Genomic DNA, 55,325 nt, shown 5'->3' on the forward strand with positions numbered 1-55,325 from the left:
GCGGCGCGGCTGACGCGGGCGGGGCGGGCGCGATTGACGAGTGGCGTCCGTGGGTACTGGGTTGTCTGCAGGGGTCTGCGCCGACCTCGGGCCACGCGGCTGCGAAGCCGGCGGGACCCGGTGTCCCGGCTGGTCGGAGCGGTCCTGCTGCTCGCGGGGCGGCAACGGACGGGCACCGGTGGTCTTGGCGACGACGTCCGAAACGCTGATCCCGCCCTGGTCCTCCATCGACCGGCGCCGTCCGGGCCGGGGCCGCGCGGGACCGTCGAGGCGGCGACCGGTTCCCGGGCTGTCGAGCTCGTCCGGCACTCGGTCTCCTTTCGCGCGTTCGAAGGGGGTGGCTTCGACTTGGCCGTCTTCCCCCGCAGGAGGTGATCGTTCCCGCCGAGGTTTTCGTTATCGTACGGATACCCCCCGTTCGTGACGACACCCTCCCGGAATTTTCTTCACCTTGAGTCGACGAACGGCCGGTGTGCGTCGACAAACGGGTGATACCCCTTGTCGGCGGACGGAGTAATGCGGGCTTTGCGTTACTCAGAGTGGGTCATTAACTGTGTCGTTTGCGCGTCGCGATAGACGACTTTGTTGCGGCCCGCGCGTTTTGCCGCATAAAGCAGAACGTCCGCGCTGCGCAGCTGGCGCTCCGGCGATGGCGGTGTCCCGGACTCGTGCGCCAGGCCGGCGCTGATGGTCACCCGCAGCCCCGGCTGCAGTTCTGACCAGGGATGACGGGCCACGCGCACCCGGGCGTCCTCGACGACGCGCACCGCGCGCCGGGCGTCGATCCCGGGCAGCCACAGGACGAACTCCTCGCCGCCGTAGCGCGCGCAGAAGCCGCCGGGCGGAAGATTCTGCTGGAGCAGATCGGCGACCCGGCGCAGGACGCGGTCGCCGACGAGGTGACCGTACGTGTCGTTGACGCTCTTGAAGCGGTCGAGATCGATCAGGGCGAGCGCCAGCGGCGGACGATCGGTGAACGGTCCGTACAACCGCTCGTCGAGATAGCGGCGGTTGTAACTCGACGTCAGCGCGTCACGGAGATTGCCGTCGCGGGCGATGTCCAGCGCGGACCGCAGGTGCTGGTAGGCGCGCCGCCAGTCGCCCTGGGTGGCGAAGAGGTCGGCGATGGCCTCGTGCAGGCGGAGCAGGTCCGGCGGCTGCGGGCCGGCTGTCCGGCCCGGCGTGCCCTCGCTCTCGGCGACCATCCCCACCTCCACCACCCCATGGTTGTCGTCGTGGGGGCGGTTGCCCTTGAGGTACCGGTGCGGACGAAGATGAATTTCGCTCAAACGGGACTGCTGCAGTTACGCTCCGGAGTCTTCGGTTCAGAGTCCGGAGAACGGTTCGATGCCCTTGAGCTGGGCATATTGGTCCTTCGCCCAGTAACTCACATTAGCTGTCGCATCGTTCAACAACTCTGTGTAGTCGAGCCAGGGAATCCAGCGCCAGTCGCCGACCTCCTCCGGGTTCGGCGCGGGCTCGACGTCGGCCCACGCGGCGAACACCGGGCAGAACTCGTTCTCGACGATCCCCTGGAACGGCGGCGTCCGGTAGCGGTACTTCGGCAGCACGCAGTGCAACCCGGACAGCGACGGCAAGCCGAGCTCGTAGTCCGCGCGGCGCAGAACGGCGTCCTCGAGGGATTCGCCGGGTGCGGGGTGGCCGCAGACGCTGTTGGTCCAGACCCCCGGCCAGACCTTCTTGTGGAGGGCGCGCTGGGTGATCAGCAGGGCGTTGTCGCTGCGCCGCAGGACGTAGCACGAGAAGGCCAGGTGCAACCGGGTGTGCTCGTGGTGGCTGGCCAGCTTCGGGCCGGTCTCACCGGTGGGCACGCCGTCTTCGGTGACGAAGACGACCTGCTCGGTCTCGGGTTCGGTCGCGGTATCCACGTGCCCAGTGAACACGACGGGCCGTGGCGCGCCGTACCGCGAGGCGGGTGGGTTACCCGCAGTCCGCCCGGCGGGGTGACGGGCCGTCACCGCGCGTGGAGGTGCTCCACGAGCAGCGTGGTGACGGCTTCCGGAGCTTCCTCGGGCGCCCAGTGCGTGACGTCTTCAAGCATCTCGAACCTGTAAGGTCCAGTGACCCAGTTGGCGGTGTCGAGCGCGGCGGTGGAGCCGAAGGAGACGTCCTCGGTGCTCCAGACGTACAGCGTCGGCACGGCGATCTTGCCGATCTTCCCGCCCGGCCGCCCGGCCCGGTACCAGTTGAGGGCGGCGGTGAGCGCGCCCGGCTCGGACAGCCGCTGCACGTAGTCGTCGACCTTCGACGGCGACACGCGCCGCTCGAACATGTCCCGCAGCGCGCGGGCGTCGTTCTCCAGCATCCGCCGCTCGGTGACGCGGGTCTGCCGCCACTCCGTCATGTACCGGGTCCGCAGGTGCTGGTCCTCGTCGGTCTTCATGGCGTCGGCGAGCGCGGCGGGGTGCGGCGTGGAGACGACGGCGAGGCTCCGCAGCCGTTCCGGGTGCGCATCGGCGGTCCACCAGGCCACGGCGCCACCCCAGTCGTGCCCGACGAGGTCGAACTGGGGCCACCCCAGCGCTTCGGTGATGGCGACGACGTCCCCGACGAGGTGATCGATGGAGTAGTCGCTCGCCTGCTCGGGCCGCACGTCCGGCGAGTAACCCCGCTGATCCGGCGCGACGGCCCGGAAGCCGAGCACCCCGAGGGTGGCGACCTGGTGCTCCCACTCGATCGCGGCTTCGGGAAAGCCGTGCAGCAACAGCACGGGCCGCCCGTCCTCGGGCCCGGCGGCGATGGCGTCGAAGGAGCCGGCCTCGGTGGGGATGCTGATGTGGTCGATCACGGAGGCGAATCTACTTCGCGAGCACCTCCTCCGTGGTGGCGACCTGCACCAGCGGGCCGTACAGCCTCATGATGTCCAGCGCCTTCGCGTGGCTCTCGTCGTCCGCGCCCGCGCAGGCGTCCGAGGCCACGGTGACTGCGACGCCCGCGTCGGCTGCTGCCAGGGCTGTGGACAGCACGCAGCAGTCTGTCGAGACGCCCGCCAGCACCAGGCCCGCGCCACCGACGCGGGTCGCCATGCGGGGGTTCCACTTGCCGAACGTGGTCGCGTCCACTGTGGATAATGGCTGGAACGTGCCGACCACCTGGTACAGCGGGGCGTCCGGTGGTTGCAGGGCGAACGGCCACTGTTCGTAGTACCGCTTCCACGCTCCTTCCGGGCGTGCGGGGGCGACGAATCTCGTGAACACCACGTCGTTGCCGAACGCCGTCACCAGGCGGTGGATCGGAGGGACCACCTCGGCGAAGCGTGGGGTGAACCACGGGCTTGCCGGGTCGGCGAACACGTTCTGCAGGTCGATGACCGCCAGGATTCTCCTCACGCCGCCTCCTGTTCGCGGACCCGCCGCCGCGTCAGCAATGTCACCAGGAATCCGAGGGCCAGTGCCAGCAGGACGCCGAGGTTCGCGAAGGCCCAGGCGCCTTCGCGGCCGCCCAGTCCGAACGGTTCCAGGAGGTAGCCCTGCCACTTCAGCCACTCCGCGGAAGTGTTCGTCACCAGGCCCCAGCCGAGCGCCGTCGCCACCAGGACCAGGGCGATCGGGCCGAGCCGGACGTCGCCGTAGCGGCCGGCCGGGTCGAACAGCTCGCGCTCGGCGTAGTTGCCTCGGCGCAGCAGGACGTCCGCGAGCATCACGCCGCACCACGCCGCCACCGGGACGCCCAGCGTCACCAGGAAACCCTGGAACTGGCCGAGGAACTCGCCGCCGAAGAAGACGATGTAGATCGTGCCGAGGATCATGATCACACCGTCGACCAGCGCCGCCGCCGGGCGGGGGATGCGCAGGCCTGCCGAGAGCAGCGCCAGGCCCGATGAATAGATGTCCAGCACCGCGCCGCCGACCAGGCCGAGCACCGCGACGATCGCGAACGGCACCAGGAACCACAGCGGCAGCAACGTCGTCAGCGCGCCGATCGGGTCCGCCGCGATCGCCTTGTTCAGGTCCGGCGACGAGCCGGCCAGCAGCAGCCCGAACACCAGCAGCACCACCGGCGCCACCGACGCGCCGAACGTCGTCCAGCCGACCACGCCCCGGCTCGACGACGACCGCGGCAGGTAGCGCGAGTAGTCCGCGGCCGCGTTGACCCAGCCGAGGCCGAAGCCGGTCATCAGGAACACCAGCGCGCCCACCCACTGCTGCGCCGAGCCGGACGGCAGCGCGCTCACCGCCGCCCAGTGCACGTCACCGGCCACAAGGACCACGTACACGACCGTGAGCACGCCGGTGATCCAGGTGATCCACGTCTGCAGCCGCATGATCGCGTCGAAGCCGAGCACGCCGGCGGCGACGGTCAGCGCCGCCACCACGACGAGCGCGACCACCTTCGTCGGCGTCCCGCCGCCCCAGCCGAGGCGTTCGAACACCGTTGCCGTGGCCAGTGTCGCCAGCGCCGCGAGCACGGTTTCCCAGCCGACCGTCAGCAGCCACGAGATCGCCGACGGCAGCCGGTTGCCGCGCACGCCGAACGCCGCCCGCGAGAGCAGCATGGTCGGCGCCGACCCGCGTTTGCCCGCGATGGCGATGAACCCGCACAGCAGGAACGAGAACAGGATGCCGACGACGCCGGCGACCAGCGCCTGCCCGAACGAGATGCCGAAGCCGAGGGTGAACGAGCCGTAGCTCAGCCCCAGCACCGACACGTTCGCGCCGAACCACGGCCAGAACAGCTGCCGCGGGCGCCCGCGCCGCTCGGCGTCGTCGATCACGTCGAGGCCGTTGGTCTCCACCTCGAGCCTGCGGGTACCGGTCATCGCATGGCCTCCACCAGTCGGTCGATCTCTTCCCGCCCCGGCGCGGTCGCCGGGCCGCGCCGGGTCACCGAAAGCGCGGCCGCCGCGTTCGCGCGCACGGCGGCGTCGAGGACGGTACTGCCGCGCAACAGCTCCGCGGCCAGCACGCCGCAGTGCGTGTCGCCGGCGCCGGTGGTGTCCACGACGTCGACCGGAAACCCGGGCACGTCGGTGATCCGGCCGTTTTCGTGGACACGACAGCCTTTCGCGCCCTCGCGGACGACGGCGACGGGCGGCAGCTCGCCCAGCACCTCGGCTTCGCGGGCGGTGCAACTCAGTATGTCTACTGTGGACAGCAAGTCATGAAGGTCTCCAGGGTTGATGTCACCGATGAGCGGGCCAGGATCGAACAGGATCCTCGAGCCGGGAAGACGGGGCAGCCACTCGACGAGGGCCCCGCGATTGATCTCGTGCAACCAACTGTATCCGCTCACGTACACGACGTCGTCATTCTTTGGGGTGATCCGGTCGAGCAGTTCCGCGCTCAGCCGCCCTTCGGCGCCGGTGCCGGTCGCAAAGGTGCGCTCGCCGGTCGCGTCCACCAACACGACGACGACACCAGTGTCCATTTCGGACGTTGGTTCGTGGGCCAGTGCAATGCCTTCGGCCGCGAGGGCGGCACGCGCGAGATCGCCGAAGCCGCCGATTCCGTGGCTGCCCGCGTAAAGCACGCGCGCCCCGGAACGCGCGGCGGCCGCCATGACGTTGAAACCGCCGCCGGGCAACAGATTCGTCGATGAAGCGAGGACGTCACCGCCGGGTGGTGGCAAGGCCGGTACCGTCATGACGAGATCGACGACGACCTGCCCGGTGTGCACCAGCCGCCCGGTCATCGGCGGCGCAGCTTCAGCAGTTCGTCGACCAGCGGCCCGAATTCGAGCCGGTTGACGGCGAGCACGGTCTCGACGACGTCGGGGCGGAACGCGCCGACACCGTGCGTGGCGCCGAGCATCGCCCCGCAGATCGCGGCGACGGTGTCGGTGTCGCCGCCCAGCCCGGCGGCCAGCCGCAACGCCGACGGCGGGTCGTCGCCCATGGCCTCGGCCAGCGCGAACGCGGCCACCACGGACTCCTGCGAAGCGACCGACGTGCCGATGACCCGCGCGACCGCGTCGGCGACGGCGGCCGGGGCCATGCCCCGCACCCAGCCGCGCGCCCAGCGGATCCGGGCGGCGATCTCGCCGCCGGGTGTCCAGTGCCCGCGTTCCCCGCCGACGACGGCGGCGCGCTCGCCCGCGTCGAGCGCTTCGGCCAGGCTAGCGCCGTCGACCCCGGCGGAGACGGCGGCCGCGACCGCGGCGGCGGACGCGATGCCCAGGCTGGTGTTGTGCGTGACCCGCGCGGTAGCGACGACGGCGTCGACCAGCCGGTGCAGGTCGTCCGACGGCGTCGCGATGCCGACCGGGGTGACCCGCATGGCGGCGCCGTTGGTGGTGCCGGTGCGGCCGGCTTCGTCGGCCGGGACGCCGTCCTGGAGCCGGGCGAGCGCGCGTTTGGTGGACGGCCCGAGCAGGTCCGCGGAGCCGCGGCGGACCATGTCGGCCTCCCAGATCAGCAGCGCGTCGGCGAAGACGTGCGGCTCGACGACGCCGCGGCCGTCGATGAGCAGCCGGGCCAGCAGGACGGCCTGCTCGGTGTCGTCGGTGACCGAGCCGGCGGGCATCGACGGCGCGATCGGCTGTTCGGCGGCGGCGGTGAGCAGGCCGGTGACCGGCCCGTAGGTGGCGGCGATGGCGGCGCGCGACATCGACTGCGTCGGCATGCCGAGCGCGTCGCCGACGGCCAGCCCGGTGAACGCGCCGAGCGCCCGGTCCCGCGCGGTCATCGGTGTCCGAAGGTGAGGTGGAACTGGAACCGGTCCGGGTCCAGCAGGCTGACGACGCGTTCGACGAGCCGTCCTTCGATGTCGACCGAGGTGCGCTCGGCGCGGAGGAAGAGCTCGCCGATCGAACGGCCGAGGACTTCGGCGGCGCAGGCGTCGAGGCGTTCGGTGCTGATCCACTGGTCGCCGCCGACGGAGATCCGCCCGGCGGCTTCGAGGGTCTTGGTCAGGGAGCCGTCCTGCAGGCCGGTCACGGGGAGGTCGGCGAGCGGGCCGGCGGCGGGCACGGTGGCGGTTTCGAGCGAGATCCCGCGGTCGTGCTCCCGCCGCAACCGCCGCACGGCGACGTAGGCCCGCTCGCCGAATTCCTCTTCGAGCGCGACGTCTTCGACGGTCTCGATGCCGAGCACTTCGGTGGTGACCGGCGCACCGGCGTCGGCGAGGGCGCGGGCCCAGCCGATCCGCTGGTCGAGCTGGACGCCGTCGAAGGTGACGAACGAACCGACCCCGGCCTGGGTGGAGATGAGCTCGAGCTGCTGGAGCTCGGACAGCGCGCTGCGGACGGTGCCGCGGCTGACCTGGTACTGCAGGGCGAGCTGGTGCTCGCCGGGCAGGCGTTCGCCGTGGGCGAGGCGCCCGGAGCGGATCAGGTCGGTGAGGTCACCGACCAGCTGCTGCCGCTTGCTGTACATGTCCACACCTGTACACCCGGCGTTGTCGCAGGTCAAGCCGCCACGAGTGAGCGAGCCTGAGCCTCGGCGGCGATCATCTTGCCCGCCTTCTCGGCGACCTTGCCGGAGACGACCATGATCACCGCGAAGGCGACCGCGAAGATGGTGGTGCTGAGCCACACCATGGTCGAGACGGGCAGCGTGAACGCGCCGACGATGCGAACCGCGCTCTCCAGCGCGAAGCCGATCCCCCAGATTACGCTGCAGCGCCGCAGGATGGCGTTGAAGGTGTGGTTGCCGCCGAGACGTTCCCACGCCGCTTCGTTTTCGGCCTTGCCGCGGGTCAGGAAGGGCCGCATGGTCTTGGTCATGATCGGGGCCGCGGTGAAGGCCGAGGCGAGGATGACCAGGCCGGTGATGCCGCTGCCGAGCGAGTCCTTGGCGATCATCATCCGGGCGTCGCCGGTGACGAAGGTGAGCAGCATGCCGACGACGTTCGTGACCAGGACGACCAGGGCGAGGCTGTTGATCGTGCGGTCCTTGGCGAACTGGAAGAGCGTCCGGGCCAGCGGGAAGACACCGGAGGCGGCGAGTGCGGCGAAGTCGCTCGCGCCGAGCGAGTGGAGCGCGTAGTAGGCGCCGATCGGGACGGCGATGTCGATCGCGAGGGTCTTGAGGAGGGCGCTTCCCGGCTGGTTCGTCGTCATGGGATGAGCTTGTCGCGGCGAGGACTTCGGGAGGGATGCCGTCCGCCACGACTTCGACCTGACAGATGTCACGACCTCACGATTCGGGCGGCTGCGTCGTCTACAAGGCATGACGACGTTTTTGCGCGGCACGATCGCGCTGCAGACGCTGGTGGTCTTCCTCGCGCCGGTCACCGCCGGGCTGCTGCTGACCACCCCGAATGGCCATGTCCTGCACAGCGCTTCGGCGTACACGGTGTGGGTTGTCGCCGTGGTGCAGGTCGTGGCCGCGGTCCTGGTGTGGCGGCCGGGCGGGGGCTCGCCGGGGATGATCGTCTACGCGGTCGTGTTCCTGGGGCTCGTGACCGCGCAGGTGGTCCTCGGGATCGCGCACGTCAAAACCGTGCACGTCCCGCTGGGGGTCTTGCTGTTCGGCCTGAGCCTGGTGCAGCTCAGCCGCCCGAGTGCATATCTTCCGCTTCGGGGACGCAGTCGTCGTCCGGATCGTCGAGCCAGCCATGTGGCAGCGTGACCTTGCCCGGGGAGCCCTGGCGCCCGCGCGGCCCGGTGGCGGCCTCCGGGAAGGGTGCGTCGTGGTCGAGCTGGGCGATCAGGTCGTCGAGCTGGTCCATCGACGAGAGCATCGCGAAGCCGCGGCGGAGTTCGGAGCCGACCGGGAAGCCCATCAGGTACCAGGCCATGTGCTTGCGGATGTCGCGCATCGCCTTGTCGTGGCCGTCGTGCTCGATGAGCAGCTCGGTGTGGCGGCGGAGCACCGCCGCGACCTCGCCGAGGTTGGGCGGGGTCGGCTGCGGGCGGCCCTGGAACGCCGCTTCGAGCTCGCCGAACAGCCACGGCCGGCCGAGGCAGCCGCGGCCGACGACCACGCCGTCGCAACCGGTCTCGTCGACCATGCGCAGGGCGTCGGCGGCGGAGAAGATGTCGCCGTTGCCGAGCACCGGGATGCTGGTCACGGCCTCCTTCAAGGCGGCGATCTTCGTCCAGTCGGCCTGGCCGGAGTAGCGCTGCGCGGCGGTGCGGGCGTGCAGGCTGACGGCGGCCGCGCCCTCGGCTTCGGCGATGCGGCCGGCGTCGAGGAAGGTGTGGTGGTCGTCGTCGATGCCGATGCGGAACTTCACCGTGAACGGCGTGTCCCCGGCGGCCTTCACGGACTCGCGGACGATGGCTTCGAACAGCTTCCGCTTGAACGGCAGCGCGGCCCCGCCGCCCTTGCGCGTCACCTTCGCGACGGGGCAGCCGAAGTTGGAGTCGACGTGGTCGGCGAGGCCCTCGCCGACGATGATCCGGACGGCCTCGGCCATGGTCTTGGGGTCCACCCCGTAGAGCTGCATGGACCTGGGCTTTTCGTGTTCGCCGAAGGTCATCATGTGCATGGTCCCGGGGTGCCGTTCGACGACGGCGCGGGCGGTGATCATCTCGCACACGTAGATGCCGGCGCCGTACTCCTGGCACAGCTGCCGGAAGGCGACGTTGGTGATGCCGGCCATGGGCGCGAGCACGACCGGCGGATCGACCTCGTAGGGGCCGATCTTCAAGGCGGGCTTGCTCAGGGTGGCGGTCACGCCCTCCATTGTCGCCTGTGGTGTCGATCACGGCGACCAGGGGGCGGCTGGCTCCGCCAGCGCGCCCGCGCGGTGATCGACTCGTACTTCGGCCGGGCATAGGGTTCGGCGTATGACGAACGCGCCTCTCCGCTGGGGGATCATGGGCACCGGCGGGATTGCCGGTGCCTTCGCCGAGGACCTGCAGCTCACCGAGTCCGGCGTGGTCGCCGCGGTCGGATCGCGCTCGGCCGGGAGCGCCGAGCGGTTTGCCGACAAGCTCAGCATCCCTACCCGCCACAGCAGCTACGAAGCCCTCGCGAACGATCCGGACGTCGACGTCGTCTACGTCGCCACGCCGCATCCGATGCACCACGCCAACGCCCGCCTTGCTCTCGAAGCCGGGAAGCCCGTGCTCGTCGAGAAGCCGTTCACGATGAACGCCGATGAGGCGCGCGATCTCGTCGAGCTGGCGCGGGCCAAGCACCTCTTCCTGATGGAAGCCATGTGGACGCGCTTCCTGCCGCACATCCGGCACGTCCGCGAGCTCCTGCCGCGCCTCGGGGACATCGTCACCGTCGCCGCCGATCATGGGCAGTGGTTTGCCGAAGATCCCGCCTTCCGGCTGTTCGCTCCCGAACTCGGCGGAGGTGCCCTGCTCGACCTGGGGATCTACCCCGTGTCCTTCGCTTCGATGGTCCTCGGCGCGCCCGAGCGGGTGGCCGCGATGGCGACGCCCGCTTTCACCGGTGTCGATGCCCAGATGTCGATGTTGTTCGGCTACGCGAGCGGGGCGCAAGCCGTCTTGACCTGCACCTTGAGTGCCGTTTCGCCGACCACCGCGTCGATCGTCGGCACGGAGGCGCGGATCGAGATCGACGGGCCCTTCTACGCTCCCGCCTCCTTCACCTTCATCCCGCGTGAAGGCGAACGGAGCCGCTTCGAATACGTCGATGAGGGCCGTGGCCTGCGGCACCAGGCCGACGACGTGGCGCTCCGGCTGGCCGCCGGGGAGACCGAGAGCCCGCTCATGCCGCTGGCCGAGACCGTCTCGATCATGACGACCATGGACGAGGTGCTGGCCGCGACCAGGACGTGACCCGGGATTGAGTAGTGCTACGGATCCGCAGGTGGACGCCGTGCGTGACCCTGTCCGGTATGACCACCGAAGCAGATGTGCTCCTCCGGCTCGCCGGCGAGATCGACGACCTGGGGCGTCGTCTCGCGCTGGTGGGTTCCGAACTGCGGACCGTCCGGGCCGAAGAGCGCCGGGACGCCGAAGAGTCCGAGCAAGCCGCCCAGCCGGAGCCGGCGCCGCAAGCACAGCCGCAGCCCCAGCCTGAGCCGCAACCCCAGCCGCAACCCCAGCCGCAACCCCAGCCGCAACCCCAGCCTCAGCCTCGGCCGATGCGGCCCGAGTCGGTCCCGTGGCCGCAGTACCAGTGGCAGCCGCCACCCCAGCAGCAGTACGTCCCGCCTCGGCAGCAGTACGTCCCGCCGCAGCAGCACTACACCCCGCCGTCGCCCTACTTGCCCGTTCCGCGGCAGACGCTGGGCGAGAAGCTCGGCAAGGAGGGCGCCGGCAGCCGCGTGCTCGCCTGGGTCGGTGGGGCCGTGACGCTGCTCGGCGTCGTCCTGCTGCTCGTGCTCGCCGTGCAGCGGGGCTGGCTCGGGCCGCTGCCGCGGGTGCTCGTCGGCGCCGGGTTCGGGCTCGCGCTGACCGGCACCGGCGTGTGGCTGCACCGCAAGCCCGCCGGCCGCACCGGGGCCTTCGCGCTGGCCGCCACCGGGATCGCCACGCTCTACCTGGACGTCGTCGCCGCGACGTCGCTGTACGAGTTCCTGCCGGTGCTCGCCGGGCTCGCCGCCGGGCTGGCGGTCGCCGTCGGCGGGCTGCTGGTGGCCGTGCGCTGGGCGTCGCGGCTGCTGGCCTCCGCCGTCGTCGTCGGCTGTGTCGTGTGCGCGCCGATGATCGTCGGCGGGTTCACCCCGGAACTGGTCACCTTCCTGCTGATGGTCCAGCTCGCGACGGCGCCGGTGCAGCTGCGCCGCGACTGGTCGTCGCTCACGCTCGCCGCCGGTATCCCGCCGCTGCTCGCCTCCGTGATCAGCACGGCGTGGCTCGGCGGGGGCGGCAGCTGGGCCAACACCGCCGCGGCCGGCGGCGCCGGGCTCACGGGCGTCGTGCTCGCGCTGATCGTGCTGCGCCGTCGCGAGAACGACCCCGCGGCGCTCGCGCTGCTGGCCACCGCTGTGCTTCCGGCGCTTGTCGCCGCGTTGCTGCTCCCGAAGGCGCAGGCGGTGCCGATCACGGCCGGGGCCGGCGTCCTGCTGCTCGCCGTCTGGGCGGCGCGCCGCTGGTGGCCCGGGTTCGCCGGGCAGGTCGCCGGGCTGGCCGGGCTGGTCGCGATCCTGCAGGCGACGGTCACCCAGTTCGACGGCCCGGCCCGCGCCGGGGTGCTGCTCGCCGAGGCCTTGCTGCTGGTCGTGGCCGCGGTCGGCGGGCGCAACCGGGGCACGCTCGCCGCCGCGCTCGGGTTCGCGGCGATCGGCGGGCTGCTCGGCGTGGTCTTCGACGTCACGCCCGCGCTGCTGATCGTGCCCCGCCCCCACCCGGCCGCCGAGCTGACCGGCGCGCTCGTGGTCGCCGCGCTGATCCTCGCCGTGTCGGTCGCGCTGCCGTGGGCGGCGGCGCGGCTGGCAGTGTTCCGCGGTCCGGCCGACGACCTGCCGATCTGGCTGCTCGCCGGGGTTGCGGCGCTCTACGGCGCCGCCGGGGTGGTGCTCTGCGGGGCGCTGCTGGCCGTCCCCGGCCGGACGGGGTTCCTCCTCGGCCACGCGCTGATCACCGTGTCCTGGACGATCGCGGCGCTCGTGCTGCTCCTGCGCGGCATCGAGGTCGCCGCGCTGCGGGTGACCGGGTTGATCCTGGTCGGCGCGGCCGTGCTCAAGCTGGTGCTGTTCGACCTCGCCGCACTCGACGGCCTGGCCAGGGTCGGCGCGTTCCTCGGTGCGGGCCTGGTGTTGCTGGCGGCCGGGACGCGGTACGCGCGGCGGGTGGCGTCGCGCTAGCGCACCAAGTCCTTTTCGGACGGTCGCACGCCGGGAGTTCGTGGGAAAGTCACGGATTTCCCGGCGTGTGGCCGCTCCGGTGTCCGGTTATTGTGCCTGTGTGCCCGAACACACCGGCGAAACCCGCAACGAGAAGCTGCAGCGCAACCTCGGCGAGCTGCTTCAGGAACTGCGGGTCGCGCAGGCCGGGGTGCAGATCCTCTTCGGCTTCCTGCTGTCGGTCGTGTTCACCGACCGGTTCCACGACGCCAGCGGGTTCGAGAAGTCGCTGCACCTGTCCGCGGTGGCGCTCGCGGTGGCGGCCACGGCCCTGCTGACCGCGCCCGCGGCGTGGCACCGGCTGCTGTTCCGCACCGGCAGCCGGGAGCGGATCCTGACCGTCGGCAACCGGCTCGTCCTGGTGGGACTGGTCTGCCTGGCCCTGGCGATCACGTCGACGGTCGCGCTGATCGCCAAGGTCGTCTACGGCGGGATCGCCATGGTGATCATGGCCGTGCTCTGCCTGCTGATCTTCGGCATCCTCTGGTTCGTCATGCCGTTCCAGGTGCACCGGGACGTTCAGCCGACGGGGCCGCCCAAGTAGAGCGTGTCCTCTTGGACGAAGCAGAGCGGGTTTCCGAACGGGTCGTCGGCGTAGAAGGAACGCTCGCCCCAGAACTGCGTCTCGATCGCGTCGTCGGCCCAGCGCGGCCCGGCCGCGCGCACCCGCTCGAACGTCTCCTCGACGTCCTCGACCGCGAGGTAGACGATCCGCGGGTCGCGCTGCGGGCGCGGCTCGCGGTGCTCGGCCGGGGCCTCGACGCAGGCCAGCACCACACCACCGCAGGTGAAGTAGTGCCGGTTGACCGCGATGCGTTCGCCGGGGTCGCCGAAGACGGCGGCGTAGAACGCGACGGCGACCTCGATGTCGTCGACGGGCTGGATCAACCGGAACACCCGCGGGCCGCTCATGCGGGCACAGTACCGCTGTTCATCCCGTGTTCGGCAGCAGTTGCCGGGGTCGTCGGAAGCCGCCCGTAGCTTCCCGCCCGTGACTGACACTTCTCGCCGGACCTTCCTCCTCGGCGCCCCGGCCGTCGCCGCCGCGGCGACCCTGCCGAACGTCCTCGGCGCGCCCGCCGCCCAAGCCACCGGCCGGCACCGCCCGGACGCCGAAGATCCGCGCTTCACGCTCGTGGTCATGCCGGACACGCAGTACCTGTTCGACGAGGACCGCGGTGACGCGGCCCCGCTGGACGCCTCGCTGCGGTACGTCCTCGAAGAGCAGGACGACAACGTTGTCTTCCTCGCCCACCTCGGCGATCTCACCCAGAACGGCCGGGCGGACGAGTTCGCCCGCATCAGCCGCTCGTTCCAGGCGCTCGACCGCCGCCGGTTCCCGTACAGCACCCTCGCGGGCAACCACGACATCGACGGCTCGAAGGACGACCAGCGCGGCCCGTCGCCGTACCTCGACGCGTTCGGCCCGCAGCGCCAGCGCACCTCGCCGACGTTCAAGGGGGCGTCCAAGGACGGCTACAACACGTTCCACATCTTCCGCGGCGGCGGCCGGGAGTGGCTGCTGCTCGCCCTCGACTGGCGGCCGTCGGCGGGCGGCCTGAACTGGGCGAAGCAGGTCCTCGCCCAGTACCCGACGTTGCCGGCGATCCTGACCATCCACGAGCTGGTCTGGGCCGACGACGACCACCAGGCCCAGTTCTCGACGTTCGGCGAGCACGTCTGGCAGGACCTCGTCCAGGGCAACGACCAGATCTTCCTCACGCTCAACGGCCACTACTGGCCGACCGGGCGAACCGTCCGCAAGAACGCCGCCGGGCACGACGTCCACGTCCACATCGCGAACTACCAGGACCGCTACTACGGCGGCAGCGCGATGGTGCGGCTCTACCAGTTCGACCTCGCGCGCGGCGTGATCGACGTCCGGACGTTCTCGCCGTGGCTCGCCGCGCAGGACCACCTGAGCGAAATGCAGCAGGTAGAGGTCGAGCGCAGCGGCGCGGCCGACTACTTCAGCCTGGAGATCGACTTCGCCGAACGGTTCAAGGGCTTCGCGCCGGTGCCGGTCCCGCCCGGACGCCCGGCGAAGCAGCTGCTGATCCCGGGCACCGTCGCGTACTGGCGCTTCGAAGGCGGCCAGGACGGCAAGGCGGTGCCGGACGACGTCGTCGTGCGCGACCAGACCGGCGGCGGCAACGACCTCACGCGCGTCACCGCACCCGGCAGTGGCCCCGACGCGCTCAAGTATTCGAGCGAGTTCTCGCCGCGGCAGCCGTCGCGGGGGAGCCTGCGGTTCGACGGACAGCGTGATCCCAGCCGCGGCGCCTACCTGCGCACGGTCGACACGGCGCCGATCAACAAGCTCGAGTTCGAGCGCGGCTACACCGTCGAGGCCTTCTTCCGGCTGCCGGCGAACTTCAAGGACGGCCACCACGGCTGGTGCGGCCTGTTCGCGCGGCAGGGCAGCGGCGCGGCCGCGGGCAAGACCGGCGACGACCCGCAGGAGTCGGCGGCCACACTGTCCCTTTCGGACGGTGGCGAGCTGCAGTGGGCGGTGTACCCGCTGAACCAGAACCGGACGTCGACCAACTGGGGCCACGAGCTGCCGGTGGAGAAGTGGTGGCACGTGGCGGTGGTCAACGACGGACGGCGGACGACGATGTACGTCGACGGCTGCCCGGTGGTCCGGAACCCGGCCACGCCCGCGGTCGGGCTCGCCGATCCGGGCGGGCCGTGGCTGGTCGGTGCGTCGTCCTACGGCGGGAAGGTCGACCGCAGTTTCGCGGGGCTGCTGGGTGACGTGCGGGTGGTGGGGCGGCCGCTGAACCCGCGTGAATTCATGCTGGGCTGAGCCCCTTGACAGCGGGTGGACAATAAAAAATCGGCGTGCTCTCCGGAAACACCAGGAGCGATCGCCGAACCTGATATGAGTCTAACCGCTGTGAGGGGAACTTGTCAAACCAGGGGTACGACGAGGAATTGCGGGAAGAACGGGCCTACGTCGCCGCGCTGTACGAGCGGCTCGACCGCGAGCGCGCGGCGGCGCAGGCCCGGTACCACAGCGCACTCGGGCAAACCGAGGCGACGCCGGGAGAACGGGAGGACGACGTCCGCTGCCGGTCGCGGGAGGCGGCCCGGCTGGACGTCGCCGACAACGGTCTGTGCTTCGGCCGGTTGGACGCCCTTTCGGGCGAAACCAGCTACATCGGCCGAATCGGGCTCTTCGACGCGGAAAACGACTACGAACCGTTCCTGCTGGATTGGCGGGCCCCGGCGGCGCGGCCGTTCTACGTCGCCACCGCGGCGCGGCCGGAAAACATGCGCCGCCGCCGTCAGTTCCACACGATGGGCCGTCGCGTCCTCGATTTCACCGACGAAGTCCTGGGTCGCCCCGGGGACGCCGAACGGGGGGACGCGGCCCTGCTCGCAGCCGTCAGCGCGCCCCGCGGCGAGGGCATGCGGGACATCGTCGCGACCATCCAGGCCGAGCAGGACGAGATCATCCGCCTCGGCCACGCGGGCGTGCTGGTGGTCGAGGGCGGCCCCGGCACCGGCAAGACGGCGGTCGCCCTGCACCGGGTGGCGTACCTGCTCTACACGCGGCGCGAGCGGATGTCGCGCAGCGGCGTGCTCGTGGTCGGCCCGAGCCCGTTGTTCCTCGACCACATCGGCCGCGTGCTGCCCTCGCTCGGCGAGTCGGACGTCGTCTTCACGACCACCGGCGGGCTCGTCCCCGGGCTGCGCGTCACGGCCGAGGACCGGCCGGAGGTGGCGCGGCTCAAGGGATCGCTGGAGGTCCTCGACGTGCTGGAAGCGGCGATCGCCGACCGGCAGCAGCTGCCCGCGGAGCCGGTGCCGATCGACCTGGGTGACGTCGTCGTGGCGCTCGACGCCGACCTCGTGGCCGAGGCCCGGCTCAAAGCGCGCGAGACCGGTTTGCCGCACAACGAAGCCCGCGCGGTCTTCCGGCGGCACGCCGTCGAGCTCGTCGCCGATCGGGTCGTGGCCAAGATCGGCGAGGGCTGGCTCACCCCGGCGGACCGCATGCTGTGGGCGGACCTGCGCGCCGACGTCCTCGACGAGCTCGCGGCGCACGAAGCGCTCGGCGCCGCGCTCGACGAGCTGTGGCCGTACCTGACGCCGGAGTCGCTGCTGGCGCCGCTGTACATGTCGCCGCGCCGGCTCGAGGCCGCCGGCGCCGATCCGGTGTTGTTCCGCGCGGACGGCGCCGCCTGGACCGTGTCCGACGTGCCGTTGCTCGACGAGCTGGTCGATCTGCTCGGCCGGGACGACGCCGAGGAACGCGCGGCCGCGCGGCAGCGGGCCGAAGCAGAAGCCGAGTACGCCTCCGGCGTCATGGAGCTGATGAAGCTGGACACCGAAGAGCTCGACGAGGACGTCCAGCTGGTCGCCGAGGACCTGCTGGACGCCGAAGACCTGGCCGAGCGGTTCGTCGAGCGCGACCACCGCGACCTCGCCGAGCGGGCGGCCGCGGACCGGGACTGGACGTACGGGCACGTCGTCGTCGACGAGGCCCAGGAACTGTCCGAAATGGACTGGCGGGTGCTGATGCGGCGGTGCCCGAGCCGGTCGTTCACGGTCGTCGGCGACCTCGCCCAGCGCCGTTCGGCGGCCGGGGCAACGGCGTGGGGCCCGGTGTTCGCGCCGTACGTCGGCGACCGCTGGCTGTACCGCGAGCTGACCGTGAACTACCGGACGCCGGCGGAGATCATGACCGTCGCGGGCGCGCTGCTGGCGCGGTTCGCGCCGGACGCGCGGGCGCCGGAATCGGTGCGCGCGTGCGGGACCCGGCCGTGGTCCAGACGAGTGGCGGACGACGAGCTCGCGGACGCCATCGACGACTTCGTCCGCGACGAGGCCGGGCGAGAAGGCACCAGTGTCGTGCTCGGTCCGCCGGGTGTCCCGGGAACGATCCCGGCCGCGGCGGCCAAAGGACTGGAGTTCGACGCCGTGCTCGTGGTCGAGCCGGAGCGGATCCTGGCCGCGGGCCCGCGCGGCGCGGCCGAGCTCTACGTCGCGCTCACGCGCGCCACGCAGCGCCTCGGGGTGCTGCACCGGGATCCGCTCCCGGCGGCGCTGACCGGCCTCGCCGAGGCCGGGGTGCCCGCGAGGTCCGGGCACCGGCGATTCCTGTAGCGAGCAGGGGGTGGCGGGCGGCGGTACCCGTCATCCCCGCACCGCTAGGCCGTGAGCCGGCCCCAGGAGTAGTTCTGCTTGGCCAGCTTCAGGTACACGAACAGCTCGGTCCCGGAGACGCCCGGGATCTTGCGCACCTCTTCGCCGAGCACTTCCAGCATGTGGTCGTCGTCCCGGCAGACCAGCTCGGCCAGCAGGTCGTACCGCCCGGCGCAGAGCACGACGTAGTGCACGTTCGTCAGCTCGGACAGCTTGTCGGCGACATCGCGGGGATCGACGCCGTCGACGTTGATGCCGACCATGGCCTGGCGCGTCAGGTCCACGTTGGCGGGGTCGGTCACCGCGACGATCTGCATCAGGTCGTCGCGCAGCAGCCGCTGCACGCGCTGGCGGACTGCTCCCTCCGAAAGGCCGACCGCCTTGGCGAGCGCGGTGAACGAGGCCCGGCCGTCCTTCTGGAGCAGGTCGATCAGCGATCTGTCCGTATTGTCCAGCGCGCGCGCACGTGTTTCGTCACCCATGCCGTCCCTCCCTGTGTTTCGGCATGTGATTTGTCAAGTGCGCAGCGTATCGAGACCTGCGGAGAAAGCGAGCCCTCCGCGCCAGCTTCGCGCGATTCGACGTGCACGCCGCGCTCAGCCGAGGAATCGGTGGCCGGAGGCGAAACTGACGAGGCTTTCCGAGGCGGTTTTGTGCGCCCGCGCACAGCCGTACGTCCATCCGGGTTCGCGCCAGGTACCGTCTGGCGGCTCTCTCGTCCGAAGCAACCCCAGGAGGACCAACGCATGTCGGAGGCCGTGGCGCTCGGCGTCGCACCCGCCGTTCCCGCGAAGGGGCTGCGCGGCGGCGCGCTGGGCATGGTGTCGTCGATGGTCATCGGGATGTCGTCGACGGCGCCGGCGTACTCCATCGCGGCCACGCTGGGGCTGATCGTGCTGGCCGGCACCGGGTTCAAGGCGGCCGCGTTCGTGCTGCTGTCGTTCGTGCCGGTGCTGTTCGTCGCCTTCGCCTTCCGCGAGCTGAACACCGCGGAACCCGACTGCGGCACCAACTTCACCTGGGCCTCCCGCGCGTTCGGCCCGCACGCCGGGTGGTTCACCGGCTGGGTCGTCACGGTCGCGCAGCTGCTGGTGATGAGCAGCCAGTCCGCACTGACCGGCCGGTACACGCTTTTGCTGTTCGGCGCGTCCGGAGCCGCGGACAACCGATGGGTGACGACGGCGATCGGGGCCGCCTGGCTGCTGGCGCTGTGCTGGCTCTGCCACCGTGGCATCGAGGTGTCCGCGCGGGCGCAGTGGATCCTGCTCGGCGTGGAACTCGCCGTCCTGGTGCTCTTCTCGGTCGTCGCGCTGGTCCGCGTCTTCGACGGCACGGCCGGGCCGCAGGCGTCGCTGCCGAAGCTCGATTGGCTGTGGCCGGGCGGGGTCTCGGCCGCCACCGCGGTTTCGGCGGTGCTGCTGGCCGTGTTCATCTACTGGGGCTGGGAAAGCTCGCTATCGGTCAACGAGGAGTCGGCCGATCCGCGCCGGGCGCCGGGCCGCGCGGCGGTGCTTTCGACGGTGTTGCTGGTGCTGAACTACCTGCTCGTGACGGTCGCCGCGCTCGCCTTCGCCGGGGTGGGCAGCGAGGGAATCGGCCTGGCCAACGAGGCCAACTCCGAGGACGTCCTGGCCGGCCTGGGCGGCGCGGTGTTCGGCGACGGGACGACCGGCAAGGTCCTCGGCGTGCTGCTGATCGTGTCCGTGCTGACCAGCGGCGCGGCGACCAGCCAGGCGACGATCATGCCGGCCGCGCGCACGACGTTGTCGATGGCCAGCCACGGCGCCCTGCCGCGCGTCTTCGGGCGCGTGCACCCGCGGTTCCGGACGCCGACCGTGGCGACCTGGGCGTTCGGGCTGGTCTCGCTGGCCGTGTACGTGCTCCTGGCGCTGGTCAGCGACAACGTGCTGTCCGACTCGGTGGACGCGGTCGGCTTGACCATCGCGATCGAATACACGATGACGGCGCTGGCGTGCGTCTGGGTGTTCCGCCGGACGCTGTTCGCGAGCGTGCGCAACTTCGTGCTGCGCGGGCTGCTGCCGTTCGCCGGCGGCGTGTTCTTCCTGGCCGTGCTGGTGTTCGCGCTGATCGAGTACGCGCGGCCGGACGCGGGCGAGACGACGGTGTTCGGCATCGGCGGTGTCGCGGTGATCGGCGTGGTGTCGATCGTGCTCGGGGTGCCGCTGATGTTCGCGGTGCACCGGGCCTGCCGGGAGTTCTTCGCCGGCCGCCGCCTGCCGCGCGGGGTCGTGCCGCGCGGCGGCGACAGCATCGTCACCCCAGATCACGCCGGCTGAGGTCCTCCTCAGTCTCGCGGCGCACCAGCAGCGTCGCGACGCCGTCGCGGACGCCGACCAGTGGCGGGCGGCCGACCTGGTTGTAGTTCGACGCCAGCGAGTGGTGGTACGCGCCGGTGCACGGGACGGCCAGGAGGTCGCCGACGTGCAGGTCGGCGGGCAGGTTGATGCCGTCAGCGAGGACGTCCCCGGCTTCGCAGTGCCTGCCGACCACGGTCATCGGCACGCGCTGCGCCTTCGACCGCCGTCCCACCAGGCGTGTGGTGTAGCGGGCGCCGTAGAGGGACGGGCGCGCGTTGTCGCTCATGCCGCCGTCGACCGCGACGAACGTGCGGCTGCCGCGTTTGACCGCGCAGACCCGGTAGACCGTGATCCCGGCCGGCCCGACGAGCGCCCGGCCGGGCTCGATCGTCAGGCGGGGCAGCGGAAAGCCGTGCGCCGCGCATTCGTACGCCAGTGCCACCCGCAGGCGCCGCGAGTAGCCGCCGAGGTCGAACGCGGGCTCGCCGCCGACGTACGGGACCGCGTGCCCGCCGCCGAGATCCAGCTCCCGCGGCGTGACGCCGTGGGTGTCGCGGATCCGGACGAGCACCTCGGCCATCCGCCGCGCGGCCGCCTCGTACCGGTCGACCCTGGTCACCTGGGAGCCGATGTGGCAGTGCAGGCCTTGGAGCCGCAACCCGGGTTGTCGCTTCACGGCTTCGACGGCGGCGTCGACGTTGTCGGGGACGCCGTCGAGGAGCGAGAAGCCGAACTTCTGGCCTTCGGTGCCGGTGCTGATGGCCGCGTGGGCCCCGGCCGCAACACCCGGCGTCACTCGGATCATCACCTGCTGAGCGCCGTGGGCGAGCGCGCCGAGCTGCTCGATCTCGTCGAGCGAGTCGACCACGATCCGCCGGACGCCGTAGCTGAGCGCCGCCTTCAGGTCTTCGGGCGTCTTCGCGTTGCCGTGCAGCAGCATGCGCTCCGCGGGGAAGCCGACCGAGCGTGCGACGGCGATTTCGCCGGCGGAGCAGGTGTCGAGCGACAACCCCGCTTCGGCGATCCAGCGCAGTACGGCCCGCGTACAGAGCGCCTTGCTCGCGTACGCGACTTCGACGTCCGGCAGCGCTTCGCGGTACTCACGGGCGGTGTCGCGGACCTGCTGCTCGTCGATGAGGTACGACGGCGTCCCGAAGCGGGCGGCGAGGTGGCTGACCGGCGCGCCGGCGAAGAGCAGCTCGCCGTCCTCGCCGATTCGGGTGCTTCGCGGCCAGACTCCTGGCTCGAGGTGATCGGCGGCTTCGCAGCCGAGGCTGGGAAGAAGCTCGCTGAGCGTCACGGGTGCCTCCGGGCATCACGGCGGATCGGACCCCGCCAGGACACCCCCGCGACCGGGCCCGGAGATCACCCGTGAATGCCGTCCTGACGGCTGTGGGTTGTCCGCTTACTCCTTATTAACGCCCCAGTAACTTGCGTCACCTAGGAGAGGCCCCACGACGACAGCAGCCCGGAAAGGTGCTCCCGTTCGGCTCCGGTCAGCAGCCGGCTCGGGGGCCGGATGTCCGGACGGCACAGGCCGAGCTGGGCCAGGGCGTCCTTGACCACGCTGACGTTGTTGGCGTTCCCGTTGGCGGCGCGGAGCTCCTCGAACGGCCGGATCCGCTCCCAGACCGCCATCGCCGCCGGATAGTCCGCTGTGGACAGTGCGTGGAACATCTCCAGCGAGATCGCCGGGTCGACGTTCACCAGCCCGGAGGTGAAGCCGGTCGCGCCGACGGCGAAGTAGCCGGGCGCGGAGAGCTCCGCCAGGCCGGCGATCCATACGAACCGGTCGAAGCCCGCGTCCCGGGCGACCGAGCCGAACCGCACCGGGTCCGGGACCGCGTACTTCACGCCGATGACGTTCGGCGCCGCCTCCCCGAGCGCACCCAGCTGCTCGCCGGCGATCGCGGGGTTGCGGACGTAGAGCACGACGCCGAGTTCCGGCACCGCCGCGGCGATCGCCGCGTGGTAGTCGACCCAGCCGTCGCCGGAGATGTACGGGTGCACGGGCTGGTGGATCATGATCATGTCCGCGCCCGCCTCCCGCGCGTGGATCGCGGACCGCGTCGCCGACGCGACGTCGTGCCCGACGCCGGCGAGCACGCTCGCCCGGCCGGCCGCGGCCTCGACGGTGACCTCCAGGCACTGCCGCGCTTCGCCCGCATCGAGCGCGTAGAACTCACCGGTGTTGCCGTTCGGCGTCACGACCTCGATGCCGCCGGTGATCAGCCGGTCCACCAGCTTCGCGTACGTCTGGCCGTCGACGGCGCCCTCGGCGTCGAACGGCGTGACCGGGATGGCCACCACCCCGGAAAGCCGCCGCCTCTGCTCCTCGAACGTCATCGGGCCCCCTTCGGATCGCCGGTCTCGGTGGTGCGTGCGCCGGACAGCCCGAAGGCGATCCGGTCGATGAAATCGGTGATGTGCTTGCGCAGCAGGTGTTCGGTCTGCCGGGTGTTGCCGCTCTCGGCGGCGTTCAGGATCGCCCGGTGCTCGGCCGCTTCGCCCTGCCAGGTGGGGCTGATGCCCCAGCCCGTGACGGTGATCAGCGCGGCTTGGTCGCGCAGCCCGTCGAGGACCTCGACCAGCAGCGGGTTCCCGCACCCGGCGTAGAGCGCGCGGTGGAACAGGCGGTTGGCCAGGCTGGCCTTCGCGCGGTCACCGGCCGCCGCGCCGGTCTCGACCCCGGCCAGCACCTGCCGCGCGTCCGCGAAGTCCGCGCCGCGCTCGACGGCCCGCCGGACGGCTTCGGGCTCCAGCAGTGCGCGCAGGTCGTAGACCGCGCACGCGCTTTCGGCGTCCATGACCCGGACCGCGGCGCCCTTGTACGTGCTCATCGTGACCAAACCGGAACCGGCCAGGCTCCGCAGTGCCTCGCGCACGGGCGTCTTCGACACCCCGAGCAGGGCGCCGACCTCGGCTTCGACGAGCGTTTCGCCCGGCCCGAACTCCCCGCTCAAGATCGCTTCCTTGATCGCGTCACGCACGAAATCCGTCCGCGAGACGGGCGGCGGCGGCCTTCGGGCCGAAGAAGTGCTCGCCACTGGCATGTCCGATCTGATATACGATGCGACATACAACATTATCACGGACCTAGGGAGCAGCCATGCAGCGTTGCACCGGCTTCCGATTCCGACGAGTGTTGCTGGCGGTGGGTCTCGCGGCCGGTCTGGCGGCCTGCGGCGCGCCCGGCGGCGACGGCGGCCAGGCGGCAGATCCCCAGGCCGTGCCGGACAAGCCGAGCAAGCCGGTCGAGCTCAACATCCTCGACGTCGCGGGCAACCTGCAGCTCACCAAGCAGATGATCGAGAACTTCAAGGCCGCGCACCCGGACGTGCTCGCGAAGGTCACCTATTCGACGGCACCCGCGCCGAGCATGGCGGGCAAGCTGAAGGCCGAGCAGGACGGCGGCGTCGCCCAGACCCACCTGGTGCTGAGCGGGACCGACGGTCTCTCCGCCGGCATCGCGAACGGCACCCTGGCGAAGGTCCTCCCGGACTTCTCGGGCCGGTTCCCGAACCTGATGCAGAACTACCTCGAGCCCGCGGCCAAGATGCAGGAGCTGGCCAACGGCTACGGCATCGAGGTCGTCTACTACCCGTCGGGCCCGCTCCTGGAGTTCAACCCCGGCGCGGTGCCCGCCGCCCCGGCGTCGCCGCAGGAGCTGCTCGACTGGGCGAAGGCGCACCCGGAGAAGTTCCAGTACGCCCAGCCGTCGAACTCCGGCCCGGGCCGGACGTTCCTGATGGGCCTGCCGTACCTGCTCGGCGACAAGGACCCGAAGGACCCGGACCAGGGCTGGGACAAGACCTGGGCGTTCCTGCAGGAGCTCGGCAAGTACGTGAAGTACTACCCGTCGGGCACCACGGAGACGATGAAGAACCTCGCCTCCGGCTCGGTAGACATGATCATGTCGACCACCGGCTGGGACATCAACCCGCGCAAGCTCGGCACGGTGCCCAACACGGTCAAGACGGCGATCATGCAGCCGATGCACTGGGTCACCGACGCCCAGTACGCCCTCATCCCCAAGGGCCTTTCGCCCGACCAGGAGTCGGCGATCCTGCAGCTGATCGCGTGGATGCTCAAGCCGGACCAGCAGGCGATCGCCTACGACGACGGGTACTTCTACCCCGGCCCGGCGGTCAAGGACGTCACCCTGCAGATGGCGCCGCAGAAGAGCCAGGACACTCTTCGGCAGTTCGGCCGCCCGGAGTACGAGCAGTGGATCGCGCAGTACCCCAAGGAGACCTCGCTGCCCGCCGAGCAGCAGGTGAAGGCGTTCGACAAGTGGAACCAGCTGGTCGGCGGCTCGAAGGTCGGTAAGAAGTGACGTTCGGGCAGCTGCGGCTGGACGGCGTCTCGCGCAGCTTCGGCACCGCGAACGCCCTGCGTGGCCTCGACCTCGCCATCACGCGCGGCGAGTTCGTGGCCCTGCTCGGCCCGTCCGGCTGCGGCAAGTCGACAGCGCTGAACTGCCTGGCCGGCCTGCTGCCCCTGACGGCGGGCAGCATCTGGCTCGACGACACCCGCATCGACGGGCAGCCGCCGGAGCAGCGCGGGTTCGGGATGGTGTTCCAGAACTACGCGCTGTTCCCGCACCTGTCCGTCCGCGCCAACGTCGGCTTCGGCCTCAAGATGCGCAAGGTCGGCCGCGCCGAGGCCCGCCGGCGCGTCGACGAAGCGCTCCGCCTGGTGCAGCTCACCGAGCACGCGGCGAAGTTCCCCGCGCAGCTCTCCGGTGGGCAGCAGCAGCGCGTCGCCATCGCCCGCGCCGTGGTCCTGGAGCCGCCGGTCGTCCTGATGGACGAGCCGCTGTCCAACCTGGACGCCAAGCTCCGGCTCGAGATGCGGATGGAGATCCGCCGCCTCCACCAGACGCTCGGCCTGACCACGGTGTACGTCACCCACGACCAGGAGGAGGCCCTGTCACTGGCCGACCGCCTGGTGGTGCTGCGCGAGGGCTCGGTGCAGCAAATCGGCACGCCGGAGGAGGTCTACGCCCAGCCGGTGAACAGTTATGTCGCCTCCTTCATGGGCTACCGCAACCTCCTGGACGTGACGGTGACGTCCGCGGCGCCCTCGTCGGTCACCGTGGAGGGCGCGGGTGTCCGCCTCACCGGCCGCGGCACGCTCACGGAGGGCCCGGCGAAGGTGGCGATCCGCCCGGAGGACTTCGTCGTCGGCGACGGCACGGAGAACGCCCTCGACGTCACGGTCGAGATCGTCGAGTACCACGGCCGCGAGCTGTCCGTCTCGGCCCGGCTCGAGAGCGGTGTGCCGGTCTACTTCCGCACCGACAAGCGCCTCGCTCCGGGAGACCCGGTCAGGATCGGCGTCCCCGCCGAGCGGGTCCTGGTGTTCGCGCCATGAGCCCGGCGAGGATCGCTGCCGCCCGCGTCGCGGAGGTCGCGCCATGACCGCCGTCGCAAGCGCCCGCCCCGCGCTGCGGCACCGCCTGGCCGAGCGCGGCATCGACCGCACCCTGCTGCTCCTGGTGCCCGGCCTGCTGGTCACTGCCTGCCTGTTCCTGTACCCCTTCCTCTACGGCCTCCAACTGTCGTTCGCGCCGCGCAAGGGCGGGATCTTCGCCAACTACGCGCGCTTCTTCGGCGACCCCTACCTGCGCAACACCATCTGGACGACGCTCGGCATCGCCCTGCCGGCGACTTTCATCAACGTCCTCGCCAGCATCCCGATCGCGTACGTGATGCGCGGCCGCGTCCGCGGCAAGCGCCTCCTGACGACGATCCTCGTCGTGCCGATCACGCTCGGCACGGTGCTCACCGCGCAGGGCCTGATCATGTACGGCGGGCCGGCGGGCTGGCTGAACAAGGTGCTCACCGTCCTCGGCATCACCGACCAGCCGCTGCCGCTGATCCACAACTACACCGGCGTGCTGCTGTCCCTGGTGATCACCGGCTTCCCGTTCTCCTTCCTGCTCACGTTGTCCTACCTCTCGGGCATCGACCCCTCCCTGGAGAAGGCGGCCGCGACGCTCGGCGCCAACGGCGTCCAGCGCTTCCGGCGGATCACCCTGCCCCTGCTGGCGCCCGGCCTGGCGATCACCTTCTGCCTCTCCTTCGTCATGGCGTTCTCGGTCTTCCCGAGCGCGCAGCTCGTCGGCGACCCCGCCAACGAGACCCGCGTCATCTCGATCGCCGCCTACCACGCCGCGTTCGAGGAGTACGACTACTCGATGGGCTCGGCCGTCGCGATGCTCATGGCGGTGGTCATGCTGATCGTGATCGGCCTGGTCATGGCGTGGCGCGGCACGCTGTACCGCGGAGCGACCGGAGGCAAGGGATGACCGGTTGGGTCGCGCGTCCCGGACGTTGGGTCGTCTGGGCCGTCGTCGTGTTCTTTTTCGTCAACCTCGCGGGCGTGGTCCTCTCGGTGGTCGTCGACTCGTTCGGCACGCAGTGGTTCGGCACCTGGCTCCCGGACGGCTTCACCACCCACTGGTACGCCGACGCCTGGCGCGAGTTCGGCCTCTCGGACGTCCTCCTCACGACGGCGGTCGTCGCGCTCGTGGTGATCGCCGTGTCGGTGGCGGTGGGCGTTCCGGCCGCCTACGCGCTGGCCCGCCGCTCCTTCCCCGGCAAACGCCTGGTGATGCTGCTGTTCGTGCTGCCGATCCTGATCCCTCCCATCACCTACGGCATCCCGCTGGCGACCGTGCTGTACAAGTTCCACCTGGCCGGCACCATCACCGGCGTCATCCTGGCCAACCTCGTGCCCTCGGTGCCGTTCGTGGTGCTGACGATGACGCCGTTCATCGAGCAGATCGACCCGAAGATCGAGGCCGCGGCCCGCATGTCCGGCGCGCGGACCGTCTCGGTGTTCACCCGCATCCTCGGCCCGCTGCTGCTGCCGGGCATCCTGGCCGCGTCGATCCTGGTGCTGGTGCGCACGGTCGGCATGTTCGAGCTGACGTTCCTCACCGCCGGCCCGGACTCGACGACCCTCGTGGTGGCCCTCTACAACTCCGTGTTCGCCGCCGGCATCCGCGCCAACCAGTCCGTCGACGCCATGGCGACCATCTACACCGCTTCCATGCTCGTGCTCCTTCTCATCGCGTTGCGGTTCGTGAACCCGACCCAGCTGGTGACCCGGATCCGGGAGGAGGCCTGACCGGCTCGCTCACGTGTTCGACTCTACCGCGAAAAGTCGAACGCATGATCGACACGATCGAGCGAACCCGCAGGTCTTGCGCCTCCCCCGAGGGGAGCTGACACGCTGGCGGCATGCAGTATTCGATCGGCGAACTCGCCCACCGGACCGGGCTGACGGTCAAGGCCGTCCGGTTCTACTCGGATCGCGGCCTCGTGCCGCCGTCCGGGCGCAACGCCGCGGGCCAGCGCCGTTATGACGACGCCGCGCTCGCCCGGCTCGACGTCATCCGGGTCCTCCGCGACCTCGGCATCGACCTCGCCACCATCCGGCGGGTGATCGACGGCGAGACCACCGTCGCGGAGGTGGCGGCCGAGCACGCCGCGGCGGTCGAGGCGCAGATCGGCGTGCTGCGCCGTCGAAGGGCGGTGCTGAACGCGGTGGCGAACCGCGGCCCGCGTCCCGAGGAGGCGTGTCTCGTGCACCAGCGCGCCGTGCTGTCCGAAGTGGAGCGACAATGCCTGATCGGCGACTTCCTCGCCGATGCCCTGGGTGATCGTCCCGAGCTGGCGGGGATCGCCCGCACCTTGACCCCGGAGCTGCCCGAGGACCCCACCGCCGAGCAGGCCGAGGCGTGGGTCGAGCTGGCCGCGCTGATGCGGGACACCGAGTTCCGCGCGAACCTGCGCCGGCTCGCGGACGGCCACGAAGGCGGGTTGCGTCGCGACCTGGCGGCCGAGGTGCGGGAGGTCGTCACCCCGGCCGTCGTGGCCGCGATCGTGCCGAAGTCCCCGGAGGCGAAGGCGATCGTCGACGGCCTGGGGCGCGATCCCGGCGAGCTCCGGGAATGGCTCGGTGTCGTCAACGATCCGCGCCGCGAGCGTTACGTGGAGCTATTGGGGGTGATCAACGGCTGGGCGGCACCGGAAAGCCTGGCTCCCGCCTTCGACTGGCTGGCCGAGGCTATGGCTGCCTGACCGCCTTCAGGATCGAGGCCAGCGCGTCCTCCGCCGGTTGAGCGTCGAGCCGGCTCCCGTCGCGCAGCCGTACGGAAAGCAGTCCGGCGGCGACCTCCTGGGGACCGATCACGGCTTGGTACGGCACTAGGCGGCCGTCCCGGATCCGTGCGCCGAGGCTGCCGTCCACGGCGATCTCGGCCCGCAGATCGCCGCACCGGTCCAGGACGTCCTGGGCGTACGGCAGGTCGGCGGCGGACACGGGCAGCAGCCGGAGCTGCACGGGCGCCAGCCAGGCCGGGAAGGCGCCGCCGTGCACTTCGATCAGCTGGGCGACCGCGCGCTCGATGCTGCCGATGATGCTCCGGTGCACCATGACCGGCCGGTGCTTGGCCCCGTCCGCGCCGACGTACTCGAGGCCGAACTGCGCGGGCTGGTGGAAGTCGACCTGGACGGTGGACAGGGTCGATTCGCGGCCCGCGCCGTCGGCGATCTGAACGTCGATCTTCGGCCCGTAGAACGCCGCTTCGCCCTCGACGGCGTCGTACGGGAGGCCGCCGAGGACCGACCGCAGGATGGCCACGGCGTCGGCCCAGTTCCCGGGCACGTACTTCCCGCCGGGGCCGGGCAGCGAGAGCCGGTAGCGCGCCGGGCTGATGCCGAGTGCGTCGTAGGCCCGCCGGATCAGGGCGAGCGCGGCGGCGGCCTCGGCTTCGACCTGGTCGAGGGTGCAGAAGACGTGCGCGTCGTTGAGCTGGATCGCGCGCACCCGGTTCAGCCCGCCGAGCGCGCCGGAGAGCTCGGCCCGGTACATCCCGCCGATCTCGGCGAGCCGCAGCGGCAGCTCGCGGTGGCTGCGGCCGCGCGAACGGTAGATCAGCGCGTGGTGCGGGCACAGGCTCGGCCGCAGCACGAGCTGCTCGCCGCCGACGTCCATGGGCGGGTACATGTCGTCGCGGTAGTGGGCCCAGTGCCCGGAGATCTCGTACAGCTCGCGTTTGCCCAGTACCGGCGAGTGGACGTGCCGGTACCCCGCGCGCCGTTCGAGGTCGTGGACGTACTGCTCCAGGCTGTGGCGGACGATCGCGCCGTCGGGCAGCCAGTAGGGCAGGCCGGCGCCGATCAGCGGGTCGGTGCCGAACAGGCCGAGTTCGCGGCCGAGCTTGCGGTGGTCGGGCATGGTGGACTCCCTCGTGGACGGCGAGGCGGGAGACCACAAGACGAAAGCCCGGGGCAACCGCCCCGGGCTTCGTGAGCATGCTTCAGCGCGCCGGGACACTCCTCGGCGTCGTCGTCTGTGCTGCGCGCTTCATGGGATCGACGGTAGCAGCGGCCGCCAACCGTTTTCAGGAGCCGAGGAACAGCTCCAGCTGCTCGACGACGAACGCGTGGTCGTCGGCCTGCGGGAGCCCGGACACACCGACCGTGCCGACCGGCCCGACGCCGCGGACCAGCACCGGGAAGACGCCGCCGTGGGCCGCGTAGCGGTCCGGGTCGAGGCGGGAGTCCTCCTCGAACGAGCCGCCCGTGGCGCGGAACTGCGTCCCGATCAGGAAGGAGCTGTGCCCGTAGCGGTCGACGACGCGGCTCTTGCGGTCGATCCAGGCGTCGTTGTCGGCCGACGTCCCGGGCAGCGCGGCGTGGAAGAGCCGCTGGCCGTTGCGCCGGACCGAGATCGTCACCGGCAGCCGGCGGTCACGGGCGGCCGCCAGCAGGTGCTGGCCGAGGGCGAGGGCGGTCTCGTTGTCGAACCGGGTGAACTGGAGGCGTTCCTCCTGCTCGGCGAGCTGGGCGAGGCGGTCGGCTTCGGTCATGCAGGCATTAAATCAACACTGTTGTGTAATCACCAGTGATGAACTGGACGACCACGGCGTCCGTACAACAGGCGAGGAGGTGAGGCATGGGCCGGATCCGGCGTCGCACGGTGCTGGGCGGCGCGGCCGCGGTCACGGCCGCCGGTGCGCTGTCCGCCGCCTGCGCCCCGGCGCCGCGCAAGGGCACTGTCGACGACGTCCGCCACGTCGTCGTCCTCATGCAGGAGAACCGGTCGTTCGACCACTACTACGGCACCATGGCCGGTGTCCGCGGCTTCGGCGACCGCGCGGCCCTGCGTGACGTCTTCCGCCAGCGCGGCGACAAGGGCGGCCCGGTGCTGCCGTTCCGGATCGACACGTCCGTTGTGGACGGTCAAGATCTCGGCGAGCTGCCGCACGACTGGAACAGCACGCACCGCGCGTGGAACGGCGGCGGCTACGACCGCTGGACGGCGGCGAAGAGCCCGATGACCATGGGGTACTTCACCGGCGACGACATCCCGTTCCAGCACGCGCTGGCCGCCGCCTTCACCCTCTGCGACCACTACTTCTGCTCGATCCAGGGCCCGACGCACCCGAACCGGCTCTACCACTGGACCGGCACCATCGACCCGGACGGCCTCGCCGGCGGCCCCGCGACGCACAACGCGCCGGACTACGAACCCTCCTTCCGCTGGACGACCTACCCCGAACGGCTCGAGGCCGCGGGCATCTCGTGGCGGATCTACGCCAACGACGAGGAGCGCGGCGTCCCCGAGCACTTCGTCGGCGACTACGGCGACAACCCGCTCTGGCTGTTCCAGAGCTTCCACGACGCGCTGTACTCGATGGACCCGGTCAAGCGACGGCTGGCCGAACGCGGGAACCTGCGCAAGCAGCTCAAGCCCGACTCGGGGAAGGGGAAGGACCTCGACCACGTGCTGGCCGAGTTCATCGCCGACTGCGCGGCCGGCACGCTGCCCGCGGTCTCCTGGGTGGTGGCCCCGTACGGCTACTGCGAGCACCCGGCGGCGCGTCCGGTCGACGGCGCCGCGTACGTCCAGCGCATGCTGAAGGCGTTGTGGGACAAGCCGGACCTGTGGGAGTCGACCGTCGTCTTCATCAACTACGACGAGAACGACGGCTTCTTCGACCACGTCGTCCCGCCGACGCCGCCACCCGGCACCCCCGGCGAATACCTGCCCGGGAACCGGCCGGAGAAGGGTGAGCCGTCCGGGCCGCCCCTCCCGATCGGGCTGGGCCCGCGGGTGCCGATGACCGTCGTCTCGCCGTGGAGCCGCGGCGGCTGGGTGAACTCGCAGGTCTTCGACCACACGTCGGTGCTGCGGTTCCTGGAGACCTGGACCGGCGTGCGCGAGCCGAACATCTCGGCTTGGCGCCGGGCCATCTGCGGCGACCTGACCAGCTGTTTCGACTTCCGCACGCCCGACACGACCATCCCGCTGCTGCCCGACGCGAACGCGTTGCGCGCCGAAGCCGACCGCACGCAGCGACGGCTCCCGAAGCCCGGGCTGGGTCCGGCCGCGCTGGTTCAGGACCCCGGCACGGCGAAGGCGCGCCCGCTGCCGTACCAGCCGGTCGCCTGGGTCACGGCCGATCCGCAGGCCTTGCACCTGCACCTGGCCAACCACGGAACGCAGGCGCTGCAGCTGGCCGCGTACGCCTACCACGCGGGCGGGGCGTCACAACGCTTCGACGTCGGCCCGAAGGGCGAGCTCACCGGCGAAGTCGCGCACGGCGGGACGTACGACGTCGCCATCCACGGCCCGAACGGCTTCGTCGTCGAGGCTTCGGGCGGCCTCGACCTCGACGCGGCCGTCACCTACACCGGCACGCCCGCGCTGCGGGTCACGGTGACCAACCGCGGGCCGTCACCGGTCACGCTGAACGACGTCACCCTCCCGCCCGGCGGCGCCCACGACTTCCCGGTGCCGACCAGCAACGGCTGGTACGACGTCACGTTCGAGACGCCGGGATGGCGCCGCCGGTTCGCCGGTCACCTGGAGGACGGCCGCCCGTCGCGGACCGGGCCCTGACGCAGGGCGTCGAGCGCGAAGGCGGCGAGCATCGCGACGCCGTGGGGCATCGCGTTCTCGTCGAAGAGCACGCGGTTGGAGTGGTTCGCCGCCGCTTCGGCGGGGTCGACGCCGGGCGGGCACGCGCCGAGGAACGCGTACGCGCCGGGGACGCGTTGCAGGACGTAGGAAAAGTCCTCGGCGCCCATCAGCGGGTCCGCGAGCAGCTCGACGTTGTCCGGGCCGAGCACCTCCGCGCCGAGCCGCAGCACCTCGGCGGCGATCCGGTCGTCGTTCACCGTCACCGGGTAGCCCGGCTCGACGTCGGCGACCACGCGGCAGCCGTAGGCCGCGCCGACCTGCTCGCACACCTTCGGCAGCTCGGCGCGGACCAGCGCGCGCGTCTGCTCGGACAGCGTCCGGATCGTGCCCTCGAGCTCGGCGGTCTCCGGGATGATGTTCGACGTCGTGCCGGCCTGGATCCGGGTCACCGAGAGCACCGCGGGGTCGAACACGCTGACCCGGCGGCTGATCATCGTGTGCAGCGCCCCGACCATGGCCGCGGCGGCCGGTACCGGGTCGATCGTGTGCTGCGGCGCCGAGCCGTGCCCGCCCTTGCCGGTGACGCGCACGTGGAACGAGTCCGCCGACGCCATCAGCGGACCGGGCCGCAGCTGCAGCAGGCCGCTGGGCGCGTTGGCCAGGATGTGCACGCCGAACGCGCGCTCGACCCGGGTTCCGGCCGCGTCGAGGACGCCCTCGTGGATCATGAACCGGGCGCCGTGGTGACCCTCCTCACCCGGCTGGAACATGAACACGACCGACCCGGCCAGCCGGTCCCGGCGCTCGGCGAGCAGCCGCGCCGCCGAAGCCAGCATCGCGACGTGCGTGTCGTGCCCGCACGCGTGCATCGACTCCGGGTCCTCCGACGCGAAGTCGAGGCCGGTTTCCTCGGTCAGCGGCAGCGCGTCCATGTCGCCGCGCAGCAGCACCGCCGGACCGGGCCGCGCGCCGCGCAGGACGGCCGTCAGCGACGTCGTGGCCTTGCCTTCGGTGATCTCGAGCGGCAGGCCGTCGAGGGCCTCGCGGATCGCCGCCTGCGTCCGCGGCAGGTGGAGGCCCTGCTCCGGGTGGCGGTGCACGGCCCGCCGGAGGGCGACCGTGCGGTCTTGCAGCGCCCGCGCGTCGTCGAGCAGCCCGGCGAACGGCGTGCCGGGCAAGGTGGGCAGGTCAGTGGGGCCGGTCATGGTCCCGATAGTGCCGCATGCGGCGCTTCGGGCGCACCGTGCGTGCGCCGGACCCACCGGCGGAATACGGTGTGCGCATGGCGGTGGAAGAGCCGGTCACGGGCTTCGCGGTGGCTGTGGTCCGGGAAGACGGTCGGTGGCGGTGCAGTGCGCTCGACCCGGGGGCGTTGACCGAGCTGGACGCAGCGATCACTGAACTGGGCAAACTACGGTCCACCGGCGCGAGCTTCGGGCTGCTGGCGGTCGACGACGAGTTCTTCGTGATCGTCCGGCCCAGCCCGCGGGGGCCGTCGTTGCTGCTCTCGGACGCGGCGGCGGCGCTGGACTACGACATCGCGGCGGACGTCCTCGATGTCCTGCGCGTCGACCCGCCGGACGAGGAGGACGACTCCGTCTGGCCCGAGGGCGACCTGGAGATCCTGGCGGATCTCGGGCTGCCCGGGCCGGAGCTGGAGGTCATCGTCGGCGAGGTCGACCTCTATCCGGACGAGCAGCTCCAGATGGTCGCGCAGCGCTGCGGGTTCGGCAACGAGTTCGCCAAGTTCCTGGACGAGCTCTGAGACGCCCGTCCGACACCGAGGCCGTGGAGGCCGCGCTGGAAGCGGCGCGCGCCCCCGGCGCGGACGTGCCGATCGGGGCGGTGGTCTTCGGCCCCGACGGCGCCCCGCTGGCCGCGGCCCGCAACGCCCGCGTCGAGCTGGGCGACCCGACAGCGCACGCGGAGATCCTGGCGTTGCGCGCGGCAGCGGCGGTGGTCGGCGACGGCTGGCGGCTCGAGGGCTGCACGCTGGCGGTGACGCTGGAGCCGTGCACGATGTGCGCGGGCGCGCTGGTGCTGGCGCGCATCGCCCGCCTGGTCTTCGGGGCCTGGGAGCCCAAGACGGGCGCGGTGGGGTCGCTGTGGGACGTCGTCCGCGACCGGCGGCTCAACCACCGCCCGGAAGTCCACGGCGGTGTGCTCGAGTCTCAGTGCGCCGCGGTGCTGGAGACGTACTTCGCGATCCGCCGCTGAGCTCGCCGACGCGGTCAGCCGACCCCTCGTGAGGGGCGCCGTGAGGCTCCGGTATTGTTCTCGGCGGTGGCGTGTCCGAGCGGCCGAAGGAGCACGACTCGAAATCGTGTGACGGCTAATCCCCGTCCGTGGGTTCAAATCCCACCGCCACCGCTCTTGTGGCCAGACGCCCGGTGATCTTCGAGAAGATCGCCGGGCGTTTTGCTGTAATGCGTCCTCCCGCCGCTGCGATCTCACTTCGTGCGGTGACGACGTGGGAGGTGCGGACATGGACGAGCCGCTCTCGGGGGAGGTCGGGCAACCCGGGCCGGTGAGGTCGCGGTGAGCGGGTTCCGGACGTTCTGCCACATCGGCGAGTACGGCGAGGCCGGCTACCGGAACCTGCACCGCATGGTCGTGAGCAGCGACCCGCTGGTGCTCTGGGCGCCGTCGAGCACGCTGCTTTCGGCGTCACAGGTCGAGCCGCGGCAGTTCGTCCGGCTCGTTGACGACCGCCACGTTCGCGTCATCGCGCGGGAACCGTGGTTGCTTTCCCGCACGTTAGGGATCGGCATCCGTCGGGGGAAGGGGCGGCCTGGACGACCTCGGTCGACGGCGAGCTCATGAAGTTCGCGGAAGCCGACCGGGACCTCGATCCGTCCGAGCGGCGGGTGATCGTGGCGCCTCCCGAGGACGGCATCGGTTGGGCTGAACAGTACGTGGCGGACAACGCGACCTTGGTCGGCCGGATCCAGCGGGTGATCGAACGGGGAAAGCCGGAACGGCACATCCCGCAAGCGGTGCTCAACGTCATCCGCCGTGAGGATTTCAGCCCTCGGCAAGCGGTCGCCCACGTCCTGCGTGCTGCGTACAACCACGGGGACGCCTTGACCCGGTCGAACGCGAACGTGCCGTTCTACCTGGGTAGCCAAGATGCTCAGTTCCTTCGCTGGATCAGCCAGATCGACCCCGGGGAGCAACTGAACCCGCCGAGTCCGGTGAGTCACGAGCACGAGAACTACGCCGACCTTGCTTCGCAGCTGTTCGATCTGCTGCGCGTCATGGAGATCGCCGGCCGGGAAACGGATCTGCGCCGTTTCCTCGGTTCGGCGGCGCACCGGGACCTCACCCGGTGGTACGCGGCCATCTGCCGCAGTGTGGCGACCGAACGACCGAAATCCATCGAGGACAAAGTGGCTCGGGAGCTCGACAGGACACTCGAAGCGGGACAGCTGCAACACACCTTCCGGTCGTGGGCGTCTCATCGCGGCGACGCGACGGTTTTCGCACTGGGCCTCACCAGTGCGATCGCCGGCCCGATCGTCGACGGTCCGAGCTTGCTCTCGCTGACCGGCGTGCTGCTCGGAGCGATCCCGGTGGGCAAGGGGCTCCTGCGCCGCCTCGGCTATGTGTCCGCGCAGTACAGCGGCGCGCAGTGGCCTTTCCTCTACAGCTTCGGACGGGAAGCTTCGGCCCGGCGGATCAGGCGGCTGCGCCGCGCGCTGGACCTGGCGGCAGATACCTGACCCGGGCGTTTGCTGATCTTTGGTATGAAGCGCGCCCTGCAGACGCAGGTGTGGCCCGCGATCCTCTCCCTCGCCGGTGTCCTGCTCGGCGGCGACCTGTCCTACCTCGTGCAGGCCAGCGTGCAGCGGCGCAACGAACGCAGCGAACGACGGCGGCTGACCGCCGAGCGCGCCGAGAAGCGGCGTGAGGAGCAGCTGGACCTGCTGCAGCAGTTCATCCGCGTCGCCCAGCAGGCCGAACGGGCGGCCGAAGACCGCAAGAAGCTGAGCCGTCCGCTTGACTTGAAGGGCTCTTGAAGTGTGACCGTGGTCGGCACCAGCTGATCACCAGGAGCGCACCATGACCGTTCTCGTCACCGGGGCCACCGGCCACACCGGACGGCACGTCGTCGCCGGCCTCGAAGCCGCGGGCGTCGACACCAGAGTCCTCGTTCGAGACAAAACCAAAGCCCCCGAAGGCGTCGACGTCGTCCAGGGCGACATCACCGATCCCGCCGAAGCCGCCGAAGGGGTCGACGCCGTCTACCTGCTGTGGCCCTTCTTCTCCGCCGAAGGCATCGAGAAAGCCTTGGAACCCTTCAGGGGCAAGAAAATCGTCTACCTCTCCGCCATGTCCGCCGAAGACGGGGGCGTATGGGGAGACGTCGAAGCCGCGATCGAAAAGGTCACCGACGACTGGACCTTCCTCCGCGTGACCGGCTTGGCCACCAACGCGCTCGCCTGGGCGCAGCAGGCCGTTTCGGGTGTCGTGCGGGCCGCTTACGGGCAGGCGAAACGGTCGGTCGTCCACGAACGCGACGTCGCCGACGTGGCCGTCAAGGCGCTCACCGAAGACCACGCGAAGCGGATCTACCTCGTCACCGGCCCGGAAGCCGTGGCGCAGGCCGAGCAGGTCCGGCTCATCGGCGAAGCGCTCGGGAAGCCCGTCACCTGGGAAGAACAGCCGCCGGAGGAGGCGAAAGCGCAGTTGAGCGTCTACATGGGAGCGGAATTCGCGGCGAGTGCCGTCGATTACTGGGCGTCGCTCGTCGACGACCCCGAGCCCGTCTCGCTGGACGTCGCGCAGGTGACCGGGCATCCCGCGCGGCCCTTCGCCGAGTGGGCCCGCGAGCACTTCAGCTGAGCTGGACGGCCGGTGCCGTCAGCGGCTCCAGCTCGGCCGCCAGCGCGGTCAGCGCCGCGACCTTCTCCTGCACGGCCCGGACCACCGCCGTGCACGTGGCGCCGACCTCGCTGACCACCTCGGCCGAGCGGTCGCCGTCCAGCACCGCCGACACCGCGGCCGAGGCGGCGGCAGCGAGCGCGCACACCTCCTCGGACGCGGCCACGGCCAGCTCGTCCAGCCGGTCGGCGATGCGGACGCCCAACGCCGCCGTCGACGCGGCCGCGCGCGCCGCCGCGCCGTACTGACCGTCCACTGTGTCCGCCCAGGTGCCGAACGTCTCGGCGCTGCCGCCGTTTTCGGCGCGGTCGACGCCGGCGCGGAACTCCGCCTGTGCCGCGGTCACCGCCAGCCCGCCGGTGTCGATCGCGGCGGCGGACGTCCGGATCGACGACGGCGAGCAGTCGAGGTGCCGCAGCGCCGCCACCGGGTCGGCGACGCCGAGGCGCCCGGCCGCCGCGCGCAACGTGGCCAGCTCGGCCGCCGCCGTCGTCAGGGCCGGGTGTTCGAAGACCTCCGCGGTCACGGTGCCACCGCTAACCGCCCCCGGAAGCCGGTGCTCCGGGTGCTTCCCGCCGACATGCGCAGCCGGCCCGCCAGGTCCGACGTCGCATCGCCGAGGACGCGCGCGTCCGCCTCCCGCGCCGCCAGCGCCGTCGCCCAGCGTGCCGCCAGCTCGCGCGCCTGCGGCGAGATGCCGAACGGCGTCGAATCGACGCGGGCTTCGGCGAACCTCCCCGCGGCCTTGTCGTCGGCGGCGGCCGCCTGGTCGAGCAGGTCGGCTCCGGCGCGCAGCCGGTCCGCCTTCTCCTGGGGGTTCCGGGTGGCGCAGCCCCCGGCCCCGGGGCGCAGCCCCGGGTCGTCACTGATCCGCGAGCCTCTGCCTTCCGGCATGGGGACCTCCGTCATCAAGGGTGCTCACCCGATCGGGGAAGATCTTGCCTCATGCTCCCGAGCCGCCCGCATCGCGGTGACCTGCGGCGTTGACAGCGTTCCACCCAGTGGACGTCTTGACCGCGCGCCGGGACGAAAGCGACCATGAACGCATGCCCGCCACCTCGGAAAGCGCACCGATCCGGGCCTTCGCGCGGTCGATCGGGGAGGGCGTCGTGGAGCTCCTGCTGCGCCGCGGCCGCCTGGGTTCGCCGCCCGCCTGACGCGAACCCGGCGTCCGATCTCCCCGAAAACCCTTGGAGCACAACCATGTCCGTAGATCTTCCTGCCCGGATTCAGCTGCGCGGGGCCGTCACGCCCGCGGATGGCATCGTCGAAGGCCCCCGGATCCTCCGGGAATCGCAGCGGAAGCAGTACGAGCTGTTCACCCTCCGCCCGCTGGGCCGGGTGATCGGCGCCGAGGTCGACGGCGTCGACCTCGGCGAGCCGGTGGGTCCTGACCTGCGCGAAGAGCTCAACCAGGCCCTGCTCGAGTGGAAGGTGCTCTTCTTCCGCGACCAGCGGATCACCTCGGCGCAGCAGCGCGCGTTCGCCGCGAACTGGGGCGAGCTGGAGACCAACCCGTTCATCCCGAAGGGCGACGACGACGCCGTCACGCGGTTCGAGCGCACCGCGGCCATGCCCGGGTACGAGAACATCTGGCACACCGACGTCACCTGGCGGCCCGAACCGGCGCTCGGCTCGGTGCTGCGGTTGATCGAGGTGCCGCCCCTCGGCGGCGACACGATGTGGGCCGACATGGCCGCGGCCTACGACAACCTGCCCGAAGACGTCCGCGACCGGATCGACGGGCTCACCGCGGTGCACGACTACCTCCCCGGCTTCGACCGGTTCTCCGATCCCGCGCTGCTCGCGCGGTGGCAGGACCGCTTCCCGCCGGTGGAGCACCCGGTGGTCCGGACGCACCCGGAGACCGGGCGGCGCACCCTGTTCGTCAACCAGGCGTTCACCACGCACATCGTGGGCCTGGACCGGGTCGAGAGCGACCGGCTGCTGCGGTACCTGTTCCTGCAGGCTCACACGCCCGAATTCCAGGTCCGGTTCAGCTGGCGGCCGAACTCGGTGGCGTTCTGGGACAACCGCGCGACGCAGCACTACGCGGTCAACGACTACCACCCGCACGTCCGGATCGCCGAGCGCGTCGCGATCGCGGGCGACCGGCCTTACTGAGCAGTAGCCTGGCGTCATGACCGAAGAACCCCGGGTAGTGGTGACCGGTTTCCTCAAGGCCCTCGAAGACCTCGACGTCGACCGCGCGCTGACGTTCGTGGCGAGCGACATCGTGTACCAGAACGTGCCGTTGCCGCCCGCCCGCGGCATCGCCGCGTTCGAGAAGCAGCTGCGCGTGATGGCCAAGTACGGCTCCGGGTTCGAGGCGCGGACCCACCACATCGCCGCGGACGGCAACGTCGTGCTCACCGAACGCACCGACGTGCTGCGCCGCGGCGCGTGGGAGGCGGAGTTCTGGGTGTGCGGCACGTTCGAGGTCGAGGCGGGCCGGATCGTGCTCTGGCGCGACTACTTCGACTGGACGACGGTGCTGGCCGCGAGCGCGAAGGGTGCCGGGCGGGTTGCGCTGGCCGGCGCGCGTTCGCTCCTCGGCCGGTACAAGGCGAGGCAGGCGGTGCGCTAGACGCGGTGTTCGCCGCGGTCGTGGTCCCGAAGGTCCACGACCGCGGCTATCCCCAGCACCAGCACGAACACGCAGCTGAGAACAATCAGCCCCCACATGATCGTTCTCCCTCCCCCCGTGTCGTGCCGACCGCGAGCTGTCGAGGAGTGGTCTGTGCCACTTTTCCGGCGGCTCACGCAGACCGTACCGCCGCTTCACGCAGGTTGTTCCGGCCCTTGACCTTCATTTAAGGCAGATGCGCCGGATGGGTGACGCGCCCGTGTCCGGCTGTCACAGAGCGGGCGCAATCCGTTACGCACCAACAGGTACCGAGGCGATTCCGCTCTGGACGGACACCGGCGTCGACCGCAGGGCAGAGACCTCCGCGACGTACCGCAGCACCTTGTCCGCTTCGTCCCCGGCGAGCGGCTCGCACTGGTTGCCGACGTTCCGCCGCACCGGGATCAGCTCGAGCCTCGGTTCGGCGCCGAACATGCACCCGGCCAGCAGCCCGTCCGGCCGCGCGGAGAGCAGGTTGCCGAGGCTGTAGAGGATGGGACGGCGGCGGTACACCTCGACGGCCTGGATGGTCTGCGGCCCGTGTCCGGCGACGAGGTCGGCGCCGGCGTCGAGCGCGGCGTGCCCGTAGGCCACCTGGTACTCGGCCAGGTCGGGGCCCGGCAGGCCCCAGTGCATCGCGACGACGACGTGGTCGTTCTCGGCTTTCGCGCGCTTCACGTCGGCGACGAGCCGTGCGAGGTGCTCGGGGACCGGTGCCGTCCGGACGAGCGGTGGCCGGCCCGGAATCTCCCCGACGCGGGGATCGGGCTGGTACGCCGTCGTCGCAAACGCTTGCGCAACGCCCGGGGAGTCCGCCTGCGCGGCTTGGCCGTGGGCGCGGATCGAGGTGTACGCGAGGAAAGCGACCTTCCGGCCGGATCGTTCGAGCACCGCGGGTGCGTGTGCGGCCTCGAGGTTCGCGCCGGCGCCGCAGTACGCGATCCCGGCTTGGTCGAGAACCGCCAGGGCGGGCGGCGAGTGGGGTGCGTCGTTGGCGACCGAGACGACGTCGATGCCGGTCGCCTTCAGCGCTTCGGCCGCGGCCGCGTCGACCGGGCCTTCGAGGTTGACGAACCGGAGATCGGCCCCGTCGAGCAGCGGGTTCAGCCTTTCGAAGGCCGCCGAGGGGGTGGTGCGCGCCGGGAAGCCGACGTCTCCGCCGAGGACAAGCGTGATCACGAAACCTGCTCTGCCGAGTGAGTGACGACGAAAGTAGTTGTTACGAATCGTTGCATCTTTGTCTTCCTCCTCCTCACTTGTTCGGGGGACTATGCCACGACTGTTCAAGCACAAAGGGGACTCAGGGTGACCAAGACCCACAGATCCAAGGCCGCCTTCACGGTGGCCGTCGCGTCGGGCCTGGTGCTCGGCGGCGTGGCGGCACCGGCCGCGCTCGCCACACCGAGCGCCGACGCGGTCATCGCCGAGGTCTACGGCGGCGGTGGCAACTCGGGCGCGACGCTCGTAAGCGACTTCGTCGAGCTCGCCAACCGCGGCGCGGCCGCCGCGAGCCTGGCCGGCTTCAGCGTCCAGTACCTGCCGGGTTCGGCGAGCCCGTCGAGCACCTGGCAGGTGACGCCGCTGGCGGGCAGCGTCGCGCCGGGCGGCCGGTACCTCGTCGCCGAGAGCAAGGGCTCCGGCGGCACCGTCGCGCTGCCGACGCCGGACGCGACCGGCACGATCGCGATGTCGGCCACCGCCGGCACGATCGCCCTCGTCTCCGGTACCACCGCGCTGACCTGCAAGACCGCGGCCGACTGCGCCGCCGACGCGCGGATCAAGGACCTCGTCGGCTTCGGCGCGGCGACCGTGCGCGAGGGCAACCCGGCACCGGCGCCGTCGAACACGACGTCGGTCGCGCGCGGCACGGCCCTGGCCGACACCGACGACAACGCCGCCGACTTCACCGCCGGCGAGCCGACCCCGACCAACACCGCGGGCGAGTCGACCGGCGGGGACCCCGGCCCGGCGCCGACCCCGGCGAAGATCCACGACATTCAGGGCACCACGCGGATTTCGCCCTTCAAGGACAAGAAGGTCTCCGGCGTCACCGGGATCGTCACCGCGACCCGGACGTTCGGTTCGTCGCGCGGTTTCTGGGTCACCGACCCCAGCCCGGACGCCGACCCGCGCACCAGCGAGGGCCTGTTCGTCTTCACCGGCTCGACGAGCCCGGCCGTCGCGGTCGGCGACGCGGTCACCGCGACCGGCACCGTGCGCGAGTTCTACCCGGACGCGCCCGCGACGTCGAACTACCAGTCGCTCACCGAGCTGAGCAGTGCACAGTGGACGGTCGACTCGCACGGGAACGCCCTCCCGGCACCGACGGTGCTGAACCCGGACACCGTGCCGACGACGTACGCGCCGTCGCCCGGCGGGAACATCGAGCCGCTGACCCTGGAGCCGGCGAAGTACGCGCTGGACTTCTGGGAGGCGCACGAAAGCGAGATCGTTTCGATCAGCGACGCCCGTGTCGTCGGCCCGTCGAACTCGTTCAACGAGCTGTACGTGACGTCGAAGCCGGACCAGCACCGGTCGGTCCGCGGCGGCAGCGTCTACCTCGGCTACGACCAGCTCAACAGCGGCGTCATGAAGGTTTCGTCGCTGATCCCGTTCGCCGAGCGGCCGTTCCCGAAGCTCAACGTCGGTGACGTGCTGACCGGCACGACGTCCGGCCCGGTCGAGTACAGCAACTTCGGTGGCTACACGCTGTTCGCCAGCGTGCTCGGGACCGAAAAGGACAACGGGCTGCAGGGCGAGACCACGCGCAAGCAGCGGACCGGCGAGCTCGCCGTCGCCACCTACAACGTCGAGAACCTGGCGCCGGGCGACCCGCAGGCGAAGTACGACCGGCTCGGCGAGGCGATCGTGACGCACCTGGCGACGCCGGACATCGTGAACCTGGAAGAGATCCAGGACAACACGGGCGCGACCGACGACGGCACCGTCGCGGCCGACCAGACGCTGCAGAAGTTCACCGACGCCATCGTGGCCAAGGGCGGCCCGCGCTACCAGTGGCGCGAGATCGACCCGGTCAACGACCAGGACGGCGGGCAGCCGGGTGGCAACATCCGCGTGGCGTTCCTGTTCAACCCGGCGCGCGTATCCTTTGTGGACCGTCCGGGTGGGACGCCGACCACGGCCGTCGGCGTCGTGCGCGAACACGGCAAGGCGCACCTGACGGCGTCGCCGGGCCGCGTCGACCCGGCGAACGAAGCGTGGACGACCAGCCGCAAGCCGCTGGCCGGCGAGTTCGTGTTCAAGGGCCGCACGGTGTTCGTCATCGCCAACCACTTCAACTCCAAGGGCGGCGACCAGCCGACGCACGGCCGGTTCCAGCCGCCGGCGCGCAGTTCCGAAGTGCAGCGGGCGAAGCAGGCGACGGTGCTCCGCGGGTTCGTGGATTCGTTGCTGGCGGCCGATCGCAACGCGAACATCGTGGTGGCGGGTGACCTTAACGACTACCCGTTCTCGCCGGCGGTCCAGACGCTCACCGCGGGTGGCGCGCTGAAGGACCTGATCGCGTCGGTGCCCGAAGCCGAGCGGTACAGCTACGTTTTCGAGGGCCAGTCGCAGGTGCTGGACCACATCCTGGCGTCGCGGGCGCCGCGCGGGGTGGACTACGACGTGGTCCACATCAACGCGGAGTTCGCCGACCAGGCCAGCGACCACGACCCGCAGGTGGTCCGGTTCCGGCCGGGCGCGGGCAACCCGATCGAGGACGGGCTCTACGACTTCCTCGATTGGCTGGAGCAGGTCTTCGGCAAGTAGTTCTTCTTTTCCGACAAGGCCACCTCCGACTCCGCGCGGAGGTGGCCTTGTTCGTCCCTGACCCTTTTGGGTGACGAGGAAACCGCGGAGCGTTGACGGCCGTCTTACGGTGGACGGGACCACAAGGGGAGGGTGGCGTGGACGGCTATGCGGTGAAGGTCGACGAGCTGGGCAAGCTCATCGACGACCTCGGCACGGCGGCGGACCGGATGGCCGAGGCCAACAAGAAGCTCGGCGGCGGTGGGGCGTTCGGCTCGCTGGGCACGGTCGAGCTGGGCCGGGCCGGGGTCGAGTTCGAGGAGGCCTGGCGGTTCGGAATCGGTCAGCTGGGCGAGGCGGCTTCGGAGGTGACGGAGCGGCTGAAGGTGGCGAAGCAGAAGTACGAGCAGATCGAGGCCGAGTTCGGCGGTGAGCTGGGGAAGCTGGGGCCCGCCGGTGGTGAGTCCGCGGGTGGGGTGAAGGGGAACCACCCGCGGATCGGGCAGCCGGCCGGCGGCCCGGTGGGCGGTGGTTACACCGGCGGGGTGCCTGGGATCGGCGGTCTCGCTTCGAAGCCTGACCTGGGCGAGGGGCCGGTGGACGGCGGCGCGACCGGCGGCATCACCGACCTCCTGAACGGCCTCGGCCGGTGAGCGCCCGCGACTTCCCGGCCCTGGGCTTCGACCCGGCGCCCGGCGACCTCGACGGCATCACCGACCTGGCCGGCAAGTACCGCGCGGTGGGCGGCAACCTGACCGAAGCCGACGATGCGCTCCGCCGGATCGTCCGCAAGCAGGGCATCTGGCAGGGCGAGGCGAGCGAAGCCTTCGCCCGGCGCGTCGGCCCGCTGCCGGAGTACCTCGACGACGCGGCCAAATCGATGACCCGAGCCGCCGACGCGCTCGAAGGCTGGGCTCAGAACCTCGGTGACCTGCAGAAACGCGCGGCCGACCTGGAGGCCCGAGCGGAAGCGGCAGCCCGGGCGGCCGAGCAGGCGCGAGCAAACCCCGACCTGGCGCTGGCCAACCGGACGTTCCCGGACCAGCAGTCCCTGCAGCTCGCCCAGCGTCTCCTGGACAACGCGGGCCAGCAGCTCCAGACCGCCATCGACGGCTGCCAAAATGTCCAAGACGCGGCGAAGCAGCTCCAGCAGGAGCACACGGAGGCCGCGGCCAGGGTCGCCGAACAGCTGCGGAAGGCGAAGGAACTGGCCCCGGACGAGCCGGACCTCCTCGACAAACTGAGCGACGCGGTCGGCGGGGCACTTGTCGACTTGTCGAACACCCTCGCCGACGGCGTGGACGAGGCGTGGAACTTCGTCCAGGACCACGCGGAGCTGGTCTCGAAGCTCTCGGACGTGATCGGCGACATCGGCAACGGCCTCGGCGTCCTGAGTGACGTGCTCCCCTCCCCGGCCGGAGAGGTCACGAGCCTCGTCGCGACCACGTTCGGCTTGGCCGCACTCGGCGGTCACACGGTGGCCAAGGCGGCCGGCGCGGATGTGGCACCCGAGACCTTGATCTTCGACGCGGCGGGTGCGGCGACTTCGCTCGCCGGGATCAACCCGATGATGCCCGACACCGTGATCAAGGTCGCGACCTACGGTGCGCTGGCCACCCAGCTGGGTGCCGAGGCCGTCGCCGGGAAGAACTTCGAAAGCCCGTGGGACGACTTCAAGAACTACTGGGTGCCGAAGGACATGGGCCAGGTGGCGGCCGTCGCCGGGACGCTCGTCGCGGGTCCTGGTCCGTGGGCCGCGGTCGCGGTGGGCAATGCGGCCGATGCGGGAGCGCAGGCCGACAACGCGCCGGACCGCCGGCGCCGCCGGGCGGAAGACGAGGTGTGGAACTGATGCCTCTGGAAATCGACCTGCCGCCCGGGTTCGCGGGCATGCCGGTGGGCAACGACGACAGGCTCAACCGCGGGCACGCCTGGATGGTCGCCGAAAACGTCGCGTCCGGGGCGAGTCCCGAGCAGTTCGGCAGCTACCTGATGGCGCTGGTCCCGACCATGCAGGCCAACGGCATCCGGGTGTTCGGCAAGTTCGCGGTCGGACCTCGAAAGGGTGATGTCGCCACCCTGACCCTCGGCGTGGCCCACTGGCCCACGGAGGCACCCGGCAACCGCGACGCCGTGGTGGCGGCGATGGCCGAGGAGTACCGCGGCCGGCACAAGCGCGCGGTGGTGCAGCCGGTCCGGCTCCCCATCGGCCCGGCGCTCGTCGCGATCAGCGGGGGCGAATTCCACCTGCCCGAGCGGGACGTCCGCACCCAGATCAAGGCGGAGTACCAGATTCCCCTGCCGGACGGCCGGTCCGTGGTGATCCTTTCGGTCATCGCGGAGTCCGAAGACGCCTGGCCCGCGGTCGCCGAGGCGACGGCGAAGGTGGCCTGGAGTCTCCGGAGCGGCGAGGCAGCGCCATGACGGACCTGGCCGCCGGCACGGACAACACCTTCGCACCGCTGATGATCCTGCTGCTCCTGGTGGTACTCGGCGGTCTCCTCGCAGCTTCGGCGACGATGAGCATCATCCGGATCGCCCGGGGCAGGCAACCGCGTGAACAGCAGCTGTACCGCCTGGCCGCAGAGCTTGACGGGCGGGATCGAGTCCGGATCCGGATGGTGGAACTCGGCTTGGCCGAAGCAGACCTCCGCTGGGTCGCGCACAGCCGGGGCTACGGCATGACAGAGCACACTTTCGGCCGGTATTACGAGTTCTTCCGGGCACCACAACAGGCACCTCCGGCGAGTCCGGGACCGTGGCAGGGGAGGCCATGACCAATCCGCAGCTCATCGAGGAAATGCGCTGGCAGCTCAGGCAGATCGAAGAGCGCAAGGCCGAAAACCAGCGCCTCCTGGCCGGCATCGCCGGCGGTGACCACACGACCGTCGTCTCGCCGGATCGGTCCGTCACCGTGCTGGCCGGGCCCGGTGGGGTCGTCAGCGAGGTGCGGCTCGCGCCCGAAGCCATGCGGTTCGACGCCGTCACGTTGAGCCGCACCATCACCGCGGCCATCCGCGAAGCCGTCGCCGCCGGCAACGGGACGGCAGCCCCACCGCACCAAGCAGCCCCACCGCACCAAGCAGCCCCACCGCACCAAGTAGTCCCACCGCGCCAAGCAACCCCACAGCGCCGACCGACCCCGGCGGAGGACGACGACCCCTACGACACCGTGTTCGACATCTAAGCCGGCGGGGGCTGCTCGCCCCGCTTCGCAGCCGCGCGCTTGGCTCGCCACCCCAGCGCCAGCACCGCCTGGACCAGCTCCTGGTAGCTCGGCTTGACCTCCTCGAGGTACCGCTCCAGGTAGGCCGCGCGAGCAGTGGGCACCGGGCGCGGATCGTCGCCCGGGGTGAGCCACGGCAGGCCCTGGATGTTGTGCAGCGCCATCTTCCACCAGCGCGTGGCCCGCTCGGCCGCTCTCGCTTCGCGCTCGGTGGCCACCTCGATCGCCGACGTCGCCGCCTCGATCTCCGCCTCCAGCGCCTCGGCTCGCGCCAGTTCCCATTCGCGCAGGTTGTCCGCCGAGCCGCGGGAAAGGGCGATGATTTCCTTGTACCGCATGGCCGCGGTGGCGTCGTCGGTCATCGGTCATTCTCCGGACGCTGGAACGGGATGATCACTTCGGGCGCGCCGTGGGTGGTGCGGTCGAAGAACAACGCGCGGCCCGGCCGCGGCGACCAGTGCACGACCTGGCCCGCCGCGAACGGCGACAGCTCGTTGCCCTGGACGTCGAGCGCCGCCCACGTGCCGATGTCGTCGGTGCCGCCGAAGCCCAGCGTATCCTTGAGCCGGGCGATGCTGCGCCACCAGCCGATCGTGTGGATGCCGTGCCCCGGTCCTTGCTTCAGGAGCACCCGCAGGTGGTCGAGCCCGCTCTTCAGCTGGCCGACCGCTTTGGCCTCCAGCGCGGGCAAAGCTGCGTCGACGCCGTAGAGCAGCAGCACCTTGGCGCCGCCCGACAGTGAACCGGTCATCGACTCCAGGACGCCGGTCAGGTCGTCCACCAGCGACGCCGCGTGGTTGTCCTGGCGCAGCCGTTCGGTCAGCTCCAGCGCGGCCGGGGCGCACGCGTCGATCGGGCAGCTCAGCACGAACTCGACTTCGCCCGGTTCGTACTGCCGGGACAGCGACCGCGCTGACGAGTCCATGATGGACAGTGCCTCGGCGGTCGCCGAGCCGAGCACCGCGACGTTGCGGCCGGGCGCGCGCGGCAGGTCGACGCCGCACGCCGTCTCGGTGACGTCGATCGACTGGCCGAGGAGGGCCCGCGGTTTCGAGTTCGGCTTGAGGTCCAGGTAGGCCGGGAACTGCTCCAGGACCGGCTGGTGCGCGCCGTCGAACAGGCGCGGCCGCGGGAAACGGCCCGCGTACTCCTCCCACAGCCGGTGCTGCAGCCGGACGAACACGTTCTTGCTGCTCGCGTCCGGGATGTGGGCCAGCTGGTTGCCGTGCGCGACGCCGGAGTCGTGGTTGATCACCGCGTGCCACTTCGGCGCCGACACCGCCGCGTTGTTCGTCTCGGCCAGCACGCGCCGCGCCTTCGGCATCGCGATCCGCAGCGTGCACTGCTCGAACACGGCCGGCTTGCCCCAGAACGCCTCGATGCCGGCGACGTCCTGGCTGGCCAGCACCAGGTGGATGCCCTGCGAACGACCGCGCCGCGCGATGTCCTCCAGCAGCTGCGTGGCCGTCGCCGTCACCTGGTCGCGACCCGCGAACAGGTACTGGAACTCGTCGATCACCGCGACGATCCGCGGCCAGTGCCCGCCCGGGTCGGCTTCGCGCAGGTCGGCGAGGTTCGTGACCTCGTGCTCCTTCGCGGCCGCGGACCGGCGGCGCAGCTCGTCGGCCAGGAACCGGAGCAGCGCCAGGCCGAACTCGCGGTCGGTGTTGACGTTGACGCCGACCAGCCGCGCGTGCGGCAGCCAGCTGGCGTCCTTCCGGCCCGGTGCCAGGCCGGCGAACGAGACGCCTTCCTTGAAGTCCAGCAGGTACAGCGCCAGCTCTTCCGGGGTGTACCGGGCCGCGAGGCTGCCGAGCAGCGCGTACAGGAAGTTCGTCTTGCCCGAACCGGACGGGCCGCCGATCAGGGCGTGCGGGCTCGCGTCGCCGATCACGACCTCGACCGGTTCGCCTTCGAAGAACCCTACGGGGGCCCGCAGTTCGCGCGCCGAGCTCTCCTGGCCCAGCTCGGCGGGCAGCAGGTCGTCGAACGAGCGCGGCCCGCCCTGCTTGGCGATCAGCGCCTTGGAGATCGTGTCGACGGCCCGGATCACCTGCGCGGACGGCATCGCGGCGTCGAGGTCGACGACCAGGTCGGTGCCGGTCATGCTGCTGATCGCGTGCCGGTCGTCGAGCAGGCTCAGCGTCTCGACGGGCGCGCTCACCGCGGTCGGCACGTCGACCATGATCAGGCAGATGCCGGCGGCCAGGGCACCGCTCGCGACGCGCTTGAGGTCGCGGGCGCGCTCGGGCTCGAGGGTCTCGCCGTTGCCGTAGAGCACCACGATGCGGTACGGCTCGCCGCGTTGACCGGTCCTGGCCCGCATTTCCCGCAGCGACGTGAACCCGGCGGACATGCAGCTGGCGTGGATGCGCCGGATGTGCCCGGCCAGCTCGTCGAGGAGGTCCTCGAGCCGCCCCGGGTCGTACAGCGAAAGCGCGCTGGTCTGGCTGAGCGGGTAGAGGTCGGGCAGGATCGCGGTCAGCTGCCCGATGTCCCACAGGTGGACGCGCACCGCGCCGGGCTCGAACGTGGAGAGCACGCGGACCAGCAGGTTCTGCACGATGCCGTCGATCGCGGGCCGCGTCTTCGGTGCCGACGTGATCGCCAGGTGCGACTCGTCGAGCAACGGGACGGCGACGTCGAACGTGCGGGTCGCGTCGCCACCGGCGGCGGTGGCCGAGCCGACGCGCCACAGCCCGGGCGACGTCAGGCCGGGGTTGTGGCCGACCGTGCCGAGCCAGTCGCCCGGCGGCAGCCCGGCCGCGCCGGGTGCGTTCTGGGCGACCAGTTCCCGCAGCGTCGCGGGACCTTGGCTCCAATCGGTGTAGAAAGCGCTTCGCACGCTGCCGAGCGCGCCGAACACTTCGTGCGCGGCGGGGTGGCGGGACCACTCGTTCTGCTGCTCGGCCGTGGCGTGGTTCATGCCGACCTTGACGATGTCCTGCTCCAGCCGGAGCTTGGCGAGGTCGGCTTCCGCGGCTTGGCGCGCGCCGGCCGCCGCGCCCAGCACCAGTCCGATCTGGTGGCGGACCCGGTCGAGCGCGGTCTCGACGCGGTTGCGTTGCTCGGCTGACTTGTTGGCCATCGGCGTCCCCAAGAAAATGGTGTCCCCTGAAAAGGATTACAGGCGCGACCGGTATCCGCTCACCAGATCCTCGGCGGCGTGCAGGCGGACGAGGAGCTGGTCCAGCCCCTCGCCGGCCTGTGCGTACTGCGAAGGAAGCCAAGGATCGGCCTTGGCCTGGGCGTCCACGAGAGCTTGCCGGGCTTCCCCGAGCAGGCTTGTGGCCCGTTCGGAGTGGGCGCGCGCGTCGGCGAGCCCGGTCACGGCAGCGGTGAGCAGCTGGTGGAGTTCGGCGAGCGTCATCCGGCTTACAGACGCGCCGAGTAGGAGTCGGCGGAGGAAATGCTTGCTTGGACGGTGCTCTGCAAGCCGTTGATGCCTTGCAGGGCCTCCGCCAGGAGTCCGTGCGCCTGGCTCACTTCGTGCTGGCTGCTCCCTTGGGTCGCCTGTGCGAGCGACTGCTGGGCTTCTTCGAGAGACTGCGCTGCCTGTTGCAGGGCGGCGATGCTCGCGGACGCCTTCTCGTTGGCGAGCGCGATGCCAGCGCGGATCTCTTCGACTCCGGCCATCGGGCCTCTACTCCTCGAATCTGTGGTGTCGTACGGGGACGGATTCCATTGAAACAGATCCAGCGACTCAGCGTGATCATCAGACTTTGCCGAGTGATCGCGGGCCCGGAATCAGCAAGGCCCCGGACGTGTCACGTCCGGGGCCGGGCCGATCACGGTCTGTGCGGGGATTGTCCCGGCGCCAGTACCGCACACTGAAGTCGCTGGCCAGCGCTACCCCAGGTCAGAGCGGTTTTCGTGCCACTGCTGGCCTTTCTCGACAGGGGCGGGCGAGGTGCTGGTGAGACTAGCGCGACCGGAGTAAGCGCCTTCGGTCAGCCCTGTTCGTAACTCCTCGTACAGGCGGAGAATTCCGCAGCACCGAAGGCATTTCACGTTCGGCTGGGCCGGAAGTGCCGCACAACTATGTCCGGGACATACCGACGGTGGGTCGCGCACGGTGCGGCCGGGACTCGAGTGATAGAGGGCGAGAAAGACGAAACGCCGGGCTGCTCGCGAAGAGCTGCCCGGCGTTCGCCTGATCAACCGGCGGAGGATACAGGATTCGAACCTGCGAGGGCGTGAACCCAACACGCTTTCCAAGCGTGCGCCTTAGGCCGCTCGGCCAATCCTCCGCAGGAGACGATACCGGATGGCCCCCGTCACCCGTGAAGGTGGGTTACGTCGGCGACCACGCACGTGATGTTGTCCGGGCCGCCGCCTTCGTTGGCCAGGCGGATCAGCTCCGGGATGACCTCGGCCGGCTCCGCGCCCGCCGCCAGGACGTCGCGCAGGGTGGGTTCGGAGACCGGGCCGCTCAAGCCGTCCGAACAGAGCAGGTAGCGGTCGCCGGGCTTGGCCTTGAACGTCCAGATGTCCGGGTCGCCGGAACCCGCCGTCTGCAAGGCCTTCATCAGCAGCGATCGGCGCGGGTGGGACTCGGCGTCCTCGGCGGCGACGCGGCCGTCCTCGACCAACGCCTGCACGAGCGTGTGGTCGCGGGTCAGCCGGCGCAGGCCGCCGTCGCGCAGGAGGTAGCCGCGGCTGTCGCCGATGTGGGCGGCCGCGAACTCGACACCGTCGAACAGCAGGGCCGTCAGCGTGGTGCCCATGCCCTCGGTCGTCGGCTCCTGCGACGCCACTTCGTGCAGCCGCTGGTCGATCGACTTGACCACGCCGGCCAGCGTCGCGACCAGGTCCACGTTCGTCAGATCGAGCCGTCGGAGGTCGACTTCGAGCTCGCGCAACACGTCGACCGCCGTCGCGCTGGCGACCTCTCCGTGCGGCTGACCGCCGATGCCGTCGGCGACGGCGAGCAGGCGGGAACTCGCGTAGACCGCGTCCTCGTTGACCCGGCGTCGCCGGCCGACGTCCGACCCGGCGGCGTACCGCAGGACGTACCGATCGTATGTCATGCCTCCCATGAAAGCATTGGTTGACTGAGTTCACAAGCATGACGGCTGAATGGAGCATCCTCCGATAGAGTCCTCGCCATGGACGACGACGCCACGGTCAGCGCGGCCGACATCGCGCGGCTCGCCGGGGTCGGCCGGGCCGCGGTCAGCAACTGGCGCCGCCGCTACCCGGACTTCCCGCAGCCGGTCGGCGGCACGGCGTCGAGCCCGCTGTTCGGCCTCTCCGCCGTCGCCGGCTGGTTCCGCGCCCGCGGCAAGAAGTTCGAGCTGAGCGCCGGCGAACGCGCGTGGCAGCGCCTGCGCGCCCTCGGAGACGACCTCGACCTCGCCGAGCGCGTCAGCCGCGCGGGCGGCTTCTTCGCCTTCCAGGCGGGCGTCTTCGACACCTTCGACAGCGAACTCGACGACCCGGAGCTGCTCACCCTGCTCAGCGAGATGACGCAACAGGCGGGCCCGGTCGAGGCGTTCGAACTGTTGTGCCGCCGGTACTTCGAGGCGCATTCACGCCGGTTGTCGGCCACGCCGGAGCCGGTCGCCGAGCTGATGGCCCGGCTCGCCGGTCCGGTATCGACGATCCTCGACCCCGCGTGCGGGTTCGGCGCGCTCGCGCTGGCGAGCGGCGCGAAAACCGTGCTGGCGCAGGACAGTGACCCGATGACGGCGTCGATCGCGGCCCTGCGCCTCGCCCTGCGTGGCGTCGAGGCCGAGGTCCACGCGGTCGACGCGCTGCGCGAAGACGCCTTCGCCGGCCGCACCGCCGAAGCGGTGTTGTGCGACCCGCCGTTCAACGAACGCGCCTGGGGTCACGACGAACTGGTCGGCGACGAGCGCTGGGAGTACGGCCTGCCCCCGCGCGGCGAACCCGAGCTCGCCTGGGTGCAGCACTGCCTCGCGCACGTCGAACCCGGTGGCACGGTGGCGATCCTGATGCCGGGCGCGGCGGCCGGGCGGCGCAGCGGCAAACGCATCCGCGGCAACCTGCTGCGCGCGGGCGCGGTCCGCGCGGTCGTCACGCTGACGCCGGCCGGGCCCGACCTCTGGCTGCTGCGCCGGCCGTCGCCCGGCGAGCGTGCGCCGTCCACCGTGCTGCTCGCCGAAGCGGGCGACGAGCTGTCCACAGTGGAAGCACTGTGGCGGGAGTTCCGCGCTCACCCGGAATCCGGCGTCCGGATCATCGACCTGCTCGATGACGACGTCGACCTGACGCCGGCCCGCCGCCGCACCCGGGACGAGGATCCGGGCCAGGCCTTCCAGGCCGTGCGCGCCCGGTTCGCCGAGCTGGTCCCGCGGCTGCCACCGCTCGAACCGGCGGCGGCCGAACCGGCGTTCACGACGATCGGCGAGCTGGTCAAGGCCGGTGTCGTCGAGGTCAGGTACGCGCCGGTGCGCGCGGACGCCGAGCACCCGCCGGCCGAGGCGGGTGACGTGGTCGCGTCGGTGACCGGGATCGCGTACGTCCACAGTGGACCGCCGCGGCCGGTCGGTGCCGGGCTCACCGTGTACCGCGTCGACGCGGAGCGGCTGGACGCGGACTTCCTCGCCGGCTGCCTGCGCGCGGCCGACCTGCCGACGGCGTCGGCGTCCACCCGGATCGACGGCAGGCGCGTGCGGATCCCGCGGCTGCCGATCGCCGTTCAGCGGGAGTACGGCGGGATCTTCAAGGACCTCGCCGAGTTCGACACCGTGTTGCGCCAGGCGGCCGAAACGGGCCGCGACCTGGTCCGGCTAGGCTTCGCGGGACTTGTCGAAGGACGGCTCAGGCCGGGCCAATAGGGGAACGGATGCTGATCGCCGACCGCTACGAGCTCGACGAGCTGCCGCTCGGCCGCGGCGGGATGGGTGCGGTGCACGGCGGGTACGACCGCAGGCTGGGCCGCCGCGTCGCGATCAAGCTGCTCAGGCTGCCGGGCCGCGACGAAGAGCTCGAAGCCCGCTTCGCCCGCGAAGCCCGCATCCTGGCGACGCTCGACCACCCCGGCGTCCCGACGCTGTACGACTACGGCACCCACGACGACCGGTTGTTCCAGGTCATGCAGTTCGTCGACGGCGTGACGGTGGCCGACCTGCTCGCCGAGCACGGGCCGCTGCCGGTGCCGTGGGCCGCGGCGATCGCGGCGCAGGCGTGCGCGGTGCTGACCGCCGCCCACGCGCTCGCCGTCTGCCACCGCGACCTCAAGCCGTCCAACCTCATGCTCGGGCCCGACGGCGGCGTGAAGGTGATGGACTTCGGGCTGGCCGTGCTCCGCGAAGCCGACGCGGCGCAGTTCACCCGGGCCGGGCAGCTGCTCGGGACGCCGTCGTACATGGCGCCGGAGCAGATCCAGCGGGGCGGCGCCGAACCGCGCAGCGACCTCTACGCGCTGGGCTGCGTGCTGCACGAGATGCTCACCGGGCGGCGGCTCTTCGACGGGCCGACCGCGTACGCGGTGTTCGAGCGGCAGGTCAAGGAGCTGCCGCCGCCGGTGCCGGGGCTGCCGAAACCGCTGAACCGGCTGCTCGCCGAGGTGCTGGCCAAGGACCCGGAGGCCCGCCCGGCCGGCGCCGCCGTGCTGTACGACCGGCTGGGCGCGTTCGTCGGCGGGCTGCCGCCGCTGCCGGGGTTCCTGGTGCCGCCGTCGGTGCCCAGCCCGGGCCGGATGTACGCGCGGATGCTGGGCCGGGTCAGCGGCTGACCGCCGGGCGCCGGTCGGCGAGCGGCAGGCCCCGGCGCTGGATGCGCCGGTAGGTCGTCGCGTTCTGCACCGCGATGCTCACGCCGAGGGTCAGCGCGATCGACGCCGAGGTCAGCGAACCGTCGACACCGAGGGCAGTACCCAGCGCGGCCACGCCGATCCGGACCGCGACCGTCAGCACCCACAACCCGATCGTGATCGCCGAACCCTTCTGGAACGTCGTCCCGTCGCGCTCGGTGAGGGTGGTCGTGGTGCTGCGCAGCACACCGAGCCCGGCGAGCACCAGCAGGTCGGCGGCGAGCACGCCCAGTTCGGCCGCGGACGCGCCGGGCAGCGCTTTCAGGGCCAGGTACCCGCCCAGCACCGTGAGCAGCAGTGGCATGACGACCAGCGTCCGGAGGCTGAGCAGCGTGCCGCGGACCTGCTGGTAGACGACCCGGTACAGGACGAGGCCGGCGATGGCGGCGTAGAGCAGGACGTCGGGCATTTCGGAGCTCCCCTGGGTTTCGAAGGTCTCCCCAGCTTCGGCGGCCGGCGGCGCGGATTCGTCGGTCTACGGGCCGGATCCGGGTGGATTCCGGCCTCCACCCCCGGGTTGAGCGGCAGCTGCCCAAATCGTGACCTTCGCCGACGAACCTCGACCGGGTGAACGCCGTCTTTACCGGTGTCCAAACGCGATGATCGAAACAGCTGGGGGTAACGGATCGTGAAGAGGCTTCTGGCGGGAGCGGCCGCGCTGGCCACCGCGTTCGTGCTGGCCGCGTGCTCCGGCGGGGGCTCGGCCGGTGGTGCGAACGCGGGCGGCGGGGCCGTCGCCGCGGCGGGGACCGGCGGCGGGACGCCGACGACCTCCAGCACCACCCCGGCGCCCACCTCCACCGTGGCCGCGCCGACGCCGTCGGCCACGCCCACCCCTGCGTCCACGAAACCGGCGCCGACCAGCACCTCGGCCAAGCCGAAGCCCAAGCCGACGCCGACGCCGAAGCCGACCCCGAAGCCCGCGCCGGACCCCGGTGTCCCGTGCGCCGCGGCGGCCGCGTCCGCGGGCACC

General features: G+C 71.2%; 57 protein-coding genes, 2 tRNA genes and 1 pseudogene (1 of these 60 running past the window's edge). 31 read left to right on the forward strand and 29 right to left on the reverse strand.

The window, feature by feature from the left end; translation table 11 throughout:
- The 10 genes and pseudogenes from IE317_RS44780 to IE317_RS34460 all read right to left on the reverse strand — a co-directional run.
- Positions 1-309 (reverse strand): annotated as a pseudogene (locus IE317_RS44780) (LCP family protein); the annotation flags it as partial.
- Between the two features lie 221 nt (positions 310-530).
- A complete protein-coding gene (locus IE317_RS34420; RefSeq protein ID WP_191315622.1) occupies positions 531-1,205 on the reverse strand; it encodes a GGDEF domain-containing protein in 675 nt (224 codons plus the stop codon).
- Positions 1,206-1,325: 120 nt separating this feature from the next.
- Positions 1,326-1,889 carry an isopentenyl-diphosphate Delta-isomerase gene (idi, locus tag IE317_RS34425; RefSeq protein ID WP_191315552.1) on the reverse strand — a complete coding sequence of 188 codons (564 nt, stop codon included), beginning with the start codon at positions 1,887-1,889 and terminating at the stop codon, positions 1,326-1,328.
- Positions 1,890-1,975: 86 nt separating this feature from the next.
- Positions 1,976-2,809 carry an alpha/beta fold hydrolase gene (locus tag IE317_RS34430; RefSeq protein ID WP_191315553.1) on the reverse strand — a complete coding sequence of 278 codons (834 nt, stop codon included), beginning with the start codon at positions 2,807-2,809 and terminating at the stop codon, positions 1,976-1,978.
- A 10-nt stretch (positions 2,810-2,819) separates the two neighbouring features.
- Complete coding sequence (locus IE317_RS34435) at positions 2,820-3,350, reverse strand: cysteine hydrolase family protein (protein ID WP_191315554.1); 531 nt, start codon at positions 3,348-3,350, stop codon at positions 2,820-2,822.
- The gene (locus IE317_RS34440) at positions 3,347-4,780 is read right to left on the reverse strand and encodes a purine-cytosine permease family protein (RefSeq protein WP_191315555.1); all 1,434 of its coding nucleotides are present in this window, start codon (positions 4,778-4,780) and stop codon (positions 3,347-3,349) included. Before IE317_RS34440 ends, IE317_RS34435 begins: the two co-directional genes overlap by 4 nt.
- Complete coding sequence (locus IE317_RS34445) at positions 4,777-5,652, reverse strand: PfkB family carbohydrate kinase (RefSeq protein ID WP_191315556.1); 876 nt, start codon at positions 5,650-5,652, stop codon at positions 4,777-4,779. Before IE317_RS34445 ends, IE317_RS34440 begins: the two co-directional genes overlap by 4 nt.
- A complete protein-coding gene (locus IE317_RS34450) occupies positions 5,649-6,644 on the reverse strand; it encodes an ADP-ribosylglycohydrolase family protein (RefSeq protein WP_191315557.1) in 996 nt (331 codons plus the stop codon). The genes IE317_RS34445 and IE317_RS34450 overlap by 4 nt, the downstream gene beginning before the upstream one ends.
- The gene (locus IE317_RS34455) at positions 6,641-7,333 is read right to left on the reverse strand and encodes a GntR family transcriptional regulator (protein ID WP_191315558.1); all 693 of its coding nucleotides are present in this window, start codon (positions 7,331-7,333) and stop codon (positions 6,641-6,643) included. Before IE317_RS34455 ends, IE317_RS34450 begins: the two co-directional genes overlap by 4 nt.
- A 32-nt stretch (positions 7,334-7,365) precedes the next feature.
- Positions 7,366-8,019, reverse strand: a complete 654-nt coding sequence (locus IE317_RS34460; protein WP_191315559.1) for a VC0807 family protein — start codon at positions 8,017-8,019, stop codon at positions 7,366-7,368.
- Between the two features lie 109 nt (positions 8,020-8,128).
- On the opposite strand from IE317_RS34460, the gene IE317_RS34465 reads away from it, so the two are divergent.
- Positions 8,129-8,530 carry a hypothetical protein gene (locus IE317_RS34465; RefSeq protein WP_191315560.1) on the forward strand — a complete coding sequence of 134 codons (402 nt, stop codon included), beginning with the start codon at positions 8,129-8,131 and terminating at the stop codon, positions 8,528-8,530.
- Here IE317_RS34465 and dusB read toward each other — a convergent pair.
- Positions 8,451-9,590, reverse strand: a complete 1,140-nt coding sequence (dusB, locus tag IE317_RS34470) for a tRNA dihydrouridine synthase DusB (protein ID WP_191315561.1) — start codon at positions 9,588-9,590, stop codon at positions 8,451-8,453. The genes IE317_RS34465 and dusB overlap by 80 nt on opposite strands.
- A 103-nt stretch (positions 9,591-9,693) precedes the next feature.
- Between dusB and IE317_RS34475 the strand changes: the two genes are divergently transcribed.
- The 3 genes from IE317_RS34475 (at position 9,694) to IE317_RS34485 (ending at position 13,215) form a co-directional block, all read left to right on the forward strand.
- Positions 9,694-10,659 (forward strand): Gfo/Idh/MocA family protein, encoded by a 966-nt coding sequence (locus IE317_RS34475; RefSeq protein ID WP_191315562.1) that lies wholly within the window; start codon positions 9,694-9,696, stop codon positions 10,657-10,659.
- A gap of 59 nt (positions 10,660-10,718) precedes the next feature.
- Positions 10,719-12,632 carry a DUF2339 domain-containing protein gene (locus tag IE317_RS34480; protein WP_229903054.1) on the forward strand — a complete coding sequence of 638 codons (1,914 nt, stop codon included), beginning with the start codon at positions 10,719-10,721 and terminating at the stop codon, positions 12,630-12,632.
- A gap of 100 nt (positions 12,633-12,732) precedes the next feature.
- Positions 12,733-13,215 carry a DUF6328 family protein gene (locus tag IE317_RS34485; RefSeq protein ID WP_191315564.1) on the forward strand — a complete coding sequence of 161 codons (483 nt, stop codon included), beginning with the start codon at positions 12,733-12,735 and terminating at the stop codon, positions 13,213-13,215.
- Here IE317_RS34485 and IE317_RS34490 read toward each other — a convergent pair.
- Entirely contained in the window at positions 13,191-13,583 is a 393-nt protein-coding gene (locus IE317_RS34490) for a VOC family protein (protein ID WP_191315565.1), read from the reverse strand. The genes IE317_RS34485 and IE317_RS34490 overlap by 25 nt on opposite strands.
- Positions 13,584-13,662: 79 nt before the next feature.
- On the opposite strand from IE317_RS34490, the gene IE317_RS34495 reads away from it, so the two are divergent.
- On the forward strand, positions 13,663-15,480 hold the full coding sequence (locus IE317_RS34495; protein ID WP_191315566.1) for a LamG-like jellyroll fold domain-containing protein: 1,818 nt from the start codon (positions 13,663-13,665) through the stop codon (positions 15,478-15,480).
- A 101-nt stretch (positions 15,481-15,581) separates the two neighbouring features.
- Entirely contained in the window at positions 15,582-17,786 is a 2,205-nt protein-coding gene (helR, locus tag IE317_RS34500) for an RNA polymerase recycling motor ATPase HelR (RefSeq protein ID WP_268246937.1), read from the forward strand.
- A 44-nt stretch (positions 17,787-17,830) separates the two neighbouring features.
- On the opposite strand, the gene IE317_RS34505 is transcribed toward helR, so the two are convergent.
- The gene (locus IE317_RS34505) at positions 17,831-18,307 is read right to left on the reverse strand and encodes an Lrp/AsnC family transcriptional regulator (protein ID WP_191315568.1); all 477 of its coding nucleotides are present in this window, start codon (positions 18,305-18,307) and stop codon (positions 17,831-17,833) included.
- Between the two features lie 264 nt (positions 18,308-18,571).
- Here IE317_RS34505 and IE317_RS34510 point away from each other — a divergent pair, with 264 nt between their 5' ends.
- The gene (locus IE317_RS34510; RefSeq protein ID WP_191315569.1) at positions 18,572-20,122 is read left to right on the forward strand and encodes an APC family permease; all 1,551 of its coding nucleotides are present in this window, start codon (positions 18,572-18,574) and stop codon (positions 20,120-20,122) included.
- On the opposite strand, the gene lysA is transcribed toward IE317_RS34510, so the two are convergent.
- The 3 genes from lysA to IE317_RS34525 all read right to left on the reverse strand — a co-directional run bounded on the left by lysA (position 20,100) and on the right by IE317_RS34525 (position 23,190).
- Positions 20,100-21,443: a diaminopimelate decarboxylase gene (lysA, locus tag IE317_RS34515; protein WP_191315570.1), complete on the reverse strand. Its 1,344-nt coding sequence runs from the start codon at positions 21,441-21,443 to the stop codon at positions 20,100-20,102. The genes IE317_RS34510 and lysA overlap by 23 nt on opposite strands.
- Before the next feature lie 140 nt (positions 21,444-21,583).
- On the reverse strand, positions 21,584-22,489 hold the full coding sequence (locus IE317_RS34520) for a dihydrodipicolinate synthase family protein (RefSeq protein ID WP_191315571.1): 906 nt from the start codon (positions 22,487-22,489) through the stop codon (positions 21,584-21,586).
- Entirely contained in the window at positions 22,486-23,190 is a 705-nt protein-coding gene (locus IE317_RS34525) for a GntR family transcriptional regulator (protein ID WP_191315623.1), read from the reverse strand. Before IE317_RS34525 ends, IE317_RS34520 begins: the two co-directional genes overlap by 4 nt.
- A 95-nt stretch (positions 23,191-23,285) precedes the next feature.
- Here IE317_RS34525 and IE317_RS34530 point away from each other — a divergent pair, with 95 nt between their 5' ends.
- The 5 genes from IE317_RS34530 (at position 23,286) to IE317_RS34550 (ending at position 28,236) form a co-directional block, all read left to right on the forward strand.
- Positions 23,286-24,479 (forward strand): extracellular solute-binding protein, encoded by a 1,194-nt coding sequence (locus tag IE317_RS34530; protein ID WP_191315572.1) that lies wholly within the window; start codon positions 23,286-23,288, stop codon positions 24,477-24,479.
- Entirely contained in the window at positions 24,476-25,519 is a 1,044-nt protein-coding gene (locus IE317_RS34535; RefSeq protein ID WP_191315573.1) for an ABC transporter ATP-binding protein, read from the forward strand. Before IE317_RS34530 ends, IE317_RS34535 begins: the two co-directional genes overlap by 4 nt.
- Positions 25,520-25,562: 43 nt before the next feature.
- Positions 25,563-26,456 carry an ABC transporter permease gene (locus tag IE317_RS34540; RefSeq protein WP_191315574.1) on the forward strand — a complete coding sequence of 298 codons (894 nt, stop codon included), beginning with the start codon at positions 25,563-25,565 and terminating at the stop codon, positions 26,454-26,456.
- Entirely contained in the window at positions 26,453-27,280 is an 828-nt protein-coding gene (locus IE317_RS34545; RefSeq protein WP_191315575.1) for an ABC transporter permease, read from the forward strand. The genes IE317_RS34540 and IE317_RS34545 overlap by 4 nt, the downstream gene beginning before the upstream one ends.
- A gap of 113 nt (positions 27,281-27,393) precedes the next feature.
- Complete coding sequence (locus IE317_RS34550; RefSeq protein WP_191315576.1) at positions 27,394-28,236, forward strand: MerR family transcriptional regulator; 843 nt, start codon at positions 27,394-27,396, stop codon at positions 28,234-28,236.
- On the opposite strand, the gene thrS is transcribed toward IE317_RS34550, so the two are convergent.
- A complete protein-coding gene (gene thrS, locus IE317_RS34555; RefSeq protein ID WP_268246938.1) occupies positions 28,223-29,434 on the reverse strand; it encodes a threonine--tRNA ligase in 1,212 nt (403 codons plus the stop codon). The genes IE317_RS34550 and thrS overlap by 14 nt on opposite strands.
- A 127-nt stretch (positions 29,435-29,561) precedes the next feature.
- Positions 29,562-30,029: a heme-degrading domain-containing protein gene (locus tag IE317_RS34560; protein WP_191315578.1), complete on the reverse strand. Its 468-nt coding sequence runs from the start codon at positions 30,027-30,029 to the stop codon at positions 29,562-29,564.
- 86 nt (positions 30,030-30,115) lie between these two features.
- On the opposite strand from IE317_RS34560, the gene IE317_RS34565 reads away from it, so the two are divergent.
- Positions 30,116-32,065 carry a phosphocholine-specific phospholipase C gene (locus IE317_RS34565; protein ID WP_191315579.1) on the forward strand — a complete coding sequence of 650 codons (1,950 nt, stop codon included), beginning with the start codon at positions 30,116-30,118 and terminating at the stop codon, positions 32,063-32,065.
- Here the strand turns inward: IE317_RS34565 and IE317_RS34570 are convergent.
- A complete protein-coding gene (locus IE317_RS34570; protein WP_191315580.1) occupies positions 32,026-33,291 on the reverse strand; it encodes a M20 metallopeptidase family protein in 1,266 nt (421 codons plus the stop codon). The two genes, IE317_RS34565 and IE317_RS34570, sit on opposite strands and share 40 nt — an antisense overlap.
- 77 nt (positions 33,292-33,368) lie before the next feature.
- Between IE317_RS34570 and IE317_RS34575 the strand changes: the two genes are divergently transcribed.
- The 7 genes from IE317_RS34575 (at position 33,369) to IE317_RS34605 (ending at position 36,931) form a co-directional block, all read left to right on the forward strand.
- Complete coding sequence (locus IE317_RS34575) at positions 33,369-33,851, forward strand: tRNA adenosine deaminase-associated protein (RefSeq protein ID WP_229903055.1); 483 nt, start codon at positions 33,369-33,371, stop codon at positions 33,849-33,851.
- 23 nt (positions 33,852-33,874) lie between these two features.
- Entirely contained in the window at positions 33,875-34,303 is a 429-nt protein-coding gene (locus IE317_RS34580) for a nucleoside deaminase (RefSeq protein ID WP_191315582.1), read from the forward strand.
- A gap of 65 nt (positions 34,304-34,368) precedes the next feature.
- Positions 34,369-34,456: transfer RNA gene (locus IE317_RS34585), tRNA-Ser, on the forward strand.
- 168 nt (positions 34,457-34,624) lie between these two features.
- A complete protein-coding gene (locus IE317_RS34590; protein ID WP_191315583.1) occupies positions 34,625-34,909 on the forward strand; it encodes a hypothetical protein in 285 nt (94 codons plus the stop codon).
- Entirely contained in the window at positions 34,906-35,808 is a 903-nt protein-coding gene (locus tag IE317_RS34595; RefSeq protein ID WP_191315584.1) for a hypothetical protein, read from the forward strand. The genes IE317_RS34590 and IE317_RS34595 overlap by 4 nt, the downstream gene beginning before the upstream one ends.
- A 24-nt stretch (positions 35,809-35,832) precedes the next feature.
- Positions 35,833-36,105 (forward strand): hypothetical protein, encoded by a 273-nt coding sequence (locus IE317_RS34600; protein ID WP_191315585.1) that lies wholly within the window; start codon positions 35,833-35,835, stop codon positions 36,103-36,105.
- A 43-nt stretch (positions 36,106-36,148) separates the two neighbouring features.
- Positions 36,149-36,931, forward strand: coding sequence for an SDR family oxidoreductase (locus tag IE317_RS34605; protein ID WP_191315586.1), 783 nt, complete (start codon positions 36,149-36,151; stop codon positions 36,929-36,931).
- Here the strand turns inward: IE317_RS34605 and IE317_RS34610 are convergent.
- Together IE317_RS34610 and IE317_RS34615 are read right to left on the reverse strand one after the other, a co-directional pair.
- The gene (locus IE317_RS34610) at positions 36,924-37,496 is read right to left on the reverse strand and encodes a hypothetical protein (RefSeq protein WP_191315587.1); all 573 of its coding nucleotides are present in this window, start codon (positions 37,494-37,496) and stop codon (positions 36,924-36,926) included. The two genes, IE317_RS34605 and IE317_RS34610, sit on opposite strands and share 8 nt — an antisense overlap.
- Positions 37,493-37,864: a hypothetical protein gene (locus tag IE317_RS34615; protein WP_229903056.1), complete on the reverse strand. Its 372-nt coding sequence runs from the start codon at positions 37,862-37,864 to the stop codon at positions 37,493-37,495. The genes IE317_RS34610 and IE317_RS34615 overlap by 4 nt, the downstream gene beginning before the upstream one ends.
- Before the next feature lie 309 nt (positions 37,865-38,173).
- On the opposite strand from IE317_RS34615, the gene IE317_RS34620 reads away from it, so the two are divergent.
- Together IE317_RS34620 and IE317_RS34625 are read left to right on the forward strand one after the other, a co-directional pair.
- Positions 38,174-39,094, forward strand: coding sequence for a TauD/TfdA dioxygenase family protein (locus IE317_RS34620; protein WP_191315589.1), 921 nt, complete (start codon positions 38,174-38,176; stop codon positions 39,092-39,094).
- 16 nt (positions 39,095-39,110) lie between these two features.
- A complete protein-coding gene (locus tag IE317_RS34625; RefSeq protein ID WP_191315590.1) occupies positions 39,111-39,557 on the forward strand; it encodes a limonene-1,2-epoxide hydrolase family protein in 447 nt (148 codons plus the stop codon).
- Positions 39,558-39,848: 291 nt separating this feature from the next.
- Here IE317_RS34625 and IE317_RS34630 read toward each other — a convergent pair whose 3' ends face one another.
- Positions 39,849-40,775, reverse strand: a complete 927-nt coding sequence (locus IE317_RS34630) for a CapA family protein (RefSeq protein ID WP_191315591.1) — start codon at positions 40,773-40,775, stop codon at positions 39,849-39,851.
- A gap of 126 nt (positions 40,776-40,901) precedes the next feature.
- Between IE317_RS34630 and IE317_RS34635 the strand changes: the two genes are divergently transcribed.
- From IE317_RS34635 to IE317_RS34660, 6 genes are all read left to right on the forward strand, one after another.
- Positions 40,902-43,367 (forward strand): endonuclease/exonuclease/phosphatase family protein, encoded by a 2,466-nt coding sequence (locus IE317_RS34635; protein WP_191315592.1) that lies wholly within the window; start codon positions 40,902-40,904, stop codon positions 43,365-43,367.
- 137 nt (positions 43,368-43,504) lie between these two features.
- Positions 43,505-43,999, forward strand: a complete 495-nt coding sequence (locus IE317_RS34640; RefSeq protein ID WP_191315593.1) for a hypothetical protein — start codon at positions 43,505-43,507, stop codon at positions 43,997-43,999.
- Positions 43,996-45,198: a putative T7SS-secreted protein gene (locus IE317_RS34645; protein WP_191315594.1), complete on the forward strand. Its 1,203-nt coding sequence runs from the start codon at positions 43,996-43,998 to the stop codon at positions 45,196-45,198. Before IE317_RS34640 ends, IE317_RS34645 begins: the two co-directional genes overlap by 4 nt.
- Complete coding sequence (locus IE317_RS34650; RefSeq protein WP_229903057.1) at positions 45,198-45,770, forward strand: hypothetical protein; 573 nt, start codon at positions 45,198-45,200, stop codon at positions 45,768-45,770. The genes IE317_RS34645 and IE317_RS34650 overlap by 1 nt, the downstream gene beginning before the upstream one ends.
- On the forward strand, positions 45,767-46,123 hold the full coding sequence (locus tag IE317_RS34655; protein ID WP_191315596.1) for a hypothetical protein: 357 nt from the start codon (positions 45,767-45,769) through the stop codon (positions 46,121-46,123). Before IE317_RS34650 ends, IE317_RS34655 begins: the two co-directional genes overlap by 4 nt.
- Complete coding sequence (locus IE317_RS34660; RefSeq protein ID WP_191315597.1) at positions 46,120-46,533, forward strand: YbaB/EbfC family nucleoid-associated protein; 414 nt, start codon at positions 46,120-46,122, stop codon at positions 46,531-46,533. The genes IE317_RS34655 and IE317_RS34660 overlap by 4 nt, the downstream gene beginning before the upstream one ends.
- Here IE317_RS34660 and IE317_RS34665 read toward each other — a convergent pair.
- From IE317_RS34665 to IE317_RS34690, 6 genes are all read right to left on the reverse strand, one after another.
- On the reverse strand, positions 46,530-46,934 hold the full coding sequence (locus IE317_RS34665; RefSeq protein ID WP_191315598.1) for a hypothetical protein: 405 nt from the start codon (positions 46,932-46,934) through the stop codon (positions 46,530-46,532). The genes IE317_RS34660 and IE317_RS34665 overlap by 4 nt on opposite strands.
- A complete protein-coding gene (locus IE317_RS34670; protein WP_191315599.1) occupies positions 46,931-49,660 on the reverse strand; it encodes an FtsK/SpoIIIE domain-containing protein in 2,730 nt (909 codons plus the stop codon). The genes IE317_RS34665 and IE317_RS34670 overlap by 4 nt, the downstream gene beginning before the upstream one ends.
- A gap of 36 nt (positions 49,661-49,696) precedes the next feature.
- Complete coding sequence (locus IE317_RS34675; protein WP_003056173.1) at positions 49,697-49,942, reverse strand: hypothetical protein; 246 nt, start codon at positions 49,940-49,942, stop codon at positions 49,697-49,699.
- 5 nt (positions 49,943-49,947) lie between these two features.
- A complete protein-coding gene (locus tag IE317_RS34680) occupies positions 49,948-50,208 on the reverse strand; it encodes a hypothetical protein (RefSeq protein ID WP_003056176.1) in 261 nt (86 codons plus the stop codon).
- Between the two features lie 529 nt (positions 50,209-50,737).
- A tRNA-Ser gene (locus IE317_RS34685) sits at positions 50,738-50,822 on the reverse strand.
- A 27-nt stretch (positions 50,823-50,849) separates the two neighbouring features.
- On the reverse strand, positions 50,850-51,602 hold the full coding sequence (locus IE317_RS34690; RefSeq protein WP_191315600.1) for a PP2C family protein-serine/threonine phosphatase: 753 nt from the start codon (positions 51,600-51,602) through the stop codon (positions 50,850-50,852).
- Positions 51,603-51,680: 78 nt separating this feature from the next.
- Between IE317_RS34690 and IE317_RS34695 the strand changes: the two genes are divergently transcribed.
- Both IE317_RS34695 and IE317_RS34700 read left to right on the forward strand, forming a co-directional pair.
- Positions 51,681-53,375, forward strand: coding sequence for an HsdM family class I SAM-dependent methyltransferase (locus IE317_RS34695; RefSeq protein ID WP_191315601.1), 1,695 nt, complete (start codon positions 51,681-51,683; stop codon positions 53,373-53,375).
- Positions 53,376-53,383: 8 nt separating this feature from the next.
- Positions 53,384-54,274 carry a serine/threonine-protein kinase gene (locus IE317_RS34700; protein ID WP_191315602.1) on the forward strand — a complete coding sequence of 297 codons (891 nt, stop codon included), beginning with the start codon at positions 53,384-53,386 and terminating at the stop codon, positions 54,272-54,274.
- Here IE317_RS34700 and IE317_RS34705 read toward each other — a convergent pair.
- Positions 54,264-54,761 (reverse strand): hypothetical protein, encoded by a 498-nt coding sequence (locus IE317_RS34705; protein ID WP_191315603.1) that lies wholly within the window; start codon positions 54,759-54,761, stop codon positions 54,264-54,266. The two genes, IE317_RS34700 and IE317_RS34705, sit on opposite strands and share 11 nt — an antisense overlap.
- 219 nt (positions 54,762-54,980) lie before the next feature.
- On the opposite strand from IE317_RS34705, the gene IE317_RS34710 reads away from it, so the two are divergent.
- A protein-coding gene (locus IE317_RS34710) for a L,D-transpeptidase (RefSeq protein ID WP_191315604.1) crosses the window boundary here: on the forward strand, positions 54,981-55,325 show its 5' portion. The gene runs 327 nt beyond the window's last position; only the first 345 of its 672 coding nucleotides appear in the window; it begins with the start codon at positions 54,981-54,983; its stop codon lies off the right edge, out of view.

Source organism: Amycolatopsis bullii, from assembly GCF_014654205.1.
Taxonomy (GTDB): domain Bacteria; phylum Actinomycetota; class Actinomycetes; order Mycobacteriales; family Pseudonocardiaceae; genus Amycolatopsis; species Amycolatopsis plumensis.

What these genes read in the sequence shown, in the direction of transcription:
- IE317_RS34420 (WP_191315622.1), bottom strand. Translation starts at nt 1,205, where the DNA reads ATGGTCGCCGAGAGCGAGGGCACGCCGGGCCGGACAGCCGGCCCGCAG.
- IE317_RS34440 (WP_191315555.1), bottom strand. Translation starts at nt 4,780, where the DNA reads ATGACCGGTACCCGCAGGCTCGAGGTGGAGACCAACGGCCTCGACGTG.
- IE317_RS34445 (WP_191315556.1), bottom strand. Translation starts at nt 5,652, where the DNA reads ATGACCGGGCGGCTGGTGCACACCGGGCAGGTCGTCGTCGATCTCGTC.
- IE317_RS34450 (WP_191315557.1), bottom strand. Translation starts at nt 6,644, where the DNA reads ATGACCGCGCGGGACCGGGCGCTCGGCGCGTTCACCGGGCTGGCCGTC.
- IE317_RS34455 (WP_191315558.1), bottom strand. Translation starts at nt 7,333, where the DNA reads ATGTACAGCAAGCGGCAGCAGCTGGTCGGTGACCTCACCGACCTGATC.
- IE317_RS34460 (WP_191315559.1), bottom strand. Translation starts at nt 8,019, where the DNA reads ATGACGACGAACCAGCCGGGAAGCGCCCTCCTCAAGACCCTCGCGATC.
- IE317_RS34465 (WP_191315560.1), top strand. Translation starts at nt 8,129, where the DNA reads ATGACGACGTTTTTGCGCGGCACGATCGCGCTGCAGACGCTGGTGGTC.
- dusB (WP_191315561.1), bottom strand. Translation starts at nt 9,590, where the DNA reads ATGGAGGGCGTGACCGCCACCCTGAGCAAGCCCGCCTTGAAGATCGGC.
- IE317_RS34475 (WP_191315562.1), top strand. Translation starts at nt 9,694, where the DNA reads ATGACGAACGCGCCTCTCCGCTGGGGGATCATGGGCACCGGCGGGATT.
- IE317_RS34480 (WP_229903054.1), top strand. Translation starts at nt 10,719, where the DNA reads ATGACCACCGAAGCAGATGTGCTCCTCCGGCTCGCCGGCGAGATCGAC.
- IE317_RS34490 (WP_191315565.1), bottom strand. Translation starts at nt 13,583, where the DNA reads ATGAGCGGCCCGCGGGTGTTCCGGTTGATCCAGCCCGTCGACGACATC.
- IE317_RS34505 (WP_191315568.1), bottom strand. Translation starts at nt 18,307, where the DNA reads ATGGGTGACGAAACACGTGCGCGCGCGCTGGACAATACGGACAGATCG.
- IE317_RS34510 (WP_191315569.1), top strand. Translation starts at nt 18,572, where the DNA reads ATGTCGGAGGCCGTGGCGCTCGGCGTCGCACCCGCCGTTCCCGCGAAG.
- IE317_RS34520 (WP_191315571.1), bottom strand. Translation starts at nt 22,489, where the DNA reads ATGACGTTCGAGGAGCAGAGGCGGCGGCTTTCCGGGGTGGTGGCCATC.
- IE317_RS34540 (WP_191315574.1), top strand. Translation starts at nt 25,563, where the DNA reads ATGACCGCCGTCGCAAGCGCCCGCCCCGCGCTGCGGCACCGCCTGGCC.
- IE317_RS34545 (WP_191315575.1), top strand. Translation starts at nt 26,453, where the DNA reads ATGACCGGTTGGGTCGCGCGTCCCGGACGTTGGGTCGTCTGGGCCGTC.
- IE317_RS34550 (WP_191315576.1), top strand. Translation starts at nt 27,394, where the DNA reads ATGCAGTATTCGATCGGCGAACTCGCCCACCGGACCGGGCTGACGGTC.
- IE317_RS34560 (WP_191315578.1), bottom strand. Translation starts at nt 30,029, where the DNA reads ATGACCGAAGCCGACCGCCTCGCCCAGCTCGCCGAGCAGGAGGAACGC.
- IE317_RS34565 (WP_191315579.1), top strand. Translation starts at nt 30,116, where the DNA reads ATGGGCCGGATCCGGCGTCGCACGGTGCTGGGCGGCGCGGCCGCGGTC.
- IE317_RS34570 (WP_191315580.1), bottom strand. Translation starts at nt 33,291, where the DNA reads ATGACCGGCCCCACTGACCTGCCCACCTTGCCCGGCACGCCGTTCGCC.
- IE317_RS34575 (WP_229903055.1), top strand. Translation starts at nt 33,369, where the DNA reads ATGGCGGTGGAAGAGCCGGTCACGGGCTTCGCGGTGGCTGTGGTCCGG.
- IE317_RS34595 (WP_191315584.1), top strand. Translation starts at nt 34,906, where the DNA reads ATGAAGTTCGCGGAAGCCGACCGGGACCTCGATCCGTCCGAGCGGCGG.
- IE317_RS34600 (WP_191315585.1), top strand. Translation starts at nt 35,833, where the DNA reads ATGAAGCGCGCCCTGCAGACGCAGGTGTGGCCCGCGATCCTCTCCCTC.
- IE317_RS34605 (WP_191315586.1), top strand. Translation starts at nt 36,149, where the DNA reads ATGACCGTTCTCGTCACCGGGGCCACCGGCCACACCGGACGGCACGTC.
- IE317_RS34615 (WP_229903056.1), bottom strand. Translation starts at nt 37,864, where the DNA reads ATGCCGGAAGGCAGAGGCTCGCGGATCAGTGACGACCCGGGGCTGCGC.
- IE317_RS34620 (WP_191315589.1), top strand. Translation starts at nt 38,174, where the DNA reads ATGTCCGTAGATCTTCCTGCCCGGATTCAGCTGCGCGGGGCCGTCACG.
- IE317_RS34625 (WP_191315590.1), top strand. Translation starts at nt 39,111, where the DNA reads ATGACCGAAGAACCCCGGGTAGTGGTGACCGGTTTCCTCAAGGCCCTC.
- IE317_RS34650 (WP_229903057.1), top strand. Translation starts at nt 45,198, where the DNA reads ATGCCTCTGGAAATCGACCTGCCGCCCGGGTTCGCGGGCATGCCGGTG.
- IE317_RS34655 (WP_191315596.1), top strand. Translation starts at nt 45,767, where the DNA reads ATGACGGACCTGGCCGCCGGCACGGACAACACCTTCGCACCGCTGATG.
- IE317_RS34660 (WP_191315597.1), top strand. Translation starts at nt 46,120, where the DNA reads ATGACCAATCCGCAGCTCATCGAGGAAATGCGCTGGCAGCTCAGGCAG.
- IE317_RS34665 (WP_191315598.1), bottom strand. Translation starts at nt 46,934, where the DNA reads ATGACCGACGACGCCACCGCGGCCATGCGGTACAAGGAAATCATCGCC.
- IE317_RS34670 (WP_191315599.1), bottom strand. Translation starts at nt 49,660, where the DNA reads ATGGCCAACAAGTCAGCCGAGCAACGCAACCGCGTCGAGACCGCGCTC.
- IE317_RS34675 (WP_003056173.1), bottom strand. Translation starts at nt 49,942, where the DNA reads ATGACGCTCGCCGAACTCCACCAGCTGCTCACCGCTGCCGTGACCGGG.
- IE317_RS34680 (WP_003056176.1), bottom strand. Translation starts at nt 50,208, where the DNA reads ATGGCCGGAGTCGAAGAGATCCGCGCTGGCATCGCGCTCGCCAACGAG.
- IE317_RS34690 (WP_191315600.1), bottom strand. Translation starts at nt 51,602, where the DNA reads ATGACATACGATCGGTACGTCCTGCGGTACGCCGCCGGGTCGGACGTC.
- IE317_RS34695 (WP_191315601.1), top strand. Translation starts at nt 51,681, where the DNA reads ATGGACGACGACGCCACGGTCAGCGCGGCCGACATCGCGCGGCTCGCC.
- IE317_RS34700 (WP_191315602.1), top strand. Translation starts at nt 53,384, where the DNA reads ATGCTGATCGCCGACCGCTACGAGCTCGACGAGCTGCCGCTCGGCCGC.
- IE317_RS34705 (WP_191315603.1), bottom strand. Translation starts at nt 54,761, where the DNA reads ATGCCCGACGTCCTGCTCTACGCCGCCATCGCCGGCCTCGTCCTGTAC.